Below are 57,671 nucleotides of genomic sequence, written 5' to 3'. Positions count from 1 at the left end.
CACCTCCAGCAGCAGGCGCTGCTGGGGGTCCATCGCCACCGCCTCGCGCGGCGAGATCCCGAAGAACCCCGGGTCGAAGTCCGCGAGGTCGTGCAGGAATCCACTCTCGAGCGTCGCGCTGCCGCCCTGACCGTCGGCGGCCAGCACCTCCAGGTCCCAGCCGCGGTCGGTCGGGAAGCCGCTGATCGCGTCGCCACCGGAGGCGACCAGATCCCACAGTTCCTCCGGGGAGCGGACTTCGCCAGGCAGCCGGCAGGCCATTCCCACGATCGCCACCGGCTCGTGCCGGCCGGATTCGACCTCCCGCAGGCGCTGCCGGGTCTCGTGCAGATCGGCGGTGACCCACTTCAGGTAGTCGACGAGTTTCTTGTCGTCCGGCATCCTCAGGGAACCTTCCTTGTAAAAATCGACCGGGGCTCAGCGGTCATTCATCCGGCCGAGCTCGTTGTCAATGAAGGCGAACACCTCGTCGGTACTCGCCGCCTCGATGCGTTCCGTCACCGCGAGTCCCCCGGTCTCCGTGCCGGTGTCGGTCAGCCGGGCCAGCAACTGCCGTAGCCGTACCGCGACTCCGGACTTGGTGACCTCGTCGGGGTCGCCCGCCGACAGTGCCGCTTCGAGCCGGTCGAGTTCGGCCAGCGGGGACAGTGCGGTGGCCGGGGTGGAGTCGCCCAGCAGGGCCGTCGCGAGGTACTCGGAGACAGCCAGCGGAGTGGGGTGGTCGAACACCAAAGTGGTGGGCAGCTTCAACCCCGTCGCGGTGTTCAGCCGGTTGCGCAGCTCCACCGCCGTCAGGGAGTCGAAGCCCAGCCGACGGAACTCCTGGTCGGCCACGATCGTGTCCGGTGTGGGGTGTCCCAGCACGGCGGCGACCTCGGTCCGCACCAGCTCCGTCAGCAGTTGTGCCCGCTCGTTCTCGCGCACCCCTTCCAAGCGCTGGACCAGGCCGGCCGACCGTCCTCCGGATGCCGCGGTGCGGCGACGGGTTCGTACCAGCCCTCGGAGCATCGACGGTATCTCACCGGTCGATCGAGCGGTCCCCTCAGCGGTCAGCCCTAGGGAGACCACCAGAGGCTGGTCCAGATCGCACGCCGTCCCGAAGAGCGCCAGGCCCTGTTCGAGGGTCAGCGGCGGCATTCCGAACCGGGCCGTCGGCTCCGTGTCCGCCGCGGGCAGGGCAGGCGTCGTGCCGCTGCCTTGAGCCCAGGGGCCCCACGCCACGGACGTTCCCGCGTGGCCCAGACCCCTGCGGTACTGGGCCAGCGCGTCCAGGAACGCGTCGGCCGTGGAGGAGCCGGCGCTCCCCGGGCTGCCCAGCACGCCCGAGACGGAGGAGCACAGGACGAATGCCGACAGGTCCATCTCGCGCGTCGCCTCGTGCAGGTTCCACGCCGCGTCCACCTTCGGCCGGAGGGCTGCGGCCAGTCGCTCGGGGGTCAGCGAGGCGAGCGCACCGTCGTCGTGGACGCCGGCGGTGTGCACGACCGCTGTCAGCGGGTGCCCGGCGGGGACCGACGCGAGCAGCGCGGCCAGGTCGGCGCGGTCCGCGAGGTCGCAGGCGGCGACGGTGACCGTGGCTCCGGCGGCTGTCAGCCGCGCCGTCAGTTCCGCCGCCCCGGGCGTCCGCGGCCCGCTCCGGCCCGCCAGCAACAGGTGTCGCACGCCCTTCTCGGCGACCAGGTGGCGGGCCAGCTCTCCGCCCAGGCCGCCCGTACCGTCGGCGACGAGGACCGTGCCGTCCGGGTCCCAGGCGCGTGCGTCCGGCACGTCCTCCTGGGGCACGCGGACCAGCCGCGCGACCCGGACGGCCTTGTCCCGCACCACCAACTGGTCCTCGTCGTGGGCCAGGAGGGCCGGGACCAGGGAGGGTACGAGCAGGTCGTCCAGGTCCACGAGCAGGAAGCCGCCGGGGCTCTCCGCCTGGGCCGCCCGCACCAGGCCCCACACCGCGGCGGCGGCCGGATCGGTCAGGTCCCCGTCGCCCACCGCGACGGCACCGCGGGTCACGAACACCAGCTGCGAGGCGGACAGCCGCCGGTCGGCCGACCACTCCTGCAACAGAGCGAGCACACGGGCCGAAACGGCCCGCACCGACGCGGGCAGCGGCTCCGTCCCACCAGCGGGGACGACCGGGACCATGACCACGCCCGGGACGGCACCTTCGCCGTCGAGCAGCTGCGCCAGCGAGTCCACACGCCGCACGGACCGTCCGCCGTCCGACTCCAGGGCGTCGCCGAGGCCGAACGGGTCGGCACCGACCACGGCCCACCGGCCGCCGTCGGCCACCGGGGCGTGGGCGTCCGGTGCGTCGAGCCACTCGACGCGAAGGGTCGCCGGCCCAACGGCGGCACCGACGGCAGCCGTGTCCCCCACCTCGGCCGGGCGCAGGACCATGGACGTCGCGGAGAGCACCGGGGCGCCCTCGATGTCGACCGCGGCGAGGGACACCGCGTCCGCGCCGGTGGCGGCCAGGCGCACCCGGACGCTCGACGCGGCTCCGGCGTACACCGACAGGCCGCTGAACGAGGCAGCCACCAAGCGGTCCTGCGTTCCTTCCGGCAGCGCGAAACCGGCGGCCTGGACCACGGCTTCGAGCAACGCCGGATGCACGGCGAACGCCGCCGCGTCCGTGATCTGCTCGGGCAGCGCGACCTCGGCGAACACCTCGGTGCCGCGCCGCCATACCGCGCTCAGGCCCTGGAACACCGGGCCGTAGACGACGCCGTCCTCGGCCGACTCCTCGTAGTGGCCGTCCAGGTCCACCTGTTCGGCGCCCTTGGGCGGCCAGGTGGTCGCGTCGAATCCGGCGGCGTCGTCGGCACCGGCGGTGAGGGTGCCTTCGGCGTGCCGCGTCCACGGCGCACCCGTCGCGCCTTCGGGGCAGGAGTACACGCCGAGCGGGCGCCTGCCCTCGTCGTCGAGGGTACCGATCCGCACCTGGAGCCGCACGGCGCCCTGTTCGGGCAGCGTCAGCGGGGCCAGGAGCGTGAGGTCGTCCACCCGGTCGCAGCCGACCTGGTCCCCCGCCCGGACGGCGAGTTCCGCGAAGCCGGCACCCGGCAGCGACACCGCGTCACCGACCCGGTGGTCCGCCAGCCACGGGTGCGTGGCGAGCGACAGCCTGCCGGTCAGCACCACCTCGTCCGACCCGGCCATGACCACCGCGGCACCCAGCATCGGGTGCTCGGCGGACGTCAGCCCCAGGCCCGACACGTCGCCCACAGCGGCCGAGGCGCGCGGCCAATAGCGCTCGCGCTGGAAGGCGTAGGTGGGCAGGTCCACCCGGCGGGCGCCGGTCCCGGCGAAGTACGCCGTCCAGTCGACCGGGACGCCCTGGACATGCAGCCGGGCCAGGGCGGTGACAGCAGCGGTCTCCTCCGGCCGGTCCTTGCGCAGGACCGGAACGGTCGTCGTCCCCTCGGGCACACTCTCGGCGGCCATCGCCGAGAGCACTCCGTCCGGGCCCAGCTCCAGGAGGATGTTCACGCCTTCACCGGCCAGGGTCCGTACGCCGTCGGCGAAGCGCACGGTCTCACGGACGTGCCGCACCCAGTATTCGGGCGAGCACAGTTCCTCGGAGGTGGCGAGCCTGCCGGTGAGGTTGGAGACCACCGGCACCGACGGTGCGTGGAACGACAGGCCGCTCACCACCGCGCGGAAGTCCTCCAGCATCGGTTCCATCAGCGGCGAGTGGAAGGCGTGCGAGACCGGCAGTCGATGCGTCTTGCGGCCCTCGGCCGTCAGCTTGGCCGCGAGCTCCAGCACCGCGTCCTCGGCACCGGAGACGACCACTGACGACGGGCCGTTGACCGCCGCGATCGACACCTCGCCGGTCAGCAGCGGCAGCACCTCCGCCTCGGTCGCCTGCACGGCCACCATCGCGCCACCAGCGGGCAGCGCCTGCATCAGACGGGAACGGGCGGCCACCAGGCGGCACGCGTCCGGCAGCGGGAAGACGCCCGCCACATGCGCGGCCGCCACCTCACCGATCGAATGACCGGCCACGAACTCCGGGACGATCCCCAGCGACTCCACCAAGCGGAACAGCGCCACCTCCACCGCGAACAACGCGGGCTGGGTGAACCCGGTTTCGTTCAGCAGACCGGCGTCATCGCCCCACATCACCTCGCGCAACGACCGGTCCAGCGACAGGTCCAGCTCCGCGAACACCGCGTCCAGGGCCTCGGCGAACACCGGGAAACGCTCGTACAGCTCCCGGCCCATGCCCAGCCGCTGCGCACCCTGACCCGAGAACAGCACTGCCGGCCGGCGGTCGGCCAGGGCGCCGCGAGCCGCCTCGACGACGCCGTCCTCGGAGGACAGGAGCACGGCTCGGTGCTCGAACACCGACCGGCCCGCCGCCAGCGAGTACCCGATGTCGAGCGAGGACGCCGCGGTGCCGTCGGCCGCGTAGGACCGCAGCCTCTCCAGCTGGGCGTCCAACGCCGCCTCGGTCCGGCCCGACACCACCCACGGCACCACATCCGGGACCGCCACCGGCCCCTGGGAAACCGGCGGTTCGGCGGCCGGTGCCTGCTCCAGGACCACGTGCGCGTTCGTTCCGCTGATGCCGAACGACGAGACACCGGCGCGGCGGGCACGGCCCGACTCCGGCCAGGCCGTCTGCTCCCTCAGCAGCTCCACCGAGCCCGCCGACCAGTCCACGTGCGACGAGGGTTCACTCACGTGCAGCGTGCGCGGCAGGATGCCCTGCCGCATCGCCATCACCATCTTGATGACGCCCGCGACACCGGCCGCGGCCTGCGTGTGACCGAGGTTCGACTTCACCGAACCCAGCCACAGCGGACGCTCCGCGTCCCGGTCACGCCCGTACGCCGCCAGCAGGGCCTGCGCCTCGATCGGGTCACCCAGCTTCGTCCCCGTGCCGTGCGCCTCCACCGCGTCGACGTCGGCCGGGGACAGCCCGCCGCTCTCCAGCGCCTGGCGGATCACCCGCTGCTGCGACGGACCGTTCGGAGCCGTCAGACCGTTCGACGCACCGTCCTGGTTGACCGCGGAGCCCCGGACCACCGCGAGCACCGGGTGCCCGTTGCGCCGGGCGTCGGACAGCCGCTCCACCACGAGCATGCCGATGCCTTCGGACCACGCGGTGCCGTCCGCGTCGTCGGAGAACGCCTTGACCTGACCGTCCGGGGACAGGCCGCCCTGGCGGCTGAAGCCGGCGAAGCTCGTCGACGTCGCCATCAGGGTGACGCCACCGGCCAGTGCGAGCGAGCACTCGCCACCGCGCAGCGCCTGCGCGGCCCAGTGCAAGGACACCAGGGACGACGAGCACGCGGTGTCCACGGTCACCGCGGGGCCCTCGAAGCCGAACGTGTAGGACAGCCTGCCCGAGATGACGCTGGCCGCGAGCCCGGTGCCCGCGTGGCCCTCCACGTCGTCGCGTGCCTTGAGGACGAGATTGGCGTAGTCCTGCCCGTTGGTGCCGACGAAGACGCCGGTCCGGCTGCCGCGCAGCGTCGCCGGGTCGATCCCGACGTGCTCGAATGCCTCCCAGGACACCTCGAGGAGGAGGCGCTGCTGCGGGTCCATCGCCACCGCCTCACGTGGCGAGATCCCGAAGAAGTCCGCGTCGAACTCCGCGGCGTCGTAGAGGAAGCCGCCCTTGCCGGTCGCGCTGGCGCCCTGCCCGCCGCCGGCGAGGAGGTCGAGGTCCCAGCCACGGTCCGAGGGGAATCCCGCGATGCCGTCGCGGCCGTCGACCAGCAGCTGCCACAGTTCCTGCGGCGAGTACACCCCGCCGGGGAAGCGGCACGCCATGCCGACGATCACGATCGGGTCGTCCGTGAGCGCGGCGGGGGCCGCGACGGGAGCGTCCGGGTCCGCCCGCTCCCCCACCAGCTCGGCCACGAGGTGTTCGGCGAGGGCACGAGGGGTGGGGTAGTCGAAGACAAGGCTGGTGGGCAGGGCCAGGCCGGTCACGCCCATGAGCTGGTTGCGCAGTTCCACGGCCGTCAACGAGTCGAAGCCGAAGTCCCGGAAGGCCTTGTCACCGCTGATCGCCTCGGCACCGGTGTGTCCGAGGACGGCGGCGGCCCGCGTGCGCACCATCGAGAGCACCAGGGCCAGACGCTCGGCGCCGGTCCCGTTCGTCAGCTGTTTCCGTAGACCGGACACCGCCGACTCGCTGTCCCGACGGGCCTCGCGCACGGCCTCCGCCGCCCGGAGCGCCTCGGGCAGCTCGTCGAGCAGCGCGCTCGGCCTGAGGCTCAGGAGCGCCTCCAGCACGCGTGGCTGTCGCAGGTCCGCGAGCACGACCGACGCCGCCGGTTCGGCCACTACCCGGGACAGTGCCGTGACCGCGGACTCGGGGTCCAGGACGGCACCGCCCGTACGCACGTCCGCCCGGTCGGCCATACCGTCGCCCGCCCACGCCCCCCAGGCGATCGACGTCGCCGGGAGGCCGGCCGCGCGCCGCCGTTCGGCGAGGGTGTCCAGCACCACGTTGGCAGCGGCGTAGTTCGCCTGGCCGGGGTTGCCGACGGCGCCCGCGATCGAGGAGAACAGGGCGAACACCGACAGGTCCAGCTCACGGGTCAGCTCGTCCAGCAGGAGCGCCGAGGCGACCTTGGAGCGGAACACCGCCTCGAACCGCTCCTCGGTCAGCCCGTCGAGCACACCGTCGTCCAGCGTGCCGGCCGCGTGCACCACCGCAGTCAGCGGGAACTCCTCCGGTACGGCCGCGAGAACGGCCGTGAGGGCGGCCCGGTCGGAGACGTCGCAGGCAGTGACGGTGACCTCGGCGCCGAGCGCGGTCAGTTCGTCCCGCAGCTCCGGTGCGCCGGGCGCCCGCAGACCACTGCGGCTGAGCAACAGCAGGTGCCGCGCGCCGTTCCGGGCCAGCCAGCGGGCCACGTGCCCGCCCAGCGCACCGGTGCCGCCGGTGATCAGCACGGTGCCCGAGGGCTCCCAGCGCTTGTCGTGCTCACCGCTCGGCGCGGGCACCAGCCGGCGGCCGAAGGCGCCCGAGGCCCGGATCGCGACCTGGTCCTCTCCGCCCACGCCCGCCAGGACGGCGGCGAAGCGCCGCGCGGACCGCGCGTCGAGCGTCTCCGGCAGGTCGACGAGTCCGCCCCAGTGTCCCGGGTACTCCAGCGCGGCGACCCGGCCGAGGCCCCAGACCGCGGACTGCGCGAGGCCGGGCAGCCCGTCGGAGCGGCCCACGGACACCGCGCCCCGCGTCACGCCCCACAGCGGGGCCGCGATCCGGGCGTCGTTCAGCGCCTGAATGAGGACGGTGGTACCGATCAGACCGGCGGGAACACCCGCGGCGCCGCACGTCTCGTCGAGCGCCAGCAGGGACACGACGCCCGCGAACTCCAGTCCCTCTTCTGACAGTTCGGCGAGCTGCTCGGCCAGTCGCGCGCGGTCCTGACCGTCGACGTGGAGGCGCACCGCGTCCGGGCCGAGCGCGGCGACGGCCGAACCGACCCACGCGTCGTCGGCCATGCCGGCCGGGGTGATCACCAGCCATGTCCCGGACGGCGCGACCGAGGACACGCCCGTGAGCGGGCGCCACGCCTCGTGGTAGCGCCAGGAGTCCACCGCCGACTGCACGCGACGGCGAGTGCGCCACGACGTCAGGGCGGGCAGCACGGCTTCGAGCGAGCCACCGTCGATCTCCAGGCTCGACGCGAGGGACGTAACGTCCTCCCGCTCCACCGCGGCCCAGAACTCCGCGTCCACGGCGTCCGTACCGGCCGCGACGACGGCGGCGTCGGCCAGTCGCGGCCAGTACCGCTCACGCTGGAAGGCGTAGGTGGGCAGGTCCACCCGGCGGGCGGCGGTACCGGAGAAGAACGCCTCCCAGTCGACCACCACACCTTGGGTGTGCAGTCGCGCCAGAGCGGTGACCGCGGCCATCTCCTCCGGCCGGTCCTTGCGCAGGACCGGAACCGTCACGGTCTCCTCGGCCACCGACTCGGCAGCCATCGCGGACAGCACACCGTCCGGACCCAACTCCAGAAGCGTTCCGACGCCCTCGGCCACCAGGGTCCGCACCCCGTCGGCGAAGCGCACGGCCTCACGGACGTGCCGCACCCAGTACTCCGGCGAGCAGATCTCCTCCGCAGCAGCCACACGGCCGGTGAGGTCCGAGACCACCGGCACCGACGGCGCGTTGAACGACAGACCGTCGACCACCGCACGGAAGTCATCCAGCATCGGCTCCATCAGCGGCGAATGGAACGCGTGCGACACCGACAACCGCGAGGTCTTACGACCGTCGGCCGCCAGACGGCCCGCGATCTCCAGCACCGCGTCCTCGGCACCGGAGACGACCACCGAGGACGGGCCGTTGACCGCCGCGATCGACACCCCGTCGGTCAGCAGCGGCAGCACCTCCGCCTCGGTCGCCTGGACAGCAACCATCGCACCGCCCGAAGGCAGTGCCTGCATCAGCCCGGCACGTGCCGCGACCAGTCGGCACGCGTCCGCCAGCGAGAACACACCCGCCGCATACGCGGCCGTCACCTCACCGATCGAATGACCGGCGAGGAAGTCCGGCTTCACACCCCACGAACGCACCAAACGGAACAATGCCACCTCGACCGCGAACAACGCCGGCTGCGTGCGACCGGTCTCGTTCAACGCCTCGGCATCGTCACCCCACATCACCTCACGCAACGAACCGTCCAACAACGGCTCCAGCTCCGCGAGCACCTCGTCCAGAGCTGCCGCGAACACCGGGAAACGCTCGTACAGCTCCCGGCCCATCCCCAGCCGCTGCGCACCCTGACCCGAGAACACCACCGCCAACGGACGATCGACCGCCACACCCCGCGCCGCCTCGACCACACCGTCAGCCGACGACAGCAACACCGCACGGTGCTCGAACGCCGAGCGGGCCGTCGCCAGCGAGAAACCGATGTCCACCGGGTCGGCGCCGTGCGCGCCATCGGCCGCGAACGACCGCGTCCGGTCCAGCTGCGCGTCCAGCGCGGCCTCGGACTTGGCCGACACCACCCACGGCACCACGCCCGGCACCACGTCGGGGCGCTCCGCCGGTGCCGTGACCTGCGGCGCCTGCTCGACGATGACGTGGGCGTTCGTGCCGCTGATACCGAACGACGACACACCCGCCCGCCGTACCCGGCCCTCCGGCCAGGCCGTCTGCTCCGTCAGCAGCTCCACCGAGCCCGCCGACCACTCCACGTGCGAGGACGGCTCGCTGATGTGGAGGGTGCGCGGCAGCACACCGTGGCGCATCGCCATGACCATCTTGATGACGCCCGCGACACCGGCCGCGGCCTGCGTGTGACCGAGGTTCGACTTCACCGAGCCGAGCCACAGCGGACGCTCCGCGTCCCGGTCACGCCCGTACGTGGCCAGCAGGGCCTGCGCCTCGATCGGGTCGCCGAGCGGGGTGCCCGTGCCGTGGGCCTCGACGGCGTCGACGTCGGCCGGGGACAGCCCGCCGCTGGCCAGCGCCTGGCGGATCACCCGCTGCTGCGAGGGACCGTTCGGCGCCGTCAGGCCGTTGGACGCGCCGTCCTGGTTGACGGCCGAGCCGCGCACCACCGCGAGAACGCGGTGGCCGTTGGCCTGTGCGTCCGACAGTCGCTCGACGACCAGCATGCCGACGCCTTCGGACCAGCCGGTGCCGTTGGCGTCGTCCGAGAACGCCCGGCACCGGCCGTCGTTGGCCAGCCCGCCCATGCGGGAGAACCCGGTGAAGCCCATCGCGGTGGACATCACCGTCACACCGCCCGCCAGGGCAAGTGAGCACTCGCCGCTCCGCAGGGCCTGCGCGGCGAGGTGCAGGGACACCAGCGACGACGAACAGGCCGTGTCGACCGAGACGGCCGGGCCTTCGAGGCCGAGGGTGTAGGACAGCCGGCCGGAGGCGACGCTGACCGCGAGGCCCGTGGTCGCGTGGCCTTCCACGTCGTCCTTGGAGCGCATGATGAGCGTGGAGTAGTCCTGACCGCTCACGCCGACGAAGACGCCGGTGCGGCTGCCGCGCAGGGCCGCCGGGTCGAGCCCGGAACGCTCGACGGCCTCCCACGACACCTCCAGCAGCAGGCGCTGCTGGGGGTCCATGGCCAGGGCCTCGCGCGGGGAGATGCCGAAGAATCCGGCGTCGAAGTCGGCCGCGCCGCGCAGGAAGCCACCCGCGCCGGTGGGATCGCCGATGCCGTGCTGGTCCCAGTCGCGGTCGTCCGGGAATCCCGAGATCGCGTCACCGCCGGAGGCGATGAGGTTCCACAGGGCCTCCGGGGAGTCCACGCCGCCGGGGAACCGGCAGCTCATGCCGACGATGGCGATCGGCTCGTCCATGGCCGCGGCCTTCGGCGCGGGGGTGCCGGCCGTCGCTTCGGTGTCCGCGCCCACCAGTTCGTCGCGCAGGTACTCCGCGAGCCTTCTGGGGGTGGGGTAGTCGAAGACGAGGGTGGCGGACAGGGCGATGCCGGTGGTGGTCGACAGCCGGTTGCGGAGTTCGATCGCGGTCAGCGAGTCGAATCCGAGCTGGCGGAACTCCCGTTCGGCGGCGATGGCCTCCGGTGAGGGGTGCGCGAGGACGACGGCGGCCTCGGCGCGGACGAGGTCGACCAGGAACCGCAGGCGCTCCTCCTCGCCGAGCCCGGCGAGCTGCTGGGCCAGGTCCTTGCGGGACGCGCGGGCGGCGCTGCTCGCCACCGAGCGGCGGCCGGTCGTGACGAGGCCGCGCAGTACGGCCGGCAGACCGTCCGCCGAGGGCAGCGCGCCGGAGCCGGAGCCGATGGGCAGTGGGACGACCAGTGCCTCGTCGGTCGTGGTGGCGGCGTCGAAGAGCGCGAGGCCCAGCTCCACCGACAGGGGTGGCATGCCGCCGCCGCTGATGCGGCGTACGTCGCGGTCGTCGAGGGTGCTGGTCATGCCGGCACCCTGCTCCCACGCGCCCCACGCGAGGGACGTCGCGGGCAGGCCCTGGCTGTGCCGGTGGTGGGCCAGGGCGTCGAGGAAGGTGTTGCCGGCGGCGTAGTTGCCCTGTCCGGGGCTGCCCATGACGCCGGCGGTGGAGGAGTAGAGGACGAAGGCCGCGAGGTCCAGGTCGCGGGTCAGTTCGTGGAGGTGCCAGACGGCGTCGACCTTCGGACGGAGCACCGTGGCCAGGCGCTCGGGGGTGAGCGAGGCGATGACTCCGTCGTCGAGGACACCCGCCGTGTGCACCACAGCGGTCAACGGGTGCTCGGCCGGGATCCCGGCGAGCAGACCCGCCACGGCGTCACGATCAGCGATGTCACTCGCGACGACCGTCACCTCGGCACCCTGGGACGTCAGCTCCTCACAAAGCTCCGCCGCACCCGGAGCGTCCGGACCTCGACGGCTGACCAACAGCAGATGACGAACCGAACGCTCCGCGACCAGATGACGGGCCAGTTCCGCCGCGAGACCACCGGTACCACCGGTGATCAGCACCGTGCCGTCCGGCTCCCAGGCGCGGGGCAGGCTCAGCACGATCTTGCCGACGTGCTTGGCGAGGCTCATGTAGCGGAACGCGTCCTTCGCACGGCGCACGTCCCAGGTCTTCATGGGCAGCGGCCGCAGGGCGCCCCGGTCGAACAGGTCGACCAGTTCCGTCAGCATCTGCCGGATCCGGTCGGGGTCGGCGAATCCGAGGTCGAAGGACCGGTAGTCGACGTCCGGCAGGGTGTCGGCGTCGCGGATGTCGGTCTTGCCCATCTCCAGGAAGCGGCCGCCGGGCGCCAGCAGGCGCAGCGACGCGTCCACGAACTCACCGGACAGGGCGTTGAGGACGACGTCGATCCCGCCGTCGCCCGCGACGGCGGCGAAGGCGTGCTCGAAGTCGGTGGTGCGCGAGGAGGCGATGTGGTCGTCGGCGACGCCGAGCGCGCGCAGGACGTCCCACTTGCCCTCGCTCGCGGTGGCGAAGACCTCCGCGCCCAGGTGACGGGCCAGTTGGACGGCGGCCATGCCCACGCCGCCCGCGCCCGCGTGGACGAGGACCTTCTCTCCGGGGCGCAGTCCGGCCAGGTCGACCATGGCGTAGTAGGCGGTGAGGAACACCAGCGGCACCGAGGCGGCGGTCTCCCACGACCAGTCGTCGGGGACGGGCGTGAGGAGCCTTTCGTCGACGACGCCCAGGGGGCCGAAGCCGCCGAACAGCATGCCCATGACGCGGTCGCCGGGGCGCAGGCCGGTGACGTCCGGGCCGGTTCCGGTCACGACGCCGGCGGCCTCGGAGCCGAAGAGCCCGGCCTCGCCGGGGTACATGCCGAGCGCGTTGAGGACGTCACGGAAGTTGACGCCGGCGGCCCGTACGTCGACGCGCACCTGACGGCCGGTCAGCGGTTCGAGGACCTCGGGGCAGGGGATGAGGGCCAGCCCGTCGAGGCTGCCCTTGGCGGCGCTGCCCAGCCGCCACGGGGTGCCCGGCGGGGGCACCAGGGCGCCGGCCGACGCGAGGCGCGCGAGGCGGCCGACCCGTAGGGTGCCGGCGCGGACGACGGCCTGCGGCTCGTCGGCCTCCAGCAGCCCCGGGAGGGCGGGGAGCAGGGCGGCGGAGTCCGCCGATTCGTCGAGGTCGACGAGGAGGAAGCGGCCGGGGTTTTCTGCCTGCGCGGACCGCACCAGGCCCCATACGGGCGCCGCGGCGACGTCGGTGACGCTCTCGTCGCCGGTGGCGACGGCGCCCCGGGTCACGATCAGCAGCCGGGAGCGGGCGAACCGCTCGTCGGCCTGCCACTCCTGGAGGAGGCGCAGCACGCGGTCGGTCAGTTCGTGCGCCGATTCGGGGACGCGGGTGGGGTCGCCGGTGACGGGGACGACGACGGTCTCCGCCGTCGTGTCCAGTGCGGTGAGGGTGGCGGCGTGGAGCGGGGTGACGCCGGCGGACTTCAGGGCGTCGGCCAGGGCGAGGGTGTCGTCGCCGAGGACCGCCCAGCCGGTGTGGTCGGTGGTCGCCGGCACGGTCTGCGGTACCCAGTCGAGACGGAACAGGGAGTTCATCTCGTCGCGGCGGGTGTGCGCGGCCGCCGCCTGGGGCGAGGCCGACCGCAGGGTCAGCGAGGTCACCGAGATGACGGGAGCGCCCTCGGCGTCGACGGCGATCAGTTCGACGGCGTCCGGGCCGCAGTTGGTGATCCTGACCCGCAGTACGGAGGCGCCGGAGGCGTGCAGCGAGACGCCGCTCCAGGAGAAGGGCAGCAGGCCCCGCTGGTCGCCGTCGGCGCTGGCGAAGACGGTCGAGTGCAGGACCGCGTCGAGCAGGGCCGGGTGGACGCCGAAGGCGTCGGCGTCCTTGACCCGCTGGTCGAGGGCGACCTCGGCGAAGAGTTCCTCGCCGCGTCGCCAGACCGCGCGCAGGCCCCGGAAGACCGGTCCGTAGTCCAGGCCCGTCTCGGCGTAGCGCTCGTACAAGCCGTCCAGGTCGACGGTGTCGGCGCCGTGCGGCGGCCACTGCGCGCCGTCGAAGCGCAGCGTCCGCTCGTCCTTGGCGAGCATGCCGGTGGCGTGCAGGGACCAGTCCTGGTCGGGGGCGTCGGCGGGGCGCGAGTGGAAGCGCAGCTCCCGGCGGCCGTCCTCGTCGGCGCCGCCCACGTGGATCTGCACCTGGGTGGTGCCGCGCTCGGGCAGGATCAGCGGCGCGACGATGGTGAGGTCCTCGACGGACGCGCAGCCGACCTCGTCGGCGGCGCGGATCGCGAGCTCCAGGAAGCCGGTGCCGGGGAAGAAGACCATGCCGCTGACGACGTGGTCGGCGAGCCACGGGTGGGTGCGCAGCGACAGGGTGCCGGTGAGCACCAGTTCGTCGGAGCCCGCCATCACCATCGTGGCGCCCAGCAGGGGGTGCTTGGCGGGGTTCAGGCCGAGCCCGGCGGCGTCGCCGGCGCTCATGGACACCTGCGGCCAGAACCGCTCGTGCTGGAAGGCGTACGTGGGCAGGTCCACCCGGCGGGCGCCGGTACCGGCGAAGAACGCCTGCCAGTCCACCCGCACGCCGGCCGTGTGGAGCCGGGCCAGGGCGGTGACGGCGGTGGTCTCCTCGGGGCGGTCCTTGCGCAGGACCGGCACGGTCGGGGTGCCGGCCGGAACCGATTCCTGGGCCATGGCGGACAGGACGCCGTCCGGTCCCAGCTCCAGGAGGGTGCCCACGCCTTCGGCGGCGAGGGCCCGTACCCCGTCGGCGAAGCGCACGGCCTCCCGGGCGTGGCGCACCCAGTACTCGGGGGCGCACAGTTCCCCGATGCCGGCGAGGGCGCCGGTGAGGGTGGAGACGACGGGGATCGCCGGCTCGGTGAAGGCCAGGCCGGTGACGACCGTGCGGAAGTCGTCGAGCATGGGCTCCATGAGCGGCGAGTGGAAAGCGTGCGACACCGACAGCCGCGACGTCTTACGGCCGTCGGCGGCGAGACGACCGGCGAGGTCGAGTACCGCGGCCTCCTCCCCCGCGATCACCACGGACGTCGGGCCGTTGACCGCCGCGATCGACACCTTCTCGGTCAGCAGCGGCAGCACCTCCGCCTCGGTCGCCTGGACGGCCACCATCGCACCACCGGACGGCAGGGCCTGCATCAAACGGCCCCGCGCCGCCACGAGACGGCAGGCGTCCTCCAGCGAGAACACCCCCGCCACATGCGCCGCGGCGATCTCACCGATGGAGTGACCGGCCACGAAATCGGGGGTGACGCCCCACGACTCGACCAGGCGGTACAGCGCGACCTCGATCGCGAAGAGCGCGGGCTGGGTGAAGCCGGTACGGTCCAGCGCCGCGGCGTCGTCGCCCCACATCACGTCCCGCAGGGGGCACTCCAGCAGCGGGTCGAGCTCGGCGAGCACCGCGTCCAGCGCCTCGGCGAACACGGGGAAGGCGCCGTACAGTTCCCGGCCCATGCCGAGCCGCTGCGAGCCCTGCCCCGAGAAGAGCACCGCGGACTTCGCCCGGCCCGCGGCGAGGCCCTCCACGGCGCCGGGGGCCGTGCCGTTCGCGGCCCAGGCGGCCAGGGCGGCGCGCAGGCCGTCACCGTCGTCCGCCACGACGGCCAGCCGGTGCTCGAAGCCGGCCCGGGAGGTGGCGAGGCTCAGCGCCACGTCCAGCGCGGCGGGGCGGGTTTCCGTCTCCAGACGGGAGAGCAGGGCGGCCGCCTGGTCGCGCAGTGCCTCGGCTGTCCGGCCGGACAGCACCCACGGCACGGCGCCCGGCCGTCGGACGGGCTCCTCCCCCGCCGCGGTGGTGGTGTCCGCCGGCGCCTGCTCGATGATCACGTGCGCGTTGGTGCCGCTGACGCCGAAGGACGACACACCGGCCCGCCGGGGGTGGTCCGCCTCGGGCCAGTCACGGGCCTCGGTCAGCAGGGAGACATCGCCCGCCGTCCAGTCGACGTGTGACGAGGGGGTGTCGGCGTGCAGCGTCTTCGGCAGGACGCCGTGCCGCATCGCCATGACCATCTTGATGACACCGGCGACACCGGCGGCGGCCTGGGAGTGACCGATGTTCGACTTGATCGTCCCCAGCAGCAGGGGCCGTTCGCGGCCCTGCCCGTAGGTGGCGAGCAGGCTCTGCGCCTCGATGGGGTCGCCGAGCGGGGTGCCCGTGCCGTGGGCCTCGACCGCGTCGACGTCCGCCGGGGACAGCCCGGCGCGCTCCAGGGCCTGCCGGATGACCCGCTGCTGCGCCGGGCCGTTGGGCGCGGTGAAGCCGTTGGAGGCGCCGTCCTGGTTGACGGCGGAGCCGCGCACCACGGCGAGGACGGGGTGGCCGTTGCGCTGGGCGTCGGAGAGCCGTTCCAGGAGCAGCACGCCGACGCCCTCGGACCAGCCGGTGCCGTCGGCGGAGTCGGCGAACGCCTTGCAGCGGCCGTCGCGGGCGAGGCCGCCCTGACGGCTGAACTCGACCAGTGAGCCGGGGGTGGACATCACATTGACGCCGCCCACGAGCGCCAGCGAGCAGTCGGCGTTGCGCAGCGACTGCACGGCCAGGTGCAGGGCGACCAGCGACGACGAGCAGGCGGTGTCGACGGTGACGGCGGGGCCTTCCAGACCGAGCGCGTAGGAGAGCCGGCCGGAGACGGCGCTCGCGGCGATGCCGGTGCCGACGTCGCCGGTCGCGTCGTCCAGCGACCTGACGGTCAGATAGGCGTAGTCCTGGCCGTTGGTGCCGACGAACACGCCGGTCCTGCTGCCGCGCAGCCCGCCCGCGTCGATGCCGGCCCGTTCGAAGGCCTCCCACCCGGTCTCCAGCAGCAGGCGCTGCTGGGGGTCGATGGTGACCGCCTCGCGGGGCGAGATGCCGAAGAAGCCGGGGTCGAAGTCGGCGACGGAGCCGAGGAAGCCGCCGCGCTGGCTGACGCTGGTGCCCCGGTCGTCGACCTCGCTGGTGTGCAGGGCCTCCAGGTCCCAGCCGCGGTCGGTGGGGAAACCGGAGATGGCGTCCGTGCCGGAGGCGACGAGCTGCCACAGGTCCTCGGGCGAGTACACCTCGCCGGGGTACCGGCAGCTCATGCCGACGATGGCGATCGGTTCGGTGGCGGCGGTGACCAGTTGCCGGTTCTGCCGCCGCAGCCGCTCGGCTTCCTTCATCGCGGCACGGAGTGCTTCGACAACCTTCTCGTTGGTGCTGTTCATGTCTCTACTCCGTCAATCGCGCGACGCGTCGGACTGGTTGTCGAGGGCGGCACGGACCAGGTCGTCCAGGGCCATGGAGTCGATGGACTCCTCGTCCCCGTCCTCCGGTGCGGGGTCTGCCGTGCCCCGTCCGGCCAGTTGCAGCAGGGGTTCCAGTACGCCGATGTCGCGCAGCTGGGCGAGTGACACCGAGGACAGCAGGGACCGGATCTCCGCTTCCTCGTCGTCGGTGGTGTCGGTGGGGCCGTTCTCGTCGGGTACGAGCTGCCGCAGCATGTGCTCGGCGAGGGCGGCGGGGGTCGGGTGGTCGAACACGAGGGTCGCGGACAGGCTCAGACCGCTGGCGGCATTGAGCTGGTTGCGCAGTTCCACGGCGCCCAGGGAGTCGACTCCGAGGTCCCGGAAGGATCGTTCGGCGCCGACGGCGTCCCGGTCGGGGTGGCCGAGGACGTGGGCGGCCCGGGTGCGGACCAGGTCGAGCACCGCCTCGTGGCGCCTGCTGTGCGGCAGGTCCGTGAGCCGGTCGCGGAGGCCGCCGTCGGCCGTGCCGCCGCCGGCCTGCGGCGTCGTGGCCGCGATGGCGGCCTGGTAGCCGGGGAGTTCCCGCAGGAGCGCCGCCGGGCGGGCGGCGCTGAAGGCCAGCGCGAACCTCTCCGGTGCGACGTCGGCGACGACCGCCGTCGGTTCGGTCTCCATGACCAGTCGGCGCATGGCCTCCAGGGCCAGCTCCGGGTCCATCGCGCCGATGCCGGCGCGCTGGGCCGCCGCGTCGGCCGCGGCGCCGTCGGCCATGCCCCCGCCGCCCCAGGCGCCCCAGGCGATCGAGGTCGCCGGGAAGCCCTGGGACCGGCGGTGTTCGGCCAGTGCGTCGAGCACCGCGTTCGCCGCCGCGTAGTTGGCCTGGCCGGGGTTGCCGACGGCCGCCGAGGCGGAGGAGAACAGGACGAACACCGACAGGTCCAGCTCGCGGGTCAGCTCGTCCAGCAGGAACGCGGAGGTGACCTTGGAGCGGAAGACCGCTTCGAAGCGCTCCGGGGTCAGCCGGTCGAGGATGCCGTCGTCGAGGACGCCGGCCGCGTGCACCACACCGGTCAGCGGGTGCTCGGCCGGGATGCCCGCGAGGACCGCCTCCAGCGCGGTGCGGTCCGCGGCGTCGCAGGCGGCGACGGTGACGCGGGCGCCCAGGGCGAGGAGTTCGTCCCGCAGCGCGGTCGCGCCGGGCGCGTCCTCGCCGCGGCGGCTGGTGAGCACCAGGTGCCGGACGCCGTCGCGGGCCAGCCTGCGGGCGACGTGGCCGCCGAGGGCGCCGGTGCCGCCGGTGATCAGCACCGTGCCGCTGGGGTCCCACTGCGGGCCGGTCCCCTTGCCGGGTGCCTGCACCAGCCGTCGGCCGAAGACCGCGGCGGGCCGTACGGCCACCTGGTCCTCCCCGTCCGAGCCGGCGAGGACCGCGGCGAAGCCGGTGGCCGAGCGCTCGTCGAGGACCTCGGGGAGGTCGACGAGTCCGCCCCAGCGCTCCGGGTGCTCCAGCGCGGCGACCCGGCCCAGGCCCCAGACGGCGGCCTGGAGGGGGCTGCGCAGGGCCTCGGCCCGGCCCACGGACACCGCGCCGCGGGTGACGCACCACAGCGGGGCGCCGATCGCGGCGTCGCCCAGGGCCTGGAGCAGCGCGGTGGTGAGGGCGAGCCCGGTGGGCGCGCTGCCGTCCGCGGTCTCCCGCAGGGCCAGCAGCGAGACGACCCCGGCGAACGGCGTGCCGCCCGCGGTGAGTTCACGCAACTGCCCGGCGAGAGCCGAGCGGTCGGCGGTGTCCGCCACCTCCAGCCGCACCACGTCGGTGCCGAGGGCGGCGAGCGCCCCGGTCGTCCAGGCGTCGGCCTCTGCTCCGGCGGGGACCACGGCGAGCCAGGTGCCGGCGGGCCGCCCGCCGCGGACCTCGGTCAGCGGCTTCCAGACGATGCGGTGCCGCCAGCCGTCGACGACGGACTGCTCCTGCCGGGCCCGGCGCCAGTCGAGCAGCGCCGGGAGCACCTTGGAGAGGGTGTCTCCCCCGACGCTCAGGACGGACTCCAGGGAGGCGAAGTCCTCCCGCTCGACCGCGTCCCAGAACTCGCGGTCGGTGGCGTCTGCCGCTACCTGGGACGCCACGGAGGCGGGCGCCGGCCGGTCGTCGGGCCAGAAGCGGGCGTGTTCGAAGGCGTACGTCGGCAGCTCCGCCCGGCGGGCGCCGGTGCCCGCGTAGAACGCGGACCAGTCGGGTACGACGCCGCCGAGGTGCAGCCGGGCCAGCGCGGTGACGAGGGTGGTCTCCTCGTCGTGGCCCTTGCGCAGGACCGGTAGGGCGAGTGTCGCTTCCGGTGCGGACTCCCGGGCCAGGGCGGACAGCACCCCGTCGGGGCCCAGTTCCAGCAGGGTGGTCACGCCCCGGCCGGTGAGGGCACGGACGCCGTCGGCGAAGCGGACGGCCTCGCGGACGTGCCGCACCCAGTACCCGGGCGTGCACAGCTCCTCGCCGGTGCTGATGTCGCCGGTCAGGTTCGACACGACGGGCACGGTGGGCCGGTGGTACGTCAGCTCCTCGGCCACCCGGCGGAAGTCGGCCAGCATGGGGTCCATCAGCGGCGAGTGGAAGGCGTGGCTGACGGACAGTCGTGTCGTCTTGCGCCCCAGGCCCGTGAAGTGACCGGCGATCAGGAGGACCGCCTCCTCGGTGCCGGAGACGACGACGGCGTTCGGGCCGTTGACCGCCGCGATGGCGACCTCGTCGGTCAGGAGCGGGGTGACCTCGTCCTCGGTGGCCCGCAGGGCGACCATGGCGCCACCGGTGGGCAGGGCCCGCATCAGGCCCGCCCGCGCGGTCACCAGACGGCACGCGTCCGCCAGGGAGAAGACGCCCGCGGCGTGCGCCGCGGCGACTTCGCCGATGGAGTGGCCGCCCACGAACTGCGGCCTGATGCCCCAGGACTCCACGAGGCGGAACAGGGCCACCTCGACGGCGAACAGGGCGGGCTGGGCACAGCCGGTGTTGTCGAGGGCCCGCGCGTCCTCGCCCCACATCACCTCCCGCAGCGGGCGGTCCAGGCTGACGTCGAGGTGGGCCAGCACCTCGTCGAGGGCGTCGGCGAAGACGGGGAACCGCTCGTACAGCTCGCGGCCCATGCCGAGGCGCTGGCTGCCCTGCCCGGAGAACAGGAACGCGGTCCGGCCGGCGCGGCCGGCCTCGCCCTCCAGGACGTGCGGGGCGAGGTCCCCGGCGGCCAGGGCGGTGAGGCCGTCGAGGAGGGTGTCCCGGCCGGTGGCCAGGACGGCCGCCCGGTGCTCGAAGGCGGTCCGGGTGGTCGCCAGCGCGTACGCGAGGTCACCGACGGTGGCGTCGGGGGTCGCGGTCGCGTGGTCGAGGAGCCTGCGGGCCTGGGCGCGCAGCGCGCCGGGCGTCTTGCCGGACACCAGGACCGGCAGGGTGCCGGTGTCCCGGGCGGGTCCGGCGGGCGCCGCGGCGGGCTCGGCCCCGGGGGCCTGCTCCAGGATCACGTGGGCGTTGGTGCCGCTGGCGCCGAACGCCGAGACGGCGGCGCGGCGCGGGTGCCCGGCGTCGGGCCAGTCGGTCGTCTCCGTGAGCAGCCGGACCGCGCCCGCCGTCCAGTCCACGTGGGTGGTCGGGGTGTCGACGTGCAGGGTCCTCGGCAGCGTGCCGTGGCGCATCGCGAGGATCATCTTGATGACGCCCGCCACGCCCGCCGCGGCCTGGGTGTGGCCGATGTTGGACTTCAGCGAGCCGAGCAGCAGGGGCCGTTCCCGGTCCTGGCCGTAGGTCGCCAGGAGTGCCTGGGCTTCGATCGGGTCGCCGAGCTTGGTGCCGGTGCCGTGTGCCTCGGCCGCGTCGATGTCGGTGGTGGACAGTCCGGCGGCTGCCAAAGCGCGGCGGATGACGCGCTGCTGGGCGGGGCCGCTCGGCGCGGTGAGGCCGTTGGAGGCGCCGTCCTGGTTGATGGCCGAGCCGCGCAGGACCGCGAGGACCTGGTGGCCGTTGCGCCGCGCGTCCGAGAGGCGCTCGACGACGAGCATGCCCACGCCCTCGGACCAGCCGGTGCCGTCGGCGGCGTCGGAGAAGGCCTTGCAGCGGCCGTCGGCGGACAGTGCGCCCTGGGCGCTGAACTCGATGAATCCGGTGGGGGTGGCCATGACGGTCACACCGCCGGCGACCGCGAGGGAGCACTCGCCGTTGCGCAGGGCCTGTGCGGCCAGGTGCAGGGCGACCAGCGACGAGGAGCAGGCGGTGTCCACCGAGACGGTGGGCCCGTTCAGCCCGAAGCTGTAGGCCAGCCGGCCGGAGAGGAGGCTCGCCGACTGGGCGGTCTGCCACTCCCCGAACTCCACCGGCGGGCGGTAGTCGCCGCTGCCGCCGCCGACGAAGACACCGGCGTCGGTGCCGCGCAGGGTGACGGGGTCGATGCCCGCCCGCTCCAGCGCCTCCCAGGCGGCCTCCAGCACGATGCGCTGCTGGGGGTCCATGACCAGGGCCTCGCGCGGGGAGATCCCGAAGAAGCCGGGGTCGAACTCGGCGGCGTCGTAGAGGAAGCCGCCGTGCCCGGTGGCGCTGCGGCCGCGGCCGCCCGGCCCGCCGGAGAGCAGGTCGTCGAGGTCCCAGCCGCGGTCGGTGGGCAGCTCGCCCACCGCGTCCGTCTCGGCCATGACGAGTCGCCACAGGTCCTCGGGGGAGCGCACCCCGCCCGGGTAGCGGCAGGCCATGCCGACGATCACGACGGGGTCGTCGGCCCCATGGCCGGTGGGCAGGGCGTCGGACGTGGTCCCGGGGGTCCCGGACAGCTCGCCGAGCAGTTCGGCCTTGAGGTGGTCGGCCAGCACGGCGGGCGTGGGGTGGTCGAACGCGAGGGTCGCGGGCAGGTTCAGTCCGGTCGCGGTGGTGAGCTGGCCGCGCAGGTCGACGGCGGTCAGGGAGTCGAAGCCGAGGTCCCGGAAGGGCAGGTCGGCGTCGACGGCGTCGGCGCTCGCGTGCCCGAGTACCACGGCGACCTTGTCGCGGACCACATCGAGGAGTTCGGCGGACCGCTCGGACTCCGGCAGGGCGCGCAGCCGCTCCCGCAGCGTGTCCGCGGCGGACTGGCCGTCCCGGCTCTCGTGAGCGAGGGCTTCGACGGCCGTACGCGCCTCCGGCAGCTCCGCGAAGAGCGCGGTGCGGCGGGTGGCGGTGGTGGCGGGTGCGAAGGTCTCCCAGCGCACGTCGGCGAGGGTGACGCCGCTGTCGTCGTCGGTGACGGCGTGGGCGAGTGCGGTCAGCGCCGCCTCGGTGTCCATGACGGGCAGGCCGCTCAGTCGCAGGTGCCCGGTCATGCCCGGGTCCGTCGTCTCGGCCCAGGCGCCCCAGGAGACGGTGAGGGCGGTGGCGCCCCGGGCGCGGCGCCGGGTGGCGAACGCGTCCAGGAGGGCACCGATCGCGGCCCCTTCGCCCTGCCCGCGGACGCCCCAGATGCCGGCGATGGAGCTGAAGAGGACGAAGGCCTCCAGGGCCCGGTCGCCCAGTGCGATGTCGAGGGCGGTCACCCCGGCGAGCGCGGCCGTGGCGTCGGTGCCGCTCTCCTCGTCGGCGTGGACGACCGCGGTCAGCGGGGTCCCCTCCGGGAGGGCGTCCAGCAGGCCGGTCAGGGTGGCACGGCCGGAGGCGCCGGGGAGGTCACAGGCGGCGATCGTGACCGTGACGCCCAGCTCGGCCAGCTCGGCCTCGAGGTCGGCGGCACCGGGAGCGTGCGCGCCCTCCCGGCCGGTGAGCACCAGGTGCTCGGCGCCGTGCCGGGCCAGCCAGCGGGCGACGTGGCCGCCCATCACGCCCGTACCGCCGGTGACGAGCACCGTGCCGGACGGGGTCCACGCGGTGGCGGAGGAACGGCCGGCGCGTACCAGGCGCCGCGCGAACACCCCGGAGGGACGGATCGCGAGCTGGTCCTCGCCGTCGTGGCCGCCCAGCGCGGTCGCGAAGCGGTCCGCGGTGCGCGCGTCGAGGGTCTCGGGCAGGTCGGCCAGACCGCCCCAGTGGTCCGGGTGTTCCAGCGCGGCCACCCGGCCCTGGCCCCATACGGCGGCCTGGCCGGTGTGCGCCAGGGGTTCCGAGCGGCCCACGGAGACCGCGCCGCGGGTGACGCACCACAGGGGCGCCTCGATCCCGGCGGCGTCGAGCGCCTCCAGCAGCTCGGACGGCCATGCCGCGGCCGTGGGGAGCGAGGCGTCCCCGGCGGTGGCGGCGAGGAGGGACACGACGGCCGTGTACGCGCCGTCGTCGCCCTGTGCCTCCGTCAGCCGGTCGGCCAGAGCGGTGCGGTCGGTGACATCGGCCTCGACGAGGACGGTGTCCTCGCCCAGCGCGGTGACGGCGGTGGTCAGCCACGCGTCGTCGGAGTACCCGGCCGGGACGAGGAGGAGCCAGGTGCCGCGCGGTGCGGCGGTGGCGGGTGCCGTGAGGGGCTTCCACGTCACCCGGTAACGCCAGGCATCCGCCACGGACTGCTCACGACGACGACGGCGCCAGGACGACAGCGCCGGCACCATCGCCGTCACCGTCTCCCCGTCCAACTCCAGCGAATCCGCGAGCGACCCCAGGTCCTCACGCTCCACCGCCGACCAGAACTCCGCGTCCACCGGATCCACCGACCCGGCCACCGGCGCCGCGACCACCTCCGGCCAGAACCGCTCCCGCTGGAACGCATACGTCGGCAACTCCACCCGCCGCGCACCCGAACCCGCGAAGAATCCGGACCAGTCCACGAACACCCCGTGCACATGCAGTCGGGCGGCCGCGGTGACCACGGCCCGCTCCTCGCCCCGGTCGCCGCGCAGCACCGGCACGACGGCCGGTTCGGGCTCCTGCCCGTCGAGGACGCGCCGGACCAGTGCCGAGAGCACGCCGTCGGGGCCGAGTTCGAGGAAGATCCCCACACCGGCGGCGCGCAGGGTGTGGACGCCGTCGGCGAAGCGCACGGCCTCGCGGACGTGCCGCACCCAGTAGTCGGCCGTGCACAGCTGCTCGGCGTCGGCGAGAGCGCCGGTGAGGTTGGAGACCACAGGGATACGTGGCGCCGTGTAGGTCAGACCGTCCGCGACCGCGCGGAAGGCGTCCAGCATCGGGTCCATCAGCGGCGAGTGGAACGCGTGGCTCACCCGCAGCCGTGTCGTGCGCCGGCCGTCGGCGGCGAACCGCCCGGCGGTCTCCAGGACGGCTTCCTCGGCGCCGGAGACGACGACGGCGTTCGGGCCGTTGACCGCGGCGATCGCGACGCCGTCGGCCAGCAGCGGGGTGACCTCGTCCTCGGTGGCCTCCACCGCGAGCATCGCCCCGCCCGCCGGCAGCGCCTCCATCAGCGTGGCGCGGGCGGCGACCAGCCGGCAGGCGTCCTCCAGGGAGAACACCCCGGCCACGTGGGCGGCGGTGATCTCGCCGATGGAGTGGCCGCCCACGAAGTCCGCGGTGATGCCCCACGACTCGACGAGGCGGTACAGCGCGACCTCGATCGCGAACAGCGCGGGCTGGGTGAAGCCGGTACGGTCCAGCAGCTCTGCCTCGTCGGTGCCCGCCTCGGCGAACAGCACCTGGCGCAGCGGGCGGTCCAGTTCCAGGTCCAGGTGGGCCAGGACGGCGTCCAGGGCCTCGGCGAAGACGGGGAAGCGCTCGTACAGTTCGCGGCCCATGCCGGTCCGCTGGCTGCCCTGTCCGGAGAAGAGGAACGCGGACGTGCCCGTGGCGGCGCGCGGGCCGCGCGCGGCCTCCGTCACCCCGTCGGCGCCGGCCAGCAGCACCGCGCGGTGCCCGAAGGCGGAACGGCCGCTCGCGAGCGAGTACCCCACGTCCACCGGGGAGAGCCCGGGGTGGTCCGCGGCGAAGGAGGTGAGCCGCTCGATCTGCTCGTCGAGGGCCTCGCGGGTCCGGCCGGAGACGACCCACGGCACGACGGCCGGTGCGGTCGTGCGCACGGGCTCGGCTTCGGGTGCGGGCCCGGCCGGCGGTGCCTGCTCGACGATGACGTGGGCGTTCGTGCCGCTGACGCCGAAGGCGGAGACGCCCGCCCGGCGCGGCTGCCCGGTCTCGGGCCACGCGGCCGGCTCGGTCAGCAGCTCGACGGCGCCCGCCGACCAGTCGACGTGCGAGGACGGGGCGTCGATGTGCAGGGTCTTCGGCAGGGTGCCGTGGCGCATGGCCAGGACCATCTTGATGACGCCCGCCATGCCGGCGGCGGCCTGGGTGTGACCGATGTTGGACTTGACCGCGCCGAGCAGCAGCGGGCGCTCCCGGTCCTGCCCGTAGGTGGCGAGCAGCGCCTGGGCCTCGATCGGGTCGCCCAGCGTGGTGCCGGTGCCGTGCGCCTCGACGGCGTCGACGTCGGCGGCGGTCAGGCCCGCGTCGGCCAGGGCCTGGCGGATGACCTGCTGCTGTGCCGGGCCGTTGGGCGCGGTGAGGCCGTTGGACGCGCCGTCCTGGTTGACGGCGGTGCCGCGCACGATGGCGCGGACCTCGTGTCCGTTGCGCACGGCGTCGGAGAGGCGCTCCAGGACGAGGATGCCGACGCCCTCGGACCAGGCGGTGCCGTCCGCGCCGTCGGCGAAGGCCTTGCAGCGGCCGTCGGGGGCCAGGCCGCCCTGGGTGCTGAACTCGACGAAGGAGTCGGGGCTGGACATCACCGACGCGCCGCCGACGAGCGCCAGTTCGCACTCGCCGGAGCGCAGGGCCCCGGCCGCCCAGTGGGTGGCGACGAGCGACGCCGAGCAGGCGGTGTCGACGGTGACCGCCGGGCCTTCCAGACCGAGCGTGTAGGAGAGCCGGCCGGACATGACGCTGGCGGTGTTGCCCGTCGCCACATAGCCCTGGACGTCGGAGGCCGAGCGGCGCAGCAGGGTGGGGTAGTCCTGGCCGTTGGTGCCGACGAAGACGCCGGTGCGGGAGCCGCGCAGCGACGCGGGGTCGATGCCCGCCCGCTCCAGGGCCTCCCAGGTGGTCTCCAGCAGCAGCCGCTGCTGGGGGTCCATGGCCAGGGCCTCGCGCGGGGAGATCCCGAAGAAGGCGGCGTCGAAGTCGGCGACGCCGGTGAGGAATCCGCCTTCGGCGGTGGCGGAGGCCCCGGCGGCCAGCGCGCCGAGGTCCCAGCCCCGGTCGGCCGGGAAGGCGGAGATGCCGTCACGGCCGTCGGCGAGCAGGCGCCAGAGGTCCTCGGGGGAGGACACGCCGCCGGGGAAGCGGCAGCCGATGCCGACGATGGCGATCGGGTCGTCGTCGGCGGGGCGGGCGGCGGGTGCCGTCGCCACGGCGTCGGGCAGCGTGCCCGCGATCTCGGCCAGCAGGAACCGGGACAGCTCCAGCAGGGTCGGGTGGTCGTAGACCAGGGAGGCGGGCAGGCTCAGGCCGGTGGCCGCGGCGAGCCCGTTGCGCAGTTCGAGCGCGGTCAGCGAGTCGAAGCCCAGGTCCTTGAAGGCCCGGTCGGACTCCACCCGTGAGGCGTCGGTGTGGCCGAGGACCGCGGCCACCTGGGTGCGCAGCAGGTCCACCAGGAACCGGCCGCGGTCGGCGTCGGGCAGCTCCGCGAGGCGCCGGCGCAGCGCGGGTTCGCCGCCGGTGGCGGTGTCCGTCGCGGTGCCGGCCGTGGTGGCGCGGCGCATCTCGGGCAGGTCGGCGACGAACGGGGCGGGCCGGACGGCCGCGACGGTGGCGGCGTAGCGGCTCCAGTCGATGTCGGCGAGGGCGACGACGGTGTCGTCGTGCTCGATGGCCTGCTTCAGGGCGGCGACGGCCCGCTCGGGTGCGAGCGGTGCGAAGCCGCCGCGGCGTACGCGGCTCTCGACGTCGGCGTCGACGGCGACCATGCCGGACTGGGCCCAGGGGCCCCAGGCGACGGAGGTCGCGGTCAGGCCGGCGGCGCGGCGGTGTTCGGCGAGGGCGTCCAGGTAGGCGTTGGCGGCGGCGTAGTTGCCCTGTCCGGCGGCGCCGAGGGTGCCGGCCGTGGAGGAGAACAGGACGAATGCCGACAGGGCGGTGTCCTGGGTCAGCTCGTGCAGATTGCGCGCCGAGACGGCCTTGGCGTTCATGACGGCGGAGAAGTTCTCCGGTGTCAGGTCGGCCAGGACACCGTCCTCGACGACGCCCGCCGTGTGGATGACCGCGGTGAGCGGCCGGTCGCCGGGGACGGCGGCGAGTACGGCGGCGAGCGCGTCGCGGTCGGCGGCGTCGCAGGCGGTGACGGTGACATCGGCGCCCAGCTGCTCGAGTTCCGCGCGCAGCGCGTCGGCGCCGGGGGCGTCCGGGCCGCGGCGGCTGGTGAGCAGCAGGTGCTGTGCGCCGCTGCGGGCGAGCCAGCGGGCGACGTGGCCGCCGAGGCCGCCGGTGCCGCCGGTGATCAGCACGGTGCCGGTCGGGGCGAACACGCGGCGTACGGGCCGGTCCGCGGCGGGGCTGTGGGCGAGTCGGCGGACGAAGACGCCGGAGGCGCGGACGGCCACCTGGTCCTCGCCGTCGGTCCGGGCGAGGACGCCCGCGATACGGCGTGCGGTGTGGGCGTCGAGCTGCTCGGGCAGGTCGAGGAGACCGCCCCAGCGCTGCGGGTTCTCCAGGGCGGCGACGCGGCCGAGTCCCCAGACCGCCGCCTGTGCGGGGTCCTGGAGGTGCTCGGAGCGGCCGACGGAGACGGCGCCGCGGGTGACGCACCACAGGGGCGCGTCGAGGCCGGCGTCGCCCGCGGCCTGGACGGCCGTGGCTGTCAGAGCGAGCCCGGCGGGTACGCCGGGATGTCCGGCCCGCTCGTCGTCCGCGAGGGCGAGCAGCGACAGGACGCCCTCGAACCGGGCGCCTTCGTCGAGCAGTTCGCGCAGGCGCCCGGTGAGGGCGGCGCGGTCGGGTGCGGTCACCTCGACGCGGACGGTCTCCACGCCGAGGCCGTCGGTCAGGGCGCCTGTCCAGGGGTCCGTCTCCGAGCCGGCCGGGACGAGGAGGAGCCAGGTGCCGCGCGGTGCGGCGGTGGCGGGTGCGGTGAGGGGCTTCCACGTCACCCGGTAACGCCAGGCATCCGCCACGGACTGCTCACGACGACGACGGCGCCAGGACGACAGCGCCGGCACCATCGCCGTCACCGTCTCCCCGTCCAACTCCAGCGAATCCGCGAGCGACCCCAGGTCCTCACGCTCCACCGCCGACCAGAACTCCGCGTCCACCGGATCCACCGAACCGGCCACCGGCGCCGCGACCACCTCCGGCCAGAACCGCTCCCGCTGGAACGCATACGTCGGCAACTCCACCCGCCGCGCACCCGAACCCGCGAAGAATCCGGACCAGTCCACGGACACCCCGTGCACATGGGCGTCGACGAGCGCGGCGGTGATCGCCGACTCCTCGGGGCGGCCCCGGCGCAGCAGGGGGACCAGCACGGCGTGCGGGTCGTCGGCGAGGCTCTCGCGGGCCATTCCGCAGAGCACGCCGTCGGGGCCGAGCTCCAGGAAGGTGCGGACGCCGTGCTCGGCCAGCCAGTTCACGCCGTCGGCGAAGCGGACCGCGTCGCGGACGTGGCGCACCCAGTAGGCCGGGGAGCACACCTGTTCGGCGGTGGCGAGCCGGCCGGTGGTGTTGGAGACGAAGGGGATGGCGGGCGCGTGGTAGGTGATGCCTTCGGCGACGCGGCGGAAGTCGTCGAGCATCGCGTCCATCAGCGGCGAGTGGAAGGCATGGCTCACCCGCAGCAGCCGGGTCTTGCGCCCGTCGGCCTCGAAGCGGGCGGCGAGGTCCACCACGAGGTTCTCGTCGCCGGAGACGACCAGCGAGGAGGGGCCGTTGACGGCCGCGACGGACATCCGGTCGGTGTGGTCGGCCAGCAGCGGGAGGATTTCTTCCTCGGTGGCCTGGATCGCCGCCATGGCGCCCCCGGCCGGGAGGGCCTGCATCAGCCGGCCGCGCGCGGCCACGAGAGCGCAGGCGTCCTCCAGGGACAGCACCCCGGCGACGTGCGCGGCGGCGAGTTCGCCGATGGAGTGCCCGGTGAGGTAGTCGGGCCTGATGCCCCAGGACTCGACGAGGCGGAACAGCGCCACCTCGACGGCGAACAGGGCGGGCTGGGCGTAGCCGGTCGCATCGAGCAGCTCCGCCTCGGGCGTACCGTCCTCGGCGAAGATCACCTCGCGCAGGGGGCGGTCGAGGGCGGTGTCCATCCGGGCGGTCACCGCGTCCAGCGCGTCGGCGAACACCGGGTACCGCTCGTACAGTTCCCGGCCCATGCCGGGTCGCTGGCTGCCCTGTCCGGTGAACAGGAACGCCAGCCGGCCGCGGCTCACGGTGCCCGTAAGGACGCCGGGGGCGGGGGTGCCGTCGCGCAGGGCCGCGAGGCCGCGCAGCAGTTCCTCGCGCTCCCCCGCCACGACGCCCGCCCGGCGGTCGAAGCCGGTCCGGGACGTGGCCAGGGAGAAGGCGAGGTCGGTGAGGTGGAGTCCGGGGCGCTCGGCGAGCAGGGACAGCAGCCGGTCGGCCTGGGCGCGCAGGGCGGTGTCGTTCTTGGCGGACAGCGTCAGGGGCACGATGCCGGGCGCGGGCGCCGTCGGTTCCTCGGCAGGGGGTGCCTCGGCGGGCGGTGCCTGTTCGAGGATGGTGTGCACGTTGGTGCCGCTGAGTCCGAAGGAGGACACACCGGCCCGGCGGGCCCGCCCGGTCTCGGGCCACTCGGCCGGCTCGGTCAGCAGCTCGATGGCGCCCGCCGACCAGTCCACGTGGGACGAGGGGGTCTCGGCGTGCAGCGTCCTCGGCAGGACGCCCTCGCGCAGCGCCATCACCATCTTGATGACGCTCGCGACGCCGGAGGCCATCTGGGTGTGGCCGATGTTGGTCTTGACCGAACCGAGCAGCAGCGGCCGCTCGCGGTCCTGGCCGTAGGTGGCCAGCAGGGCCTGGGCCTCGATCGGGTCGCCCAGGGCGGTGCCGGTGCCGTGCCCGTCGACCGCGTCGACATCGGCGGGCGTGAGGCCGCCGTTGGCGAGTGCCTGGCGGATGACGCGCTGCTGGGAGGGGCCGTTGGGGGCCGTCAGCCCGTTGGACGCGCCGTCCTGGTTGATGGCGCTGGCGCGCACCACGGCGAGGATCTCGTGGCCGTTGCGGCGGGCGTCGGAGAGCCGCTCCAGCAGGACGAGGCCGACGCCCTCGGCGAGGGTCATGCCGTCCGCGTCGTCGGAGTACGCCTTGCAGCGGCCGTCGACGGCGAGGGCGCGCTGGCGGCTGAAGCCGATGAAGGCGTTCGGGGTGGCCATGATGCTGACGCCGCCGGCGAGGGCGAGGGAGCTCTCGCCGTTGCGCAGCGACTGGCAGGCCAGGTGCATGGCGACGAGCGAGGAGGAGCAGGCCGTGTCGAGCGTGACCGCGGGACCCTCGAAGCCGAAGAGGTAGGAGACCCGGCCGGAGAGGATGCTGGAGAGGGTGCCGGTGACCATGTGGCCCTCGGATCCCTCGGTGGCGTTGGCGGCGCCGGTGCCGTAGTCCTGGTAGCTCGCGCCGATGAACGTGCCGGTCGAGCTGCCCCGCAGCGTGTCGGGGTCGATGCCGGCGCCTTCGAGTGCTTCCCAGGCGGTCTCCAGCAACAGCCGCTGCTGGGGGTCCATGGCGAGTGCCTCGCGCGGGGAGATCCCGAAGAAGGAGGCGTCGAAGTCCGCGACGTCCCGCAGGAATCCGCCCTGGACGGAGTAGGTCTTGCCGTGGCTGTCGGGGTCCGGGTCGTAGAGCCCCTCGGCGTCCCAGCCGCGGTCGGCGGGGAAGCCGGAGACGGCGTCGGTGCCGTTCATGACGAGGTCCCACAGCGCCTGCGCGGAGCCGACCCCGCCGGGGTAGCGGCAGCTCATGCCGACAATGGCGATCGGCTCGTCGGTGAGGGCGGCGGAGGCCGCCGGGGCGGCCGCGGCGATGTCGACGCCCGCGATCTCGGCACGCAGGAACTCCACGAGCGCGAGGGGGGTGGGGTAGTCGAAGACCATGGTCGTCGGCAGCCGCAGCCCGGTGATCTCCCTCAGGCGGTTGCGCAGGCCCACGGCGGTCAGCGAGTCGAAGCCGACGTCACGGAAGGCACGCTGGTCGGACAGTGCCTCGGACGAGGTGTAGCCGAGAACGCCCGCGGCCTCGGAGCGGACCAGCTCCAGCAGTTGGCGTTCCTGCTCGACGGCCGGGAGGGCCCGCAGCCGGGCCGCGAATTCCCCTTCGCCGCCCGTGCGCGTGCTCTGCTCGGCGGCCTCGGCCAGTCGGCGGACCTCGGGCACCTCGTCGAACAGCGTGGTGGGACGGCCGGAGGTGAACACCGGGTGGTAGGTGTCCCAGGCGACGCCCGCGATGGCGAGTACCGTCTCGTCGTCGTCCAGGGCGCGCCGCATGCCGGCCAGTGCCAGCCGGGCGTCCATGAACTCCAGGCCGCTGCCGCGGATCTGGTCGGGGTCGACCCGGCCGAGGCCGAGGTCGTCGGCCCAGATGCCCCAGTGCAGGGACGTGGCGGTCACCCCGCGGGCGCGGCGGTTCTCGGCGAGCGCGCTGACGAAGGCGTTGCCCGCCACGTAGGCGGCGTGCTGTCCGCTGCCCCACATGCCGGCGGCGGACGAGAAGAGGACGAAGGCGTCCAGCTCGGCGTCGTCCAGCAGTTCGTCGAGGTTCCGCGCTCCGGCGACCTTGGCGTGGACGACCTTGGCGAAGGCCTCCATGGTGGTCTCCGCCAGCGAGTGCAGCTCGATGACGGCGGCGGTGTGGATGGCCGTGCGGATGGTGTGTCCGTCGGCCTTCAGGCCGGCGATCAGTGCGGCGAGCGCGTCGCGGTCGGTGATGTCGCAGGCGGCCACCACGGCCTCGGCGCCGAGTTCCGCCAGCTCCGCGACCAGCTCGGCGGCGCCGGGGGCGTTCATACCGCTGCGGCTGACGAGGACGAGGCGCTCGGCGCCCTGGCCCGCGAGCCACCGTGCGATGTGGGGGCCGAGGGTGCCCGTGCCGCCGGTGATCAGTGTGGTGCCCCGGGGTGACCACGCGCGGTCCGGGTGCGGTTCGCCGGCCGGGGCGGGCAGCACCCGCCGGGTGAAGACGCCGGAGGCGCGGATCGCGAGCTGGTCCTCTCCGGTGGCGCCGGCGAGGGCGGCGGCCAGGCGCTGTCCGGCGCGCTCGTCGAACGCTGCGGGCAGGTCGATCATGCCGCCCCAGCGCTGCGGGTGCTCCAGCGCCGCCGTCCAGCCCACGCCCTGCACCTGCGCCTGCACCGGGTTGGTGACCAGGTCCGAACGACCGGTCGACACCGCACCACGGGTCACGCACCACAGCGGCGCGTCGATACCCGCGTCGCCAAGAGCCTGGACGAGCGCGACGGTCAGGGCGAGACCGGAGGCCAGCGCCGGGTACGCGGCACACGGCTGCTCGGCCGCCGCCAGCACCGAGACGATGCCCGCTACGTCGTGGGCGTCATCGAGCCGGCCCGCGAGGACGGTGCGGTCGACGCAGGACTCGTCCAGGACCAGACGGCGCACCTCGGCGCCCTGGCCGCCCAGCGCGGCCACCACGTCGTCGTCCGCGATGCCCTCGGCCGTGACCACCAGCCAGCTGCCCGACAGCGAGGCCTGCGGCACACCACTGAGCGGCGACCAGGCGACCCGGTAGCGCCACGCGTCCAGCGCCGACTGCTCACGCCGCTGGCGACGCCACGAGGACAGCCCGGGCAGCACGGCGGCGAGGGACTTCTCGTCGATGTGCAGGCTCGAGGTGAGGGCGGAGACGTCCTGCTGCTCGACGGCCGCCCAGAAGGCGTCGTCGGCGGGGTCCGTCGCCGCGCTCCGGTCGGTTTCGGAGGGCACGATCCACAGGTGCTCGTGCTGGAAGGCGTACGTGGGGAGGTCGACCCGGCGGGCACCGGCGGCGGTGAGGTCCACCGGCCATGCGACGTCCGTGCCCCGGACGAACACCTCGGCCAGCGAGGTCAGGAACCGCCGCAGACCGCCCTCGTCACGCCGCAGCGTGCCGGTCACCAGCCCCTGGCCGGTGGCGTCGTCGAGCATGTCCTGGATGCCGACGGTCAGCACCGGGTGGGAGCTGACCTCCACGAACACCCGGTGGTTCGTGCCGAGGAGCGACTGCACGGCCGCTTCGAACTCGACGGTGTTGCGCAGATTGCGATGCCAGTACTCGGCGTCCATGCCGCTGGTGTCCAGCCACCCGCCGGTGACGGTGGACAGGAACGGCACGTCGGAGGCGCGGGGCCGGATCGGTCCCAGCTCGGACAGCAGCTCCTCGTGGAGGTCCTCCACCTGCGCGGAGTGCGAGGCGTAGTCCACCGCGATCCGCCGCACCCGGACACCCTCGTCGGTGAGCCGCGCGGTCAGCTCGTCCAGGCCCTCCGGGTCACCGGAGACCACCACGGAACGCGGGCCGTTGACGGCGGCGACGGACACCCGGCCCGCGAAACCAGCCAGCCGCTCCTCGACCTCGGCCACCGGCAGCGCGACGGACATCATCCCGCCACGGCCCGCGAGCCGACGACCGATCGCCTGGCTGCGCAACGCCACCACGCGCGCGCCGTCCTCCAACGACAACGCACCCGACACCACCGCAGCCGCGATCTCACCCTGCGAGTGACCCACCACCGCGTCCGGAGACACACCGTGCGCCTGCCACAACGCCGCCAACGACACCATCACCGCGAACGACGCCGGCTGGACGACGTCGACCCGCTCCAGGGAGGGGGCGTCCGGTGCCTGGCGCAGGACGTCGGTCAGCGACCAGTCGACGAACGGGCTGAGGGCGTCGGCGCATTGGGCGATGCGCTCGGCGAAGACGGGTGATTCCTCCAGCAGGTGGGCACCCATGCCCACCCACTGCGAACCCTGGCCCGGGAACACGAACACCGTCTTGCCGTCGATGTCCGCGGCACCGCGCACGACGGCGGGTGAGGACGCGTCGGCGGCGACGGCCCGCAGGCCGGTCAGCAGCTCCTCGCGGTCCGTGCCGACGACGACCGCGCGGTGTTCGAACAGCGAGCGTGCCGACGTCAGGGAGAAGGCGATGTCGGCCGGCCGCCAGCCCGGCTCGGCCTCGACGGCCGACACCAGGCTCGCCGCCTGGTCCCGTACGGCGGGCGCGCTGCGCGCGGACACCACCCAGGGGAGCAGCACGTCGCGGTCGGCCGCCGGGGCGGTGGGCTCATCGGCCGCCGGCTCACCGTCCCGCGGTGCTTCCTCCAGCACCGCGTGGGCGTTCGTGCCGCTGATGCCGAAGGACGACACCGCGCAGCGGCGCGGCCGCTCCCCCGCCGGCCAGGCGACCGGCTCGGTGAGCAGCTCGACCGCACCGGCCGACCAGTCGACGTGGGAGGAGGCGTTGTCGCTGTGCAGCGACTTCGGCAGCAGGCCGTGGCGCATCGCCATGACCATCTTGATGACACCGGCGACGCCGGAGGCCGACTGGGTGTGGCCGATGTTGGACTTCACCGAGCCGAGCAGCAGCGGCCGGTCCGCGTCGCGGTCACGGCCGTAGGTCACCTGGAGGGCCTGGGCCTCGATGGGGTCGCCGAGCGGGGTGCCGGTGCCGTGGGCCTCCACCGCGTCGACGTCCGAGGGGGTCAGTCGCGCGTTGGCGAGCGCCTGGCGGATGACGCGCTGCTGGGAGGGGCCGTTGGGGGCGGTGAGGCCGTTGGAGGCGCCGTCCTGGTTGATGGCGCTGCCGCGCACGACCGCGAGCACGGGGTGGCCGTTGCGGCGGGCGTCGGAGAGCCGCTCGACGAGCAGGATGCCGACGCCCTCGGCGAGCGCGAAGCCGTCCGCTTCCTCGGCGAACGCCTTGGACCGGCCGTCGGTGGCCAGCGCCCGCTGGCGGCTGAAGGCGACGAAGGGGTCGGTGGTCGTCATCACGGTGACGCCGCCCGCGACCGCGAGGGTGGTCTCGCCGTTGCGCAGCGACTGGCAGGCCAGGTGCAGGGCGACCAGCGACGACGAGCAGGCCGTGTCGACGGTGACGGCGGGGCCTTCCAGGCCGAAGACATAGGACACCCGGCCGGAGAGGACGCTCGGCTGGCTGCCGGTGACCATGTGGCCCTCGGAGCCGGGCTCGGCGCCGCCGCGGCCGTACTCCTGGTAGCTGGAGCCGATGAAGGTGCCGGTCAGGCTGGAGCGCAGCGAGGCGGGGTCGATGCCGGCCCGCTCGACGGCCTCCCAGGTGGTCTCCAGCAGCAGGCGCTGCTGGGGGTCCATGCCCAGGGCCTCACGCGGGGAGATCCCGAAGAAGCCGGGGTCGAACTCGCCGGCCTCGTGCAGGAATCCGCCCTGCGTCGTGTAGGTCGTTCCGGCCCGGTCGGGGTCCGGGTCGTAGAGGCCGGTGGTGTCCCAGCCGCGGTTGGCGGGGAACTCCGAGATGGCGTCCACGCCGTCCGCGACGAGCCGCCACAGCTGCTCGGGCGAGGTGACCCCGCCCGGATAGCGGCAGCTCATGCCGATGATCGCGATGGGTTCGTCGTCGGCCGCCGCCGAGGTGGCGACCGGGCCGGCCACGTCGAGGCCGGCGCCGAGGAGCTCGGCGCCCAGGTACCGGGCCAGGGCCAGCGGGGTGGGGTAGTCGAAGACCATGGTGGCCGGCAGGGTGAGACCGGTGACCGTGCCGAGGCGCTTGCGCAGCTCCACGGCGGTCAGCGAGTCGAAGCCGGCCTCACGGAAGGCCCGTTGTGCGGGGACGGAGTCCGCCGAGTCGTGGCCGAGGACCGCGGCGGCCTCGTCGCGGACCAGGTCCACCAGCAGCCGCTCCCGCTCCTCCTCGCCCAGGGCGCGCAGGCGTGCGGCGTACTCGGAGGCGGCACCGCTCTCGTGCTCGGTGCTCAGCCGGAGGGCGCGGATCTCGGGCAGGTCGGCGAGGAGCGCGCTGGGGCGCATCGAGGCGAAGAGCGGGAAGTAGCGCTCCCAGTCGACGTCGGCGACGGTGACGGTGACGTCCCCCTGGACGACCGCGCGCCGCAGTTCGGTCATGGCGGACCGCGGGGTGAGGAAGCCCAGGCCCTGGCGGACCAGGCTGTCGGAGATGGCGTCGTCGACGGCCATGCCGGCCTCGGCCCAGGGCCCCCAGGCGACACAGGTCGCGGCCAGGCCGTGGGCACGGCGGTGCTCGGCCAGGGCGTCGAGGTAGGCGTTGGCCGCGCCGTAGGCGCTCTGGCCGCCGCTGCCCCAGACACCGGCGATCGAGCCGAAGAGGACGAACAGGTCGAGTTCGCGGTCCCCGAGCAGGGCGTGGAGGTTGGCCGCGCCCGCGGCCTTGGCCGAGGTCAGTTCGGCGAAGGCGGCGACGGACGTCTGCTCCAGGGGTGCGGCCTGGCCGACGCCCGCAGTGTGCACGACTGCCGTCAGCGGCAGCTCGTCGGGGACGCCTGCGAGCACGGCGGCCAGCGCGTCGCGGTCGGCGACGTCGCAGGCGACGATCTCGACGCGGGAGCCCAGCGCCTGAAGTTCGGCGCGGAGTCCGTCCGCGCCGGGGGCGTCGGGGCCGCGGCGGCTGGTGAGCACCAGGTTCTCGGCGCCGCTGCGGGCGAGCCAGCGGGCCACGTCGGCGCCGAGCGCCCCGGTGCCGCCGGTGATCAGCACGGTGCCGCGGGCGGTGAAGGAGGTCTCGGCGGGCAGGTCCTGGACGGCGGCGCGGGCGAGCCGGCGGCCGGAGAGGCCGGAGGCGCGGACCGCCACCTGGTCCTCGCCGTCGAGGCCGGCCAGGACGCCCAGCAGGCGCTGCACGGCGTGCTGGTCGAGCACCTCGGGCAGGTCGACGAGGCCGCCCCAGCCACGCGGGTACTCCAGGGCGGCGACGCGGCCGAGGCCCCACGCGGCGGCCTGGGCGGGCCGGGTGACGGGGTCGGCGGGGCCGGTCGACACGGCGCCGCGGGTGGCGGTCCACAGCCGGGCGCCGAGCCCGGTGTCGCCGAGGGCCTGGGTGAGGGCGACCGTCAGGGCGATTCCGGTGGTGAGCGGCGGGCAGGCCGTGCTCGGGCGCTCGTCGAGCGGGAGGAGGGACAGGATGCCGGTGAGGCCCTCGGCGTCCTCGACGGCGGCGAGCCGCTCGGCGAGGAGACTCCGGTCGGTGCACGAGTCGTCGAGCACCAGGGACCGGGCCCCGGTGCCGTGGGCGCTCAGCGCGGCGAGCAGGTCGTCGTGGAGAGCGCCGTCGGTCCCGTCGGTGGTGACGAGCAGCCAGCTGCCGTCCGCCGCGGGGGCGGCGGCCCCGCGCAGCCGGGTCCACTCGACCCGGTAGCGCCAGGTGTCGAGGAGGGCCTTCTCCTGGTTGCCCCGGCGCCAGGACGACAGGGCGGGCAGCAGCGAGCCGAGCGAGGAGACCTGCTCGTCCGCGAGGCCCAGGATGGCGGCCAGTTCATCGGCGTCGCCCCGCTCCACGGCGGCCCACAGCCGCTGGTGCGCGGGGTCGGCGGACGCGTCGGCGGTCACCGGGGACGGGCCCTGCGGCCAGTAGAACTCGTGCTGGAAGGCGTACGTCGGCAGGTCCACCCGGTGGGCGCCGGAGCCCGCGAAGAAGGCGGACCAGTCCACGCTCACGCCGTGCACCTGCAGGCGCGCCAGCGCCATGGTGACGGTCTGCTCCTCGGGGCGGTCGGCGCGCAGCACGGGGACGAGCAGGGCGCCGTGTTCGTCGCCGAGGGTGTCCTGTGCCATGGCGGACAGCACACCGTCGGGGCCGAGTTCCACGAAGGTGGTCACGCCCGCGTCGCGCAGGGTGCGGACGCCGTCGGCGAAGCGGACCGCGCCGCGCACGTGCCGGGTCCAGTAGTCGGGGGAGCGCAGCTCCTCCTCGGTGGCGAGCAGCCCGGTCAGGTTCGACACCAGCGGGATGGCGGGTGCCGCGTAGGTCAGGCCCTCGGCGACGCGCCGGAAGTCGTCCAGCATCGCGTCCATGCGGGGCGAGTGGAAGGCATGGCTCACCCGCAGCCGCTTGGTCTTGCGCCCCTCCGCTGCGAGACGGTCGGCGATCTCCCGCACCGCTTCCTCGTCACCGGCGACGACGACCGACGTCGGCCCGTTGACGGCGGCGATCGACACCCCGTCGGTCAGCAGCGGCAGGATCTCTTCCTCGGTGGCCTGGACGGCCACCATGGCGCCACCGGTGGGCAGCGCCTCCATGAGTCCGGCCCGGGCGGCGACCAGCGCGCAGGCGTCGGTGAGCGTCAGGACGCCCGCGACGTGCGCGGCGGCGAGTTCGCCGATGGAGTGCCCGGTGACGTAGTCGGGGGTGACGCCCCAGGACGCCACGAGACGGAACAGCGCCACCTCGACGGCGAAGAGGGCGGGCTGGGTCCAGCCCGTACGGTCCAGCAGGGCGGCGTCGGCCGAGTCCGCGGCGGCGAAGAGCACCTCGCGCAGCGGACGGTCCAGATGGGCCTCCAGGCGCGGGGTCAGTTCGGTGAGGACCGCGTCGAGGGCCTCGGCGAAGACGGGGAAGCGCTCGTACAGTTCGCGGCCCATGCCGAGGCGCTGGCTGCCCTGGCCGGCGAAGAGGAACGCCGTCCTGCCGGGGTGGGCGGCCTCGCCCTCGACGAGGTGGGCGTCGGGCCGGTCGGCGGCCAGCGCGCCGAGCGCGCGCAGCAGCGTGTCACGGTCGCCCGCCACCGCGGCGGCGCGCTGGTCGAAGCGGGAGCGGGTGGTCAGCAGGGAGTGCGCGACGTCGGCGGGGTCCAGCTCGGGGCGCGCCTCGACGTAGGACCGCAGCCGTGCCGCCTGCGCCCGGAGGGCGTCGCGGGTACGGCCGGAGATCAGCCACGGGACGACGGCTGTGGCGTTCGGGGCGGCCGGTGCGGTCCGCTCGGGAGCGGGGGCCGGGGGCTGCTCGATGATGGTGTGGACGTTGGTGCCGCTGATGCCGAAGGAGGAGATGCCCGCCCGGCGGGGGCGGTCGGTCTCGGGCCACGCGGTCTGCTCGGTGAGCAGCTCGACGGCGCCCTCGGTCCAGTCGACCTTGCTGGAGGGGGCGTCGATGTGCAGGGTGCGCGGCAGGACGCCGTGGCGCATCGCCATGATCATCTTGATGACACCGGCGACACCGGCGGCGGCCTGGGTGTGGCCGATGTTGGACTTCACCGAGCCGAGCAGCAGCGGCCGGTCCTCGTCGCGGTCGCGGCCGTAGGTGGCGAGCAGTGCCTGGGCCTCGATCGGGTCGCCGAGGGTGGTGCCGGTGCCGTGGGCCTCGACGGCGTCGACGTCGGCGGGCGAGAGTCCGCCGCTGGCGAGGGCCTGGCGGATGACGCGCTGCTGGGAGGGGCCGTTGGGGGCGGTCAGACCGTTGGAGGCGCCGTCCTGGTTGATGGCGCTGCCGCGCACGACCGCGAGCACGGGGTGGCCGTTGCGGCGGGCGTCGGAGAGCCGCTCGACGACGAGCACACCGACGCCCTCGGACCAGCCGACGCCGTCGGCCGCGTCGGAGAACGCCTTGCAGCGGCCGTCCGCGGACAGCCCGCGCTGCTTGGAGAACTCGACGAACACGGACGGCGTCGACATGACCGTCACACCGCCGGCCAGCGCCAGCGAGCACTCGCCCGCCCGCAGGGCCTGGGCTGCCAGGTGCAGGGTCACCAGGGACGACGAGCAGGCCGTGTCGACGGTGACGGCCGGGCCCTCGAGGCCGAAGGTGTAGGAGACGCGGCCCGAGACCAGGCTCGGGGAGGTGCCGCTGCCCTGGAAGCCCTCGAAGTCACCCCCGGCGAGTACGGCGCTGTAGTCGCTGTACATCACACCGGCGAAGACACCGGTCTGGCTGCCGCGCAGGCTCACCGGGTCGATCCCGGCGCGCTCGACGGCCTCCCAGGAGGTCTCCAGCAGCAGGCGCTGCTGGGAGTCGGTGGCGAGCGCCTCGCGCGGGCTCATGCCGAAGAAGGCGGGGTCGAACTCGCCCGCGTCGTGCAGGAATCCGCCCGAGCGGGTGTAGGCGGTGCCGGGGTGGTCGGGGTCGGGGTGGTACAGGCCGTCGACGTCCCAGCCACGGTTGGCGGGGAAGCCGGAGACCGCGTCGGTGCCCTCGGTGACGAGCCGCCACAGGTCCTCCGGCGACGTCACACCGCCCGGGTAGCGGCAGGCCATGCCCACGATCACGATCGGGTCGTCGGTGTCCACGGCCCGCGCGGCGGGCGCGGTGACCGCGGCCTCCGAGCCGAGCAGCTCGTCGAGGACGTACCCGGCCAGGGTGCGCACGCTCGGGTAGTCGAAGACGAGGGTGGCGGGCAGCCGGAGCCCGGTCACGGTGTTCAGCCGGTTGCGCAGCTCGACCGCGGTCAGCGAGTCGAAGCCGAGGTCGCGGAACGGGCGGGCGACGTCGATCTCCTCGGCGTCGGCGTGTCCGAGCACCAGGGCGACCTGACCGCGCACCAGGTCCAGCAGGGCCTCGTCACGGTCGGCCGCCGCCAGCCGCCCCAGGCGCTGCACAAGGCCGGTGGCGGTGCTCGATCCGGCCACGGCGGCGCGCCGGGCGCGCGTGCGGATGAGGCCTCGCAGCAGGGGCGGCACGTCGCCGCTCGCGCGGAACGCGGGCAGGTCGAGCCGAACCGGCAGGACGACGGGCTCGTCGGTGGCCAGGGCCGCGTCGAACAGCGCGAGGCCCTGCTCGGCCGACAGCGCCGGCATGCCCGCGCGGGCCAGCCGCTGGAGGTCGGCGTCGCCGAGCGTGCCGGTCATGCCGCCGGACTGGTCCCAGGGGCCCCACACCAGGGAGATGCCGGGCAGGCCCTCCTCGCGGCGCCGCTGCACGAGGGCGTCGAGGAAGGCGTTGCCGGCGGCGTAGTTGCCCTGCCCGGCGCCGCCGAAGGTGCCGGCGACGGAGGAGAACACCACGAAGGCGGTCAGGTCCGTCTCGCGGGTCAGCTCGTGCAGGTTCCACACCGCGTCGACCTTCGGGCGCAGCACCGCGTCGACGCGCTCGGGCGTCAGGGAGGCGATCACCCCGTCGTCGAGGACACCCGCCGCGTGCACCACGGCGGTGACCGGGTGCTGAGCGAGCAGTTCGGCGAGACCCGCACGGTCGGCGATGTCGCAGGCGGCCACCACGGCCTCGGCACCGAGCTCCGCCAGCTCCGCGACCAGGTCCTGGGCGCCGTCGGCGCCCGGGCCCCGGCGGCTCACCAGCAGCAGTCGTCGCACGCCGTGTTCGGTCACCAGGTACCGTGCCACGACCGCGCCCAGGCCGCTGGTGCCGCCGGTGACGAGCACACGGCCCTCGGCGTCCCAGAGAGCCGTGTCGGACACGGCGTCCGACACGGACGCCCGGGCCAGCCGCGCGGCCTTGAGCTCGCCCGCGCGGACGGCCAGCTGCGGCTCGTCGGAGGCCAGTGCCCGCGTGAGCGCGGCGGCCGAAGCGTCGTCCCCGGCCTCCGTCTCCAGGTCCAGCAGCCCGAAGCAGCCGGGGTTCTCCGTCTGCGCCGAGCGCACCAGACCCCACACCGCGGCCGCGGCCGGGTCGCCGCCGCCCAGGGCGCCCCGGGTGACGAACACCAGGCGCGAGCCGACGAACCGCTCGTCGGCCAGCCAGTCCTGTACGTGGGCCAGGGCCCGGGCCACCAGCGTGTGCGCGGAGTCGACGATCCGGTCATCGGCGGCACCGGCGGCGGGGATCAGCACCACGGCCGGTATCGCCGCGTCCGAGGCCGTCAAGGACGCCAGGTCCTGGTGGAGCACCGCGTCCGGCAGCGCGTCGGCCAGCCCGAAGGCGTCGGAGCCCACCAGGGCCACCGACTCCGGGGCGGCCGACTCGGCCCGTACCGGTGCCCAGTCCAGCCGGAAGAGCGCGTCCCGGGTCGCCCCGGCGTCGCCGAGGCGCTGCTCCGAGACCGGACGCAGCACCAGGGAGTCGACGGAGGCGACCGGCTCGCCGGAGGTGTCGGCGACGGCGATCGAGACCGTCCCCTCACCGGCCGGGGCGAGCCGGACCCGCAGCGCCGTGGCGCCGGTGGCGTGCAGCGACACGCCCTCCCACGAGAAGGGCAGTCCGCCCTGGCCCTGTGCGCCGAGGTCGGTGAACCCGGCGGCGTGCAGCGCCGAGTCCAGCAGTGCGGGGTGGAGGCCGAAGGCGCCCGCGTCGGCCTCGCCGCCCTCGGGCAGGCTCACCTCCGCGAACACCTCGCCGCCGAGCCGCCAGGCGGCCCGCAGGCCCTGGAAGGTGGCGCCGTAGCCGAAACCGTCCTCCGCGAGGCGGTCGTAGTGGCCGTCGAGCGACACCGGCTCGGCGCCCGCCGGCGGCCATACGGCGGCGTCGAACGGCACACGGTGCTCGCCGGCGGTGAGCACACCGGTGGCGTGCTGCGTCCACGGCAGTTCGTCGGCACCGTCCGGGCGGGAGTAGATGTTGAGGGTGCGGCGGCCGGTCCCGTCGGGGCTGCCGATCCACAACTGCACCTGGATGCCGCCCTGTTCGGGCAGGGCCAGCGGGGCGGCGAGGGTCAGCTCCTCGACCCGGTCGCAGCCGACCTCGTCGCCGGCGCGGATCGCCAGCTCCAGGAAGGCGGTGCCGGGCAGCAGCACCGTGCCGCGTACGGCGTGGTCGGCGAGCCAGGGGTGGGAGTGCAGCGACAGACGGCCGGTGAGCAGGGCGCCGTCGGAGTCGGCGAGGGAGACCGCCGCGGACAGCAGCGGGTGGTGTGCCACGCCGAGTCCCGCGGCGCGCAGGTCGCCGGACTGGCCGGGGTTGCCCTTGGGCCAGTACCGCCGTCGCTGGAAGGCGTAGGTCGGCAGGTCGACGCGGCGCGCTCCGGTGCCCTCGAAGTAGGCGTCCCAGGTCACGGGGACGCCTCGGGTGTGGAGACCGGCGAGGCCGGTGGTCACGGCCCGCACCTCGGGGCGGCCGGCGCGCAGCAGGGGCAGGGCGGCGCGGTCGTCGGCGCCGGCTTCGTCGAGGCAGCTCTGGGCCATGGCGGCGAGGACGCCGTCGGGGCCGAGCTCCAGGAAGGTGGTCACGCCGTGGTCGCGCAGCCAGTCGACGCCGTCGGCGAAGCGGACGGCGCGGCGGACGTGGTCGACCCAGTAGTCGGTGGAGGTGACCTGTGCGACGGTCACGGGCTCGCCGGTCAGGTTCGACACGAACGGCATCAGCGGGGCCTGGAGGGTCAGCCCGGACACCACCGCGCGGAACTCGTCGAGCATCGGCTCCATGAGCGGCGAGTGGAAGGCGTGGGAGACGCGCAGTCGCTTGGTCTTGCGGCCGTCGGCCTCCAGCCGGGCGACGATGCCGGCGAGGGCGTCCTCGGCGCCGGCGATGACGACGGCCCCCGGGCCGTTGACCGCGGCGACGGACACCCGGTCGGCCGGCTGCTCGGCCAGCAGCGGCAGGACCTCGTCCTCGGTGGCCTGGACGGCCACCATGGCGCCACCGGCCGGCAGTGCCTGCATGAGCCGGCCGCGGGCGGCGACCAGGGCGGCCGCGTCGCTCAGCGACAGCACCCCGGCGACGTGGGCGGCGACGACCTCGCCGATGGAGTGGCCGGCGAGGAAGTCGGGCTTGAGGCCCCACGACCGGGTCAGCCGGAAGAGGGCGACCTCGACGGCGAACAGCGCGGGCTGGGCCCAGCCGGTGCGCTCCAGCTCCTCCTCCCGCTCGCCCCACATGACCTCGCGCAGCGACCCGTCCAGATGGGGGTCCAGTGCGGCGATGGCTTCGTCGAGGGCCGCGGCGAAGACGGGGAACCGCTCGTACAACTCGCGTCCCATGCCCAGGCGTTGGCTCCCCTGGCCGGAGAAGAGGAAGGCGAGTTTGCCCTCGCCCTGGGTGGCGCCCTGGACACAGCCGGGCGCCGGGCGGTCCTCGGCCAGGGCGGTCAGCCCGGCGACGACGTCGTCGTGTCCGGCGGCGACGAGCACGGCGCGGTGCTCGAGGCCCGCGCGCGAGGTGGCCAGCGAGTACGCGGTGTCGAGGACGCCGGGCCGGGGGTCGGCGGTCAGGGCGGACAGCAGTCGTCCGGCCTGGGCCCGCAGGGCCTCGCGGGTGCGGCCGGAGAGCATCACGGGCACGACACCCGGGGCGACGGTGACGTCCGCCTCGGCCTCGTTCGCGGGCTCGGGCTCCGGTGCCTGCTCGACGATGGTGTGGGCGTTGGTGCCGCTGATGCCGAAGGAGGAGACGGCGGCACGCATCGGCCGTCCGGTCTCGGGCCAGGCGGTGTTCTCCGTGAGGAGCCGGACGGCGCCCTCGGACCAGTCCACATGGGACGAGGGGGCGTCGACCAGCAACGTCCTGGGCAGCACGCCGTGGCGCATCGCCATGACCATCTTGATGACACCGGCGACACCGGCGGCGGCCTGGGTGTGGCTGATGTTCGACTTGACCGAGCCGAGCAGCAGCGGCCGACTCTCGTCGCGACCCCGGCCGTACGTGGCGAGCAGGGCCTGGGCCTCGACGGGGTCGCCCAGCGTGGTGCCCGTGCCGTGTGCCTCGACGACGTCGATCTCGTCGGCCGACAGACGGGCGTTGACCAGTGCCTGCTGGATCACCGCTTGCTGGGAGGGGCCGTTCGGGGCGGTCAGGCCGTTGGACGCGCCGTCCTGGTTGACGGCCGAGCCGCGCACCACGGCGAGGATCTCGTGCCCGTTGCGCTGGGCGTCGGAGAGCCGCTCCAGCACCAGCACACCGACGCCCTCCGCCCAGCCGGTGCCGTCGGCGGAGTCGGCGAAGGAGCGGCAGCGGCCGTCGGCGGACAGCCCGCCCTGCCGGCTGAACTCGACGAACGTCGTGGGGCTCGCCATGACCGTGACACCGCCGGCCAGCGCCAGCGAGCACTCGCCCGCGCGCAGCGCCTGGGCGGCGAGGTGCAGGGCCACGAGCGAGGAGGAGCAGGCGGTGTCGACGGTCACGGCGGGACCGACGGCACCGAAGACGTAGGAGATACGGCCGGACAGCACACTGCCGGTGTTGCCGGTGAGCTGGAAGCCCTCGACCCCGTCGGCGGGGCCGACGCGGTAGTCCTGGGCCATCGCGCCCATGAACACACCGGTCCGGGTGCCCCGGATGGAGGTGGGGTCGATGCCGGCCCGCTCGAAGGCCTCCCAGGACGACTCCAGCAGCACCCGCTGCTGCGGGTCCATGGCCACCGCCTCGCGCGGCGAGATCCCGAAGAAGCCGGTGTCGAATTCCGCCGCGTCGTGCAGGAAGCCACCGGAGTTCGTCTGCGAGGCGGCGAGGGCCTCGGCGTCCCAGCCACGGTCCGTGGGGAAGTCGGTGATGCCGTTCCCGCCGGCCTCGACCATCCGCCACAGGTCCTCCGGGCTGCCCACACCGCCCGGGTAGCGGCAGGTCATGCCGATGATGGCGATGGGCTCCTGGGAGGCCGCCTCGAGATCCTGCACCCGCTGCCGTGTCCGTCGGAGATCGGCTGTCGCTCGCTTGAGGTAGTCCCGGAGCTTCTGTTCGTTGTCCATCTCAACTCAACCAATCTCGACAGCCAGTGGCCGAACCTGAATCGCGCCGCCCGAACGTCACCCGGCAGGCACGTCTTGGCCTGGGGCGACGAGACTCGCGGCATCCGCGTCCGCGGAATGCCATGAAACGAGTCTCGTCGGGTCGTCGGCAAGAAATCCCTAGTTCTGCGCGGCGCTTGCGTCCGCGACGACGCGGCGGGACGCGGGTACGCGTCACGCCGCGTCGGTTTCTTGACGCCTGTTGTCTGTTGCTTGTCTGCTGCCGGCCTGCTGCCGGCTCGTACCGGTACCGAGCCGACGCGATGTGCCGCTGTTACCAGCTGCCGGCCAGCAGGAGGTCCCCGTACTCGTGCTCACGGGAGACCTGCTGGAGGTCGGACTCGACCATCATGTGCATCAGCTGCGGGAAGTCGACGGTCGGCTCCCAGCCCAGCTCGGTACGGACCCGCTGGGTGTCCGCGCACAGCACCTCCACCTCGGCCGGACGCACCAGGGCCGGGTCGACGCAGACGTAGTCCTTCCAGTCGAGGTCCACGTGCTCGAAGGCATAGCGCACCGCGTCCCGGACCGTGTGCATCTGGCCGGTGCCCACCACGTAGTCGGTCGGCTCCTTCTGCTGGAGCATGAGGTGCATCGCCCGGACGTAGTCGCCGGCGAAGCCCCAGTCACGCACCGCGTCGAGGTTCCCGAGGTCCAGCTTCTTCTGGTGGCCCAGCTTGATGCGGGCGGCCGCCAGCGAGATCTTCCGGGTGACGAACTCCGCGCCACGGCGCGGGGACTCGTGGTTGAAAAGCATCCCGGACACCGCGTACATCCCGAAGGACTCACGGTAGTTCTTCGTGATGAAGTGCCCGTACGTCTTCGCGACGCCGTACGGGCTGCGGGGGTGGAACCTGGTGGTCTCGCTCTGCGGAGTCTCGGCGGCCTTGCCGAACATCTCCGAGGACGACGCCTGGTAGAAACGGATCTGGCCGCCGCCCGCATGGCGGGAGCCGTTCAGTCCGCTCACCATGCGGATGGCTTCGAGCATCCGCAGGACACCCATGCCGTTGATCTCGGTGACCAGTTCGGCCTGCTGCCACGACATCGGCACAAAGGAAATCGCGCCGAGGTTGTACACCTCGTCCGGCTGCACCGTGTCCACGGCCGAAACGAGACTTGCCTGATCCATGAGATCGCCGTCCACGAACGACAAATCGGAGACCAGACGGCTCACCCGCGATTTCCGCGGATTGGCCTGTCCCCTGATCAATCCCCATACCTGGTAACCCTGCGACAGCAGGTGTTCCGCCAGGTAAGAACCGTCCTGTCCGGTGATCCCAGTGATCAACGCGCGCCTGGACATGTCATCCCCTTCTCTCCCCCGGACAGACCGCCCGCACGCAGAGCTGTCCCACCACGGGAGCGGAACATGCGAAAGTCCGACGGTGAACGCACCGGAAGAATGACCGGTCGATGAACTGGCACCGAATGCGCTTCTGTCCGGCCGATATATGCGACCGCACGCTCGCAGTCGCCCGACGGCAGTGTCAAGAAAATGCCGACACACTAGGGAATTTGCGAGACTCGGGCCCCGCGGGCACACCGTCGGCCGACGCCCGGGAGCATCCCGCCGCGTGAACACTAGGGATTCTCCTGCGCGTTGTGCGGTGGACTGGGCGGGTCGGCGGTCCGCCGGCCCTGCCGTCCGGAGAGTTCGGTGCTGATCAGACTCCTGCGTGCCCGCCTGCGCCCCTACGGCCGCTCCGTCACCCTTCTCGTGCTGCTGCAACTGGTGCAGGTCACGGCCACGTTGCTGCTGCCCATGTTCGGTGCCGCGGTCATCGACAACGGCGTGGTCAAGGCCGATACCGATTACATCTGGCGGACCGGTGCCGTCATGCTCGTCGTGGCGGCCCTGCAGATCGCCTGCGCGATCGGCGCGGTGACCCTCGGCTCCCGCACCTCGATGGCCCTCGGACGCGATCTGCGCTCGGCGGTCTTCCGCCGGGTGCTGGACTTCTCCGCCCGCGAGGTGGGCCGCTTCGGCACCCCCTCGCTGATCACCAGAACGGTCAACGACGTCCAGCAGGTCCAGGCGCTGACCCAGTCGGCCTTCGGCATCGCGGTGTCGGCACCCATCATGTGCGTCGGCAGTGTGCTGCTGGCGCTGCGTCAGGACGTACCGCTGTCGATGTTCCTGGTGGCGATCGTCGTGGTGATCGCCGGCACCTTCACGCTCATCCTGACCCGGATGAGCCCGTGGTACGACCTGATGCAACAGCGCGTCGACCAGGTCAACCGGATGCTGCGCGAGCAGATCACCGGGGTCCGGGTGGTGCGGGCCTTCGTGCGCGACACCCACGAACGCGAGCGGTTCACCCGGACGAACGCCGAGATGACCGCGCTGTCACTGCGCGTCGCCCGGCTGATAGCGGCGATGCTCCCCCTCGTCATGCTGGTGATGAACGCCTTCATGGTGGGGCTGATCTGGTTCGGCGCCCGCCGGATCGAGGCCGGATCGATGCAGCTCGGCTCGCTGAGCGCCTTCCTGAGCTATCTCGGTCTGATCCTCATGTCCGTCGTGATGGTGACGTTCGTCTTCCTGGCCGTTCCCCGCGCGAGGGTGTCCGCCGAACGCATCCAGGAGGTGCTCGACACCGAGCCGAGCGTCAAGGCCCCCGAGACCCCGGTCCCCGCCGGCCCGGACGCCGGCCGGCTGGAGCTGCGTGCCGTGGAGTTCCGCTACCCGGGGGCGGAGGAGCCGGTATTGCGGGACATCGACCTCACGGCCGGTCCCGGGGAGACGGTGGCGATCCTCGGCAGCACCGGGAGCGGCAAGACGACCCTGCTGAACGTGCTGCTGCGGCTCTTCGACCGCACGGGCGGATCGGTCCTGGTGGGCGGCGTCGACGTGCGCGCCTACGACGCCGACGCCCTCTCCCGCACCGTCGGCTTCGTACCGCAGAAGCCCTATCTCTTCTCCGGCACCGTGGCGAGCAATCTGCGCTTCGGCCACCCCGGGGCCACCGACGAGGAGCTGTGGCGCGCCCTGGAGATCGCCCAGGCCCGGGACTTCGTCGCGCGCATGCCCGGTGGGCTGGGCGCGCGGATCGCCCAGGGCGGCACCAACCTCTCGGGCGGGCAGCGACAGCGGCTGTCCATCGCGCGCACGCTGGTGCGCCGGCCCGACATCTATCTCTTCGACGACTGTTTCTCGGCGCTCGACTACGCCACGGACGCGGCACTGCGGGCGGCCCTCGCCCCCGAGATCGCCGGGGCGACGGTGGTCGTCGTCGCCCAACGGGTCAGCACGGTCCGGCACGCCGACCGCATCGTGGTCCTCGACGCCGGGCGCGTGGTGGGCACCGGCACCCATGAGGAGCTGATGCGCGACAGCACGACGTACCGCGAGATCGCGCTCTCCCAGCTCACCAGCGAGGAGGCCGCCGGTGCGACGCCACAGCCGTGAGCACGCCGTGAGCGCCGCCGCGCTCGTACGCCGGCGCTCGCACCGACTCCCCGGAACCCAGAGGAAAGGCGGGGCGGCATGACTCCCCCGGTCAAGGTCGGCGCGGCACCGGGCACCCCACCGCGGGAGCCCGGAACCGTCCCGGACGGGGAGCTGCGCACCCCGCCGGAGGGCACCGAGCCGTCGGAGAAGGCACGCGACCCGCGCGGCACGGTCCGCCGGGTGCTGGGGCTGCTCCGCCCGCAGCGCGGGCGGGTCGCCGTGCTGCTCGGCCTCGGGATCGTCGGCGTCACCCTCAACGCCCTCGGTCCGAAGCTCCTCGGTGATGCCACGGACCTGGTCTTCGCCGGTGTCGTCGGCAAGCAGGTGTCCACCGGGGAGTCCAAGGCCGCCGTCGTCGAGCGGTTGCGCTCCGAGGGCCACGACTCGCTCGCCAATGTCTTCAGCACGGTGGACGTGGTGCCCGGTCGGGGCATCGACTTCGACGGCGTCGGACGGCTGCTGTTGGTCGTCCTCGCACTGTACGCCGCGGCGTCGCTGTTCACGCTTCTGCAGGGGTGGCTGGCCACGGCCGTCGTCCAGCGGGTCGTGTTCGAGCTGCGCGAGAGGGTGGAGGCAAAGCTCGCACGGCTGCCGCTCAGCTACTTCGACCGCAATCCGCCGGGCGAGGTACTGAGCCGGGTCACCAACGACGTCGACAACCTCCAGCAGACCCTCCAGCAGTCACTGAGCCAGCTGATCACCGCGGTGTTCTCCACGCTGAGCATGCTGGTCCTGATGTTCGTGATCTCACCGCTGCTGGCTCTGATCATGCTGATCGGCGTGCCCGTGTCGGCGTTGCTGGCCACGTTGATCGTCAAACGGGCACAGCCGCAGTTCGCCGCGCAGTGGGCGGCCACGGGAACGCTCAACGCCCATGTCGAGGAGATGTACAGCGGGCACTCGCTGGTGAAGGGCTTCGGCAGGCGGGAGCTCGCGGAGCGGGCCTTCGACGAGCACAACGAGGCGATGTACCGGGCGGGCGCGAAGGCGCAGTCCGTCTCGGGCACCATCGAACCGTCGATGATGTTCGTCGCCAACCTCAGCTATATCGTCGTGGCCGTCGTGGGCGCGCTGCGGGTCGTGAGCGGGTCGCTGTCGATCGGTGAGGTGCAGGCGTTCATCCTGTATTCCGGCGGGTTCAGCCGGCCGATCGTCGAGGCGGCGAGCGTCGCGGGCCGGCTGCAGTCGGGGGCGGCGTCCGCCGAGCGGGTCTTCGCGCTGCTCGACGCGGACGAGCAGGGGCCCGACCCGCGGCGGCCGGCGCGGCCCGAACGGGTCGAGGGGCATGTGGAGTTCGAGCGGGTGTCGTTCGCCTACACCCCGGGCACCCCGCTGATCGATGACCTGTCGCTCACCGTGCGGCCCGGCCAGACCGTGGCGATCGTCGGTCCGACCGGGGCGGGCAAGACCACGCTGGGCAATCTGCTCATGCGCTTCTACGAGCTCGACGGCGGTCGCATCCTGCTGGACGGCACGGACATCGCCGGGATGACCCGTGAGGAACTGCGCGCGAACATCGGTCTGGTCCTGCAGGACGCCTGGCTGTTCGGCGGCACGATCGCCGAGAACATCGCCTACGGGCGCCCCGACGCCACCCGTGAGGAGATCGTGGCCGCGGCGCGCGCCACCTGCGTGGACCGTTTCGTGCGGACCCTGCCCGACGCGTACGACACCGTGCTCGACGACGAGACGTCGAGCGTCAGCGCCGGTGAGAAGCAGCTGATCACGGTGGCGCGGGCGTTCCTGACCGGGCCGGCGATCCTGGTGCTGGACGAGGCGACGAGTTCGGTCGACACCCGCACGGAGGTCCTCATCCAGCGGGCGTTGAACTCGCTGCGCGCGGGCCGTACCAGCTTCGTCATCGCTCACCGGCTGTCGACCATCCGGGACGCCGACGTCATCGTCGTCATGGAGGCCGGGCGGATCATCGAGCGGGGCACGCACGAGGAGCTGATCCGGAACGCGGGCACCTACGCCCGGATGTACGCCTCCCGCACCCTGGTGCCCGGGCAGGAGCCGGGAGCGCAGGGGGAGCCGGCCGGTCAGGCCTGACCGGTCTCGATGCGGCTGATCCTGCCGTCCGTCGTGCCGAACCTCCAGGCAGTGCGCATCTCGCCCCAGGTGTCGTTGCGGAAGTCGGCGATCAGCGAGAGGCCGCCGTCCGATTCGGACCGCACGTCGATGTGGCCCCCGGAGCTGAAGATCTCCTTGTCGATCCACTGGTGCAGATCGCGGTCGGAGCCGTCGTCGGACAGGGTCGCGTCGTCGGTCAGCAGCGACAGGAAGCCCTCCCGGTCGCCGGTGTTGATCGCGAGGGCGAGGGCTCTCACCAGGGGGTCGCTGAGGTTCTGGGGGGCGATGGTCATCGCGGGCTGCTCCTCGGTCGTTCCGGGCGGATGTCCCGAACGGTAGCCACGGGGTGGGGTTCCGGCCACGGGACCACCCCCACCCCGGCCGCAAGATCGTTAAGCGGGGCGATCGCCGTATTCACCTTATTGAGGGGAAAGATGACTTACCCCGCCTTTCTGTGCGACCCGCCGCCTAGCGTGAGGGGCGATTTGGTCCGGGCCACGCGAAAGGCCGTGCACGATGTCAGATCCCTTCCGGCTTCCTTCCTTCTACATGCCGTATCCGGCCCGTCTGAACCCTCATCTGGAGAGTGCCCGCGAGCACTCCAAGGCGTGGGCCCGCGACATGAACATGATCGAGGGATCCGGCATCTGGGAGGAGTCGGACTTCGACTCGCACGACTACGCCCTGCTGTGCGCGTACACCCATCCGGACGCCACGGCCGCGGAGCTGTCCCTGGTCACCGACTGGTACGTCTGGGTGTTCTTCTTCGACGACCACTTCCTGGACATCTTCAAGCGCAGCCGGGACATGGCCGGTGCGAAGGCCTATCTCGACCGGCTGCCCGCCTTCATGCCCGTCGACCCGGTGGACACCCCCGCGACACCGACCAACCAGGTCGAGGCGGGACTCGCGGAGTTGTGGGCCCGTACGGTCCCGACGATGTCGCGGGACTGGCGCCGCCGCTTCCACGAGAGCACCCGGCATCTGCTGGAGGAGTCCCTCTGGGAGCTCGCCAACATCAATGAAGGCCGGGTGTCCAACCCCGTCGAGTACATCGAGATGCGCCGCAAGGTGGGCGGCGCCCCCTGGTCCGCCAATCTCGTCGAGCACGCGGTCGGCGCCGAGGTACCCGCCGCGGTGGCGGCGAGCCGGCCGATGCGGGTCCTCAAGGACACCTTCTCCGACGGGGTGCACCTGCGCAACGACCTCTTCTCCTACCAGCGCGAGACCCAGAGCGAGGGCGAGCTGGCCAACGCGGTGCTGGTGCTGGAGAAGTTCCTGGGCTGCGACACCCAGGAGGCGGCCGACGCCGTCAACGACCTGCTCACCGCCCGCCTGCAGCAGTTCGAGCACACCGCACTGACCGAGGTGGCGCCGCTGCTGCGGGAGCACGGACTCGACCCGGCGGCGCACGCCGATGTCTTCGCCTACGTCAAGGGGCTCCAGGACTGGCAGTCCGGCGGACACGAGTGGCACATGCGCTCCAGCCGGTACATGAACGGCGCCTCGGGCGACGCCCCGGAGGGCGCCCCCGCTCCCCTGGCCGCCACGGCGGCCCTCCTGGCCGGCCCCTCCGGCCTCGGCACGTCGGCGGCGCGGGCGCTGGTCTCGCTGGCGGCCTCGGTCCCCGCGAGGCTCAGGAGCCACACGCACATCCCCTTCCAGCAGGTCGGACCGCTGCCGCACCCCGACTTCCTCATGCCCTACACGACCCGGCTGAGCCCGCACCTGGACGCCGCCCGCCGGCACAACGTCGAGTGGAGCCGTGCTGTGGGAATCCTGGACGCCGTCCCCGGCGTCCCCGGATCCGCCCTCTGGGACGAGGAGAAGCTCAAGGACATCGACCTGCCCCTGTGCGCCGCCGGCATCCACCCCGACGCGGCCCCCGGGGCGCTGGACCTGACGTCGGACTGGCTCACCTGGGGCACCTACGCCGACGACTATTACCCGGTGGTCTTCGGCCGCACCCCGGACATGGAAGCCGCGAAGGCCTGTCACGAACGGCTGCTGCTGTTCATGCCCTTGGACCTCGCCTCGGCGCCGACCCCGCTCAACCCGCTGGAGCGCGGACTCGCCGATCTGTGGCCGCGTACGGCGGGACCGATGGACACCGACGACCGCCGCACCTTCCAGGACGGCGTCCGGGTCATGCTGGAGAGCTGGCTGTGGGAGCTGTCCAACCAGAAGCAGAACCGCATCCCCGAGCCCGTCGACTACATCGAGATGCGCCGCCAGACCTTCGGCTCGGACCTCACCATGAGCCTGTCCCGCATCGGCCACGGACACACCGTGCCGCCGGAGGTCTACCAGGCACGGCCCGTCAAGGCGATGGAGAACGCGGCGCAGGACTACGCCTGCCTGATGAACGACATCTTCTCGTACCAGAAGGAGATCCAGTTCGAGGGCGAGATCCACAACGCCGTCCTCGTGGTGCAGAACTTCTTCAACTGCGGGATTCAGGAGGCGCTCGGCATCGTCAGTGATCTGATGACCTCCCGGATGCGCGAGTTCCAGCACATCGTCGCCGTCCAACTGCCCGCCATGTTCGACGACTTCGACCTGGACAACGCGGCCCGCGCGACACTGACGGGCTATGCGGAGGAGCTGGAGCACTGGCTGTCCGGCATCCTCACCTGGCACCGGGGCTGCCGCCGGTACGCCGAGGTCGACCTGCTCCGGCACAACGCCCCGCCGGTGCCGACGTGGGGCGCCCCCACGGGCCTCGGCACCTCGGCCGCCAGGATCACGATGCCGGTCCGCCCGCCCACGGCGGTGGCAGGGGTCCGGGGCTGACCGGGACCAGGGGCCGGGAGGCTCAGCAGTCCAGGGGGTCCGGGATGCTCGCCGTGGTGGGACCACTGTTGCGGCACAGCCCGTAGCCCTGGTCGTGAAGGTCGTCGACGATGCCGGGCAGGGCGTCGGGGAAGCGGGTGTAGAGGTGCCCCAGGACGACTCCGCTGCGCTTGGCCGCCGCCGGGGCCGCCCGCACCCGGGCCCGCAGGACCTCCGGGTCCGGGAACTGCCCACCGGTCTCCACCCAGTCCCGGGTGTCCACGGTCCAGGTGCAGATCCGGTAGCCGAGCTCCGCCGCGAGTGCCGTCTCGCGCGGCCCGTAGTCACCGAACGGCGGTCGCAGCAAGGTGCTCCGCAGCCCGCTGCGGATCTCCTCGCGGGCCGCCTTCTCGCTCAGGGCGGGCAGATGGGGGTGGGAGTAGGAGTGATTGCCGACCCAGTGGCCTTGGCGCCGCAGGGCGGTGGTGATGTGGGGATGGCGCTGGGCGTGATGGTTGACGAGGAAGAACGCGGCGCGGATGCCGCGCCCCCGCAGGAAGCTGCCGGCCCGTACGGCCCGGTCCGGGTCCTCGACGGACCAGTCGTCCAGCGTCAGCAGCACCCGGCCGGAGGTATTGCCGCACCGCTCGACGTCATAGCCCGCCGCCGCGCTCGCGGGGGCCGCGCGGACCGCGAGGACGGCCGACAGCGCGGCGATCGCGGCCGTCACGGGCCGGGGGTGACGACAGGGACGGGACGGGCTGCCGGTGATCACCGCCTCAGGCTGGCAGTGGCCGCATCCCGGCGCAAATGAGGACTCGGCCGGCCGGGTGACGCGGGAGCGCCCGGGTCAGGAACAGCTGCTTCCGCCGCAGCTCGAACTCGAGCTGGAGCAGGAGCTGCTGGAACACGAGCTGCTGGAGCAACCCGTGCTGCAACCGTAGCCGGAGGACGAGCTCGATCCTCCACTGCCGGAAGAGCGGGAGGACGAGGGCTTGTACGGTCGCCACCCGCCGCCGGCCTTCTCCAACTGCTTCCCGAACTCCTTGTGGGGGGCGGGTAGGTCCTGTGGGCCCCAGACCGCGACGACACCCGCGAGACCCGCCGGATGGCGGTCCGGCTTCGGCTCTCCCCAGGGGCTCTCCAGCCAGAGGTATCGATCCATCCGCGCCCCCTGGTCGGTGAACCGGTCGACGCGGGGGCGGCACAGCACCCGCAGCGCGATCCCGAGGGCGACCAGGGCGAGGGGGGCGAAGCGGGCCAGGGAGGAGTCCGCCGTGGCGGCCGACGCCAGGGCGAGGATCCCGGCGACCACCAGCCAGACGACGTGGATGCCCGCGGCCCAGCGCCAGGTGCCGTGCGTCTGTACCGGCATCAGCAGGCCCTGCTTCTCCAGCGAGCCTTCCAGGGTCCGCATGTCCCGGCAGCCGGTCAGCACGTCCCGCACCGCGCGCAGGTCGCTGCTCCAGTCGGTGGCGCATTCCTTCAACACGGCTCGCTCGAAGGAGTCCCGGGCGATCGGACTGATCACCTTGACCTTGCCCGCGGAGTCCACGGAGACGCGTTCCTCGGCGTACATCCGGGCGATCACGGTATCGGCCACTCCCCCCTCCCGCCCCTTCAGGTAGGCGATCTCCAGCAGACCCGGTTCGCATCCGGCGGTCAGCGGGACGCGGGGGCCACGGGCCGTGAGACGGAGGCGCAGGAGCCAGGCCGAGGAGAGGGCGAGCGCGATCAGGGCCACGGTCAGGGCGATGATCATAGGTCAGTTGCCTTTCGGAGCGGCGCTCGTCGCGATGCGGAGCGAGCGCGCGGCGCGTGAGGTTCGTAGGGCCGCCATCAGTCGGCCGAGGCGGCCGGGGGCGGGCGGTGGGGCCGTTCGCTCCTCCCACCAGGCGGTCAGCAGCTCCCGCCGTCCGGCGTCCGGCGGTTGGCCGGTGTCCAGGAGGTGGCGGACGAAGTCCGTGGCGTCCCGGCGGTAGCCGTCGGTCATGGGGCGGGTGCGGGCGTAGGCGAAGAACAAGTCACGGAAGTCCCCGGCCAGGATCTCCGCCGGCTCGGGTGCCACCTTGGTGAGGACGTTCGCGCGCTTGGCGATCAGCGCCCGTCGTTGTACCTCCAGCCGCCCGGGGTCGAAGCCGTCGGGCGGCGGGCCGCCCGCGACGAGCGCGGACAGCAACTCGGTCTGCGCGTGCGCGAGCCGACGGCGGGCGGCGTCGGGCTCGTCCCCGTCGTGGACGTGGCGCGGGAGTTCAGACACGGTGGGGCCCCCGGAGCACGCCGCGGATCGCGGTGAGTTCGGCGGCGAGCCCGTCCGCTTCGGGGAAGTGATCGTCGCGTTCCAGCAGCACACCGGGCGGGGTGACGCGGGAGCACAGTTCGGCGAGGACGTCGAGGACGGGCCGGGTCACCGGGTGGGCGTGGCTGTCGTGCCACAGGCCGTCCCTCTCGAAGCCGCCCGCCACATGGACGTAGGCGAGGGCTTCGACCGGCAGTTCGTCCAGGAACGCGGCCGGGTCCTCGCCCCGGTTGACGTGATTGGTGTGGAGGTTGGCGACGTCGACGAGCAGCCGCACACCGGTCCGCTCGACCAGCTCGGTGAGGAACCGCCCTTCGGTCAACTCCTCGCCCGGCCACGTCAGGTAGGCCGCGATGTTCTCCAGGGCGAGCGGTACGGGCAGGATCTGCTGGGCGATCCGCACGTTCGCGCACAGCACGTCCAGGGCGTCGCGGGTGCGTGGCACGGGCAGCAGGTGCCCGGCCTCGATCCGTGGCGAGGCGGTCAGCGGGCCGCCGGCCCGGACGAACGCGATGTGCTCGCTGACCAGCGGTGCGTCGAGCTCCTCGGCCAGTTCGGCGAGGGCGACCAGCCGGGCGAGGTCGGGGCGTTCGGCGCCGCCGAGGCCGAGCGAGACACCGTGCGGGACGACGGGCGTGCCGCGTGCGAGCAGCCGCTCCAGGGGTTCGGGGAGATGGCCCGGGCAGAGGTTCTCCGCCACGACCTCCACCCAGTCGACGTCCGGGAGCCGCGCGATGTCGTCGGCGATCTCCGGACGCCAGCCGATGCCCGTGCCCAAGTGCCCCATGGGTCCCCCGCCCCCGTGTTCCCGCGCGGGACCGATCGCGCGGGGAAACAGTCCGGGGGAAAAATGCCCCCTGTCGCATCATATGAATGACCGTTCGGGGAGGCGCGGAAGCGTCGGTGTGATGTTGGCATCAGCAAGCACGGACGCGAGTTCGACTAGCGTTCCGGTACATGCAGAAGAGTCTGTACGGAACCGCTGTCGTGTTGCGTCCGGCGACGCCGGCCGACATTCCCGCGCTCGCCGCCATCCGTGCGAAGCCGGAGGTGTACGCGCGTTGGCGCGGGGGCGAGGACTTGGCGGCCGTGGTGGCCGAGGACCTCGCCTATCCCGGCGACCACACCCTGGTGATCGAGTACGACGACGAGGTGGCCGGTGCCATCCAGTGGTCCGCCGAGCCCGATCCGGACTACCGCCACGCGAACATCGACCTCTATGTGGACCCGGCGGTGCACGGCCGGGGTGTCGGGAGCGACGCCGTGCGCACCCTCGTCCGGCATCTGATCAACGATCACGGCCATCACCGGGTGGTGATCGACCCGGCGGCCGACAACGCCGCGGCCATCCGCTGCTACGGCAAGGTGGGCTTCCGTCCGGTCGGCATCATGCGCCGCTACGAGCGGGGGCCGGACGGCACCTGGCACGACGCCCTGCTGATGGATCTGCTCGCCGAGGAACTGACCGACGACACCCGGCCCGGCAGCGAGGGCCGCGCCGCCTCCTCGGGGGCCTGAGCGCGGCCGGGGGCGGCCGCGGGATCCCGGCGGTCGCCCCCGGCGCGCGGCTACCGCACCGCGTAGACCTTCTCGGCGAACGCGGCGATCTGGTCCTCGGAGAGGTGCCGGGCCAGGTCCGCCTCGCTGATCATGCCGACGAGGCGCTTGTTCTCGATGACCGGCAGCCGGCGGATGCGGTGGCTCTCCATCTCCTCCAGCACCTCGGAGACGTCGGCGTTCGCGTCTATCCAGCGCGGGGTGCCCTCGACCAGGTCGCCGGCGGTGATGTGGGACGGGTCGTGACCGGCGGCGACGCACTTCACGACGATGTCACGGTCGGTGATGATCCCGCACAGCCGGTCGTTCTGGTCGCTGACCGGCAGGGCGCCGACATCCAGCCGCCGCATCAGCTGGGCGGCTCGGTCCAGCGTCTCCGTACGGGGTATCCACTGCGCGCCCTCGTGCATGATCTCCTTGGCAGTGGTCATGGTTGCCTCCTGAGTCCCACCGGCGGCGCGGGCGCGCGCCGGGGGTTCGATCGGACGT

At 73.5% G+C, this 57,671-nt stretch carries 11 protein-coding genes and 2 pseudogenes (1 of these 13 only partly in view); 4 read left to right on the top strand and 9 right to left on the bottom strand.

Annotated elements, in window-relative coordinates; translation table 11 throughout:
• The 4 genes and pseudogenes from AB8O64_RS33490 to AB8O64_RS33475 all read right to left on the bottom strand — a co-directional run.
• Positions 1-381: the 5' portion of a type I polyketide synthase gene (locus AB8O64_RS33490; RefSeq protein WP_370423429.1), read on the bottom strand. 5,802 nt of this gene lie to the left of the window's left edge; only the first 381 of its 6,183 coding nucleotides appear in the window; it begins with the start codon at positions 379-381; the stop codon falls past the left edge of the window.
• Between the two features lie 36 nt (positions 382-417).
• A pseudogene (locus AB8O64_RS33485) lies at positions 418-16,557 on the bottom strand (type I polyketide synthase); the annotation flags it as partial.
• 42 nt (positions 16,558-16,599) lie between these two features.
• A complete protein-coding gene (locus tag AB8O64_RS33480; protein ID WP_370423428.1) occupies positions 16,600-44,988 on the bottom strand; it encodes a type I polyketide synthase in 28,389 nt (9,462 codons plus the stop codon).
• Positions 44,989-45,301: 313 nt separating this feature from the next.
• Complete coding sequence (locus AB8O64_RS33475) at positions 45,302-46,333, bottom strand: GDP-mannose 4,6-dehydratase (protein WP_370423427.1); 1,032 nt, start codon at positions 46,331-46,333, stop codon at positions 45,302-45,304.
• 354 nt (positions 46,334-46,687) lie between these two features.
• Here AB8O64_RS33475 and AB8O64_RS33470 point away from each other — a divergent pair, with 354 nt between their 5' ends.
• Together AB8O64_RS33470 and AB8O64_RS33465 are read left to right on the top strand one after the other, a co-directional pair.
• On the top strand, positions 46,688-48,439 hold the full coding sequence (locus AB8O64_RS33470) for an ABC transporter ATP-binding protein (RefSeq protein WP_370423426.1): 1,752 nt from the start codon (positions 46,688-46,690) through the stop codon (positions 48,437-48,439).
• Positions 48,440-48,517: 78 nt separating this feature from the next.
• Complete coding sequence (locus tag AB8O64_RS33465; RefSeq protein ID WP_370423425.1) at positions 48,518-50,533, top strand: ABC transporter ATP-binding protein; 2,016 nt, start codon at positions 48,518-48,520, stop codon at positions 50,531-50,533.
• On the opposite strand, the gene AB8O64_RS33460 is transcribed toward AB8O64_RS33465, so the two are convergent.
• Positions 50,524-50,847: a nuclear transport factor 2 family protein gene (locus tag AB8O64_RS33460; RefSeq protein ID WP_370423424.1), complete on the bottom strand. Its 324-nt coding sequence runs from the start codon at positions 50,845-50,847 to the stop codon at positions 50,524-50,526. The genes AB8O64_RS33465 and AB8O64_RS33460 overlap by 10 nt on opposite strands.
• Before the next feature lie 223 nt (positions 50,848-51,070).
• On the opposite strand from AB8O64_RS33460, the gene AB8O64_RS33455 reads away from it, so the two are divergent.
• Entirely contained in the window at positions 51,071-53,347 is a 2,277-nt protein-coding gene (locus AB8O64_RS33455) for a family 2 encapsulin nanocompartment cargo protein terpene cyclase (RefSeq protein WP_370423423.1), read from the top strand.
• Positions 53,348-53,369: 22 nt separating this feature from the next.
• On the opposite strand, the gene AB8O64_RS33450 is transcribed toward AB8O64_RS33455, so the two are convergent.
• The 3 genes and pseudogenes from AB8O64_RS33450 to AB8O64_RS33440 all read right to left on the bottom strand — a co-directional run bounded on the left by AB8O64_RS33450 (position 53,370) and on the right by AB8O64_RS33440 (position 56,412).
• Positions 53,370-54,056, bottom strand: a complete 687-nt coding sequence (locus AB8O64_RS33450) for a polysaccharide deacetylase family protein (protein ID WP_370423422.1) — start codon at positions 54,054-54,056, stop codon at positions 53,370-53,372.
• Positions 54,057-54,176: 120 nt separating this feature from the next.
• Positions 54,177-55,088, bottom strand: coding sequence for a TIGR04222 domain-containing membrane protein (locus AB8O64_RS33445; RefSeq protein WP_370423421.1), 912 nt, complete (start codon positions 55,086-55,088; stop codon positions 54,177-54,179).
• Positions 55,089-55,091: 3 nt separating this feature from the next.
• Positions 55,092-56,412, bottom strand: a pseudogene (locus AB8O64_RS33440) (DUF692 domain-containing protein).
• A gap of 170 nt (positions 56,413-56,582) precedes the next feature.
• Between AB8O64_RS33440 and AB8O64_RS33435 the strand changes: the two are divergent.
• Positions 56,583-57,143 carry a GNAT family N-acetyltransferase gene (locus AB8O64_RS33435; RefSeq protein ID WP_370423420.1) on the top strand — a complete coding sequence of 187 codons (561 nt, stop codon included), beginning with the start codon at positions 56,583-56,585 and terminating at the stop codon, positions 57,141-57,143.
• A 50-nt stretch (positions 57,144-57,193) separates the two neighbouring features.
• Here AB8O64_RS33435 and AB8O64_RS33430 read toward each other — a convergent pair whose 3' ends face one another.
• Positions 57,194-57,613, bottom strand: a complete 420-nt coding sequence (locus AB8O64_RS33430; protein WP_356454001.1) for a CBS domain-containing protein — start codon at positions 57,611-57,613, stop codon at positions 57,194-57,196.
• Positions 57,614-57,671 lie beyond the last annotated feature (58 nt).

Origin of the sequence: Streptomyces sp. QH1-20 (assembly GCF_041283565.1) — a bacterium.
GTDB lineage: Bacteria > Actinomycetota > Actinomycetes > Streptomycetales > Streptomycetaceae > Streptomyces > Streptomyces syringius.
The sequence above is the reverse complement of the archived record's forward strand: the minus strand, read 5'-3'. Positions and strand labels throughout refer to the sequence as shown.

What these genes read in the sequence shown, in the direction of transcription:
- AB8O64_RS33460 (WP_370423424.1), bottom strand. Translation starts at nt 50,847, where the DNA reads ATGACCATCGCCCCCCAGAACCTCAGCGACCCCCTGGTGAGAGCCCTC.
- AB8O64_RS33430 (WP_356454001.1), bottom strand. Translation starts at nt 57,613, where the DNA reads ATGACCACTGCCAAGGAGATCATGCACGAGGGCGCGCAGTGGATACCC.
- AB8O64_RS33480 (WP_370423428.1), bottom strand. Translation starts at nt 44,988, where the DNA reads ATGGACAACGAACAGAAGCTCCGGGACTACCTCAAGCGAGCGACAGCC.
- AB8O64_RS33445 (WP_370423421.1), bottom strand. Translation starts at nt 55,088, where the DNA reads ATGATCATCGCCCTGACCGTGGCCCTGATCGCGCTCGCCCTCTCCTCG.
- AB8O64_RS33455 (WP_370423423.1), top strand. Translation starts at nt 51,071, where the DNA reads ATGTCAGATCCCTTCCGGCTTCCTTCCTTCTACATGCCGTATCCGGCC.
- AB8O64_RS33435 (WP_370423420.1), top strand. Translation starts at nt 56,583, where the DNA reads ATGCAGAAGAGTCTGTACGGAACCGCTGTCGTGTTGCGTCCGGCGACG.
- AB8O64_RS33465 (WP_370423425.1), top strand. Translation starts at nt 48,518, where the DNA reads ATGACTCCCCCGGTCAAGGTCGGCGCGGCACCGGGCACCCCACCGCGG.
- AB8O64_RS33475 (WP_370423427.1), bottom strand. Translation starts at nt 46,333, where the DNA reads ATGTCCAGGCGCGCGTTGATCACTGGGATCACCGGACAGGACGGTTCT.